Consider the following 56,380-nt stretch of genomic DNA (forward strand, 5'->3'; position numbering starts at 1 on the left):
AAAAGATATACTTACATAAACGCTTATATCCTTCAAGGATTTGTCTGACACTGCTGTTGGGGTGGCGTGTCCGCCCCCGTCAGTCCCCGTCAGTCCCCGTCAGTCCCTGTCGTCGCGCTCCCGGCCCCGATCTCGCGACTCCAGCTCCTGCATCCGCTCCGCGGCGCGGCGCAGCCGGTCCTTGCGCGTCTCCTGGTCGGCCTCCTTGATCTCCTCGAAGAGCTCCTCGTCCTCGTCGGAGTACTTCAGCAGCATGCGCGGCACCGACAGCGTCACGATCAACGACGGCCACACGATCCACGCGTTGCTGACGTCGAACACGAATTGCAGCAGCAGGAAGGTCACCAGGGTCACGCCCAGGATCGCCCCGTCGATGCTCTGCACCAGGTTCCCCCGCTTACGCAGGCTCTCCACCTCCGCGGCCTCCGGGTCGCGCGCGGCGAGACCCGTCTCGGTGGCAGGATCCAGCGCCGCGTCCTGCCCCGGTACCGCGACAGCGGTGCCCTCGGCGTCGAAGGGCAGACCACCGGGCAGGTCGTCGAACAGGCCACGCAGTTCCCCGAGGGTACGGGCGGCGGCCACGGCGCCGGAACGCTCGTTGAACTCGGAGTCGTCCAACCGGCCGTCGGCGAAGTGCGCCCCCAGCACGCTCATCGCGTGGATCCGGTCGTTGTCGCTGAGCCTCAACCTGTCCGTACCGTCGGCACTGTTCATGTGGTCAGGCTACCAATACGTGCGAAGCCCTAAGGTGTGCAGGCACAATGTGAGTTATGCAGGAACGTTGGGACCACCGAGCCGACCTCGCCGAGCAGGCCATCACCGAGCGCCACGGCGGGCGGCTCTGGGGCGTGCCGCGAACCAACCTCGCCGTCGTCGCCTGGCCGCCGACCACGCGCGACAAGCTGTACTACCGCTGGCACTACTGGTGGCAGGCCCACTACATCGACTGCCAGGTGGACGCCGCGCAGCGCCGCAACACCCGGCTGCGCCTCAGCTTCATCCGCCGCACCATCCGCGGCATGCGCATCCGCAACTTCGGGCGGCTCACCCGCAACATCTACTACGACGACAAGGCGTGGCTCGCCCTCGCGCTGGAGCGTGTGGAGAACCTCGAGCGCTACGGCAAGGTCCGCTACCGCAGCGCCCTGGAGGCCGACATCCTCGACGGCGTCGACAGCCTCACCGGCGTGATGCCGTGGCGCGAGGGGGAGACGTTCTACAACGTGCCCACCAACGGCCCCGTCGCGATCCTCGCCGCCCGGACCGGACGCATCGAGCTCGCCGAGCAGCTCATCGACTGGGTCCACGCCAACCTGATCAACACCGACGGTCTGGTGATGGACGGCATCAAGATGAAGCTCTCCGGCCCGGAGAACGTCACCGAGATCCACGCCTACTGCCAGGGCGTGATGATCGGGGCGAACCTGGAGCTCGCCCGCGCCCAACGCCGCGCCGCAGGCATCGCCATGGACGCCGTCGACCCGATCGGCACCCAGGCGATCACCCGCGTGCACCGCCTGGTCGAGGCCGTCTCCCAGCACATGACCACCCCGAACTGGTCGCTGGACTGGAAGGCCCGCGGCGGCGACAACGGGCTGTTCAAGGGGATCCTCGCGCGCTACCTCGCCCTGGTCGCCACGTCGCTGCCCGGTGACGACCGCTCCAGCGCGGCGACGCGGCGGCTCGCCCGCCGGATCGTCCTGCGCTCGGCGGAGTCGGTGTGGCGCTACCGGTTGGAGATCGACGGGCTGCCGGTGTTCCCCGCATCCTGGGGTGGGGACGCGGTGCTGCCGCAGGCGGGCGGACTGATGGGGGCGGCCCTGTCGGGGTCCGCCGCGGCGGCGGAAATCCCGGAACGTGACCTGTCGGTCCAGCTCTCGGGGTGGATGCTCATGGAGGCGGCAGCCACCGTCACCCACGACGGCTACTGACGGACGCCGCGGTGGCGGTGTGGGCCGCGGCCCGGTGGGGCCGGGCAACTGACAGATTCGCCCGGGCACGGCATACTTGAGGGAAGAACGCCGACCCGCTCGTCGAACCCACACGGAGGAACACCCATGCCCATCGCAACACCCGCCGTCTACCGCGACATGCTGGACAAGGCCAAGGAGGGCGGCTTCGCCTACCCGGCCATCAACTGCACCTCGTCGGAGACCATCAACGCCGCCCTCAAGGGCTTCGCCGACGCGGAGTCGGACGGCATCATCCAGTTCTCCACGGGTGGCGCGGAGTTCGGTTCCGGGCTCGGCGTGAAGAACATGGTCGCCGGTGCCGAGGCCCTGGCGCACTTCGCCCACCACGCCGCCAAGCACTACGGCATCAACGTCGCGCTGCACACCGACCACTGCCAGAAGGAGAAGCTCGACACCTACGTGCGCCCGCTGGTGGAGATCTCCCGCAAGCGCGTCGAGGCCGGCGAGAACCCGCTGTTCCAGTCGCACATGTGGGACGGCTCGGCCGTGCCGATCGACGAGAACCTCGAGATCGCCAAGGACCTGCTGCCCAAGTGCGCCGCGGCGAACATCATCCTGGAGATCGAGATCGGCGTGGTCGGCGGCGAGGAGGACGGTGTCGAGGCCAAGGCCGGCGACAACCTGTACACCACCGCCGAGGACTTCGAGAAGACCGTCGACGCCATCGGCGCCGGTGACCAGGGGCAGCGTTACCTGCTGGCCGCCACCTTCGGCAACGTGCACGGCGTGTACAAGCCCGGCAACGTGAAGCTGCGTCCGGAGGTCCTGGACATGGGCCAGAAGACCGCGGCGAAGAAGCTCGGCCTGTCCGAGGACGCACAGCCCTTCGACTTCGTCTTCCACGGCGGCTCCGGCTCCGAGAAGGAGAAGATCGAGGAGGCCCTGCGCTACGGCGTGGTGAAGATGAACGTCGACACCGACACCCAGTACGCCTTCACCCGCCCGATCGCCGGCCACATGCTCTCCAACTACGACGGCGTGCTGAAGATCGACGGCGAGGTCGGCAACAAGAAGGTCTACGACCCCCGCTCCTTCATGAAGAAGGCCGAGGCCGCCATGACCGAGCGCATCATCGAGGCCTGCAACGACCTGCACTCCGTCGGCACCACGGTGTCCAAGTAATGGCGGAGCAGATCCGTAAGGGACGCGACCTCTTCGGTGCCGAGCACCCGGAGGTGCGTCTGCCCGCCGAGCTCGCCACCGCCGTGACCGGCTCGGAGTCGCTCGAGGAGCTCGAGACCCTCGCCGTGGCGAACCCGAAGGACTCGGGCGTGTGGGCCGCGTTGGCCGCCTACCACCTGTCCCAGGGGGCCGACGGGGGTGCGGGCACCGAGCGGGTCACCGCCTACGCCTGCGCGCGTACCGGCTACCACCGTGGGTTGGACGCCCTGCGCACCAACGGCTGGCGGGGCACCGGCCCGGTGCCGTGGTCGCACGGTCCGAACCGTGGCGTGCTGCGCGCGATCATGATGCTCGCGACCGCCGCCCGCGCGATCGGCGAGGAGGACGAGTACATCCGCTGCCTCAACCTCGTCAACGACTGCGACCCGGGTGCCGCGGACGCCATGTCCGCCGGGAACGCAGGGGAGTAGTCACCGCTGCGTCCCGTCCTGCGCGTCGTCTCCGTCGCTGCCGTCGTCGCCCTCGTCTGTGCCTTTCTCGGGTGCCTGACGTGGGCGTCGACGCCGTTGTGGCGCATCACCGCAGCGCTTCCCGACCGTCTGGCGTGGTTCGTCCCGGCTGCGCAGGCGGTCTTCATGGTGGGCGTGGCCGGCGCGGTGTTGTGCACGCTCGTGGTGTGCTGGCTGGGGTGGCGTCGGCGTTCGCCCTGGCCACCGGTGGTCGCCGCGGCCCTCGCCGTGGCCGTGGTGGTGCCCGTCGGCGTGGTGACCACGCAGGCAGGTTCCGGTGGGTCGGGAAATACGGGGGACACGGGGGATACGCTGCGTGTGATGGCGCTGAACACCTATTTCAACGGCGCGGACGACGCCTCGATCGTGGCGCAGACCCGCCGCCTGGACCCGGACGTCCTGATCCTGTCGGAGACAGCGCCGGACGAGGTCGCCGCCGTGGAACGCGGCACGGGGCTGGTCGCCACCGCGCCGGTGCGCGACACCGGAGGTGCGTCCGGCACTGCCGTCCTCGTCCGGCAGGACGCCGCGACGTCGGCGGGTACCGTCACCGCCGACCTGGGGCTGACCGGCCACCAGACCCCGTCCGTGCAACTCGTCGGACAGATGAGCACCGAGGTGGTCGGCGTGCACACCCGGCCGCCGGCGTACAGCGACCTCATCGGTGGCTGGTCGCGTGACCTCGGGACGCTGCGCGAGGAGTTCGCCGGCTCGGAGTCACCGGTGGTGCTGGCGGGCGACTTCAACGCCACCGTCGCCCACCCGGAATTCCGCGACCTCCTCGACACCGCGGGGCTGACGGACTGCGGTGGCGGGCTCACCGCCCCGACGTGGCCCCACCGGTTCCCGCTGGTGCGCATCGACCACATCCTCGTGCGGGACGCCACCTGTACCGACGGCGGTACCGTGCAGGTCGACGGCACCGACCACCGTGGCGTGTGGGCGGACGTGACGTTCTGACGTTCGCAGCGTCCTGACCTGTCCTGGCCTGCTACCGCGGCGCGGCGAAGAGCCGGGCGACCCAGGCGTCGCGTGCCTTCAGGGCGTCCCGGCTGACCGCGGCGTCCGGCACGATCATCGCCGAGCCGTGGAAGGCGCCTGCCCAGACGTGCAGTTCGGCCTGCACACCGGCGGCCCACAGCGCGGAGGCGTAGGCCACGTTCTCGTCGCGGAAGACCTCGGCGGTCCCGCAGTCGATGAACGCCGGCGGCAGCCCGGCCAGACCGTCCGGCTGCTCCGCCGCCCGGGCCGGGGCACAGTGGGCGGGAACGTCGGCTCCCCCACGTGCCTCACCGAGCAGGCAGGACCAGCCGAAGTTGTTGTCGCCGCGGTCCCAGACGCCCGTCCCGTCGATCTGACACGCCGAGGTGCTGGAGTCGCGGTCGTCGAGCATCGGGCTCATGAGGATCTGACCGAGCAGGTCCGGGCCCCGCCGGTCACGGGCGAGAAGGGCGGTGCCGGCCGCGAGCCCGCCGCCGGCGCTGGTACCGCCGACGAGGATGCGGTCGGGGTCCACGTCCAGTTCCGCGGCGTTGGCGTGCATCCACACCAGCCCGGCGTAGGCGTCCTCGACCGGGGTCGGAGCCAGGTGCTCGGGGGCGAGGCGGTAGTCGGGGGTGAGCAGCACGGCGTCGTGCTCCAGGACCCAGGGTGCCATGAACTCCACGGCGTCCAGGCGCCGTCCGCTGACCATGCCACCGCCGTGGAGGAAGTAGATCCCGGGACCGGCCGCACGCTCACCGCGTCCCGCCCGGCTGACCACCGTGGCGGGGAGCTCGGCGCCGTCGTGGCCGGGCACGGTGATCTCGCGGGTGACCAGGCCCAGTCCGTGGAGGTGCTCCAGGGTCTGTGCGGTGCGGTCCCGCGAGCGCATGGCGGGCAGGTCCTCGACACCCAGCTGCGGCGGGGTCATCTGGCGGATCACCTCCAGGGTGGGGAGGAGTTCCTGGTCGAAGGGCGGGTGGGAAGGACGCGATGCAGGACGCGATGTGGTCATGGTGTCCACTCTGCCACCGGGTGCGGCGCGGCGCGGTGTCAGCCTCCGGTGAGTCCGCCGAAGAGCAGCGACACCATCATCGCCACGATCACGGTGTTGAAGATGAAGGCCAGCAGGACGTGGCTGCGCAACTTGCGCCACATCGCCTGCGACGTGGCCCGTGCCGGGGCGCCGACGGCCATGGTCGAGACCATGACCGAGAAGGTCAGGTAGTCGGCGAAGCGGGGTTCCTCGGGGAAGTCGAACTTCACGTGGGGCGGCTCGTCCGGCTCCTGCAGGACGCTGACCTGCATGTAGTCCAGGGCGAAGGAGTAGACCATCAGCGCCCACGAGCTGGCGACCGTGGCGAGGCCCAGCAGGACGACCACCGGGTCCTCCCGGGCACCCGGGGACAGGGCGATGGCCACGGTGACGACCACCGCCATCGTCGCCGCGGCCGCCGTCCAGTCCGTCGGGCCGGTGAGCCCGGAGAATTTTCCTGTCCAGCTGCGCCGGGCGCGGGAGTCCCGGGCGGCGACGTCGCGGACGGCCGCCGTGTCGGCGTGTGCGTACACGCGGTGCGTCCACCAGAGGTAGTAGGCGGTGAAGGACAGCCAGTAGACCAGGAAGAACACGATCGGCGGGGCGATCGTCCAGCCGGACGTCGCGGTGCCGGTGGTCAGCAGGGCGATGCCGACCCCTGCCGCCGCGGTGAGCAGGGCGAGGGCGGTGCTGACGTTGGCGCGGAAGAGGTCGCTGCGGATCCGGTGCCCGGTGCGTGAGGTTTTCTCGGCGGCCATGCGCGCCAGTGTAGACAGGCGCGGGCACGGGGTTGCGGTGCTGGCAGTTTCCGCGGACTCCATGATCTGCGAAAACTGTTTATGCTGGCCCTGGGGGCTTGGGTCACCTTCATTGCCGCACGGTGCGAAGGTGGGACGACAGAACCCCGAAGTTAAACCGGAACGGCATATCGCCGTTGCGTCAACTAGGAGTTGACGTTAACTATCAATGGGGGGTTGGCAATAGTTTGAAACGAACTACTGTAATCAAGGAGCTCGGGAAGGGATGGTGGCGATGACCACGTTCACGGTGACCGCGGAGCGCGGAACGGGCCCGGTGTGGGTGCTTGAGTGCCCCGAGGTCGGGGCGGTCTCCCAGACCCGTCGGCTCGGGAACGCCGCCGATGAGATGCGCGAGGCCATTTCCTACCTGTCAGGGTTGGCCCCCTCGGAGGTCGACATCGTCGTCGAGCCCATTCTGCCCGGTGAGGTAAGCGAACTGAAGGCTCGCGCGGACTCGCTGCGACAGCAGGCGGATGAAGCCAACGAGCATGCGGCGCGGGCGAACCGGGCCGTCGTCTCCCGGCTGAGGCAGGACGGCTACTCGCTGCGCGACATCGGGATCATCCTGGGGGTATCGCACCAGCGGGTCGCGGCCCTCGCCGCCTGATCCGCGCGTGGCGTCAGTGCGCCTCCTGCGTGCCCTTCGGGGTGACCAGGAAGACCGCGGTACCGACCACGACCATGATCACCCCGCCGATGAGTCCGGCGACCTGCAGGGAGTCGGTGAAGGCTTCGGCCGCACTCGTGGCCAGTGAGGGCAACTGCGCCTCCTCGGCGATGTGCATCGCCGCGCCCAGCGACTCCCCGGCCGGGTCGACCAGGGCGGACGGCAGGCCGAGCCCGGCGGCCAGGGAGGTCAGGTGGTCGCGGAACACCAGCGCCGAGACGCTGCCGAGCACCGTGATGCCCAGGACCGCGCCCAGCTCGTAGGACGCCTCCTCCAGCGCCCCGGCGTTGCCCGACTTCTCCTCCGGTGAGCCACCCATGATCATCGCCGAGGCGATGGCCAGTGACCCGACCCCGGCACCGACGAAGAGCATCGCCACCAGGATCGTGGCGTAGGTGACCTCGCCGGGGGCCACGCCGACGTAGAGCAGCCCGACCCCGGCGAGGACCAGTCCGCCGGCGAGCACGGCGCGTGAGCCGAGGCGTCGGCTCAGCGGGGGAGCGGCGATGGACGACAGTGCCGCGGCCACGGCGACGGGGATGAGTTTCACGCCGGTCTGGATCGGTGAGTCGCCGTCGACCAGCTGCATCCACTGGGCGAGCAGCAGCAGGGCGGCGATCATCGCGAAGGTGGAGCCCAGCGCGGCGATGATGCCGGCGGTGAAGGCCCTGTTGCGGAACAGGCGCAGCTCCAGCAGCGGGGAGTCGCTGCGCAGGCAGCGCACGGTGAACCAAGCGAGGATCGCGACCGCGGCGGCGAAGGCGGCCAGCGCGCCGGGCACGGCGAAGGACGCCTCCTTGCCGAACTCCTTGACCGACCACACCAGCAGCACCATGCCGACCATGGACTGCACCGCCGCGAAGACGTCCCAGCGTCCGGGGTTGGCCACGGTGGACTCGGGCAGCAGGAAGTAACCGGCCACGATGGCGATGCCCATCAGCGGGACGTTGACCAGGAAGGCGGCGTGCCAGCTGAAGTGTTCGAGCAGGACGCCACCGACCAGCGGGCCGAAGGCGGCACCGAGGCCGGAGACCGCGGCCCAGATGCTCAGGGCGGTGGCGCGTTCCTTGAGGTCGGTGAAGATCACGCGGATCATCGACAGGGTCTGCGGCATGATCATCGCGCCGCCGACGCCGAGGAAGGCGCGGATCGCGATGATCTGCCCGGCACTGTCGGCGACGACGACGAGCAGGGAGGCGATGATGAAGAAGCTGTAGCCGAGCATCAGCATCTTCTTGCGTCCCCAGCGGTCGGCCACCGCCGACCAGGACACCAGCAGTCCGGCCAGGACGAGGGAGTAGACGTCCACGATCCACAGCTGCTGGGTGGAGGTCGGCTGCAGTTCGGCGGCCATCTCCGGCAGGGCGATGTTGAGGATGGTCATGTCCATGGTGATCACCAGCAGGCTGGCGGTGAGCACGGCGGTGGCCGCCCAGCGGGCTGTGCGCGACATGCCGTCCGAGGGGTGGGACGGTGCCGGCGGGGAGGACGGTGCGGTCACGGGGTGGGCTCCTGGGTGTCGGGCATGGCGAGCAGGGCGGTGAGTACGGCGGTGATGGACGAGGTGTCGGTTGCCCCGTCGTGCAGGGCGGCGTGCACGGTCAGCCCGTCGACGTAGGCGACGGCGGCCGCGGCGCGCGGGCGTCCGAAGCGTCCTGCGAGAAGGTCGGTGAGCTGGTCGGACCACTGCAGGGCGAGGGTGCGCAGCGAGGGGTCGGTCATCGCGGTGCTGGTCATGGCGAGGCTGGCGTGGACCCGGCGGGGGTCCGCGAGGAAGTCGTGCAGGATCCCGGCGCAGCGGGCGATGGTCTCCTCCACCGCTCCGGAGTCGTCGAGGGTCTCGAGGATCCCGGCGACCTCGGCCAGGGCCTCGTCGTTCTCGTCGGCGAGGGCCTGCAGCGCCTCGTCGCGCAGGTCGTCGATGGAGGCGAAGTACTGGGTGGTGGAGCCCACGGCGACGTGCGCGCGGGCGGCGACGGCGCGGTGGGTCAGGCAGGACGCCCCGGCCTCGCAGATGAGTTCGGCGGCGGCGTCGAGGATCGCCGCGCGGCGTCCGGCGGGGTCGCGTTTGCCTGGTGTGGGCACGGTTCGGGGCCTTCCTGTTGATGTACAGATGTACATGTACATGTGTACATCACGTGGGGGTGAACCGCCAGCGACGCGTGCCACAATGGACCCCATGACGGACAGCCGGAAGCAACGTGAGAGGCGGGCACGCGAACGCCCCCGGGCCCGGGCGCGCGCCGGGGTGAAGGCCGCGGCGGAGTCGCTGCGCCGCTTCGCCGTCGTCGAACGCGTCAACCGCATGCGCGGCAGCTCCGTCTTCGCCCTGCAGTGCGCCGTCTCCGCCGGGCTGGCCTTCTTCATCGCCCACAACATCATCGGCCACGAACAACCCTTCTTCGCCCCCATCGCCGCGGTCATCAGCCTCGGCGCCTACGGAGGCAAACGCGCCCGCCGCGGCCTGGAGATCGTGCTCGGCGTGTCCGTCGGCATCGGCATCGGTGACCTGGTGATATCCCAGATCGGGGAGGGTGCCTGGCAGATCACCGTGGCCGTCTTCGTGGCCATGCTGCTCGCCGTCTTCGTGGACAAGGGCGTGCTCGTGGCGAACCAGGCCGCCAGCTCCGCGGTGCTGGTCGCCACGCTCATCCCGCCGGGCGACCAGGCCGGCTGGGAGCGCATGGTCGACGCCCTGATCGGCGGGCTCGTGGGCCTGGTCGTCGTCGCCGTGATCCCCAACAGCCCGCTACGCACGGCCCGCCGCGAGGTCGCCCACCTGATCAGCAAGGCCGCCCTGGTGCTCGACGACGTGGCCCAGGGCATCGAGGAACGCGACGTGGACCTCATCGAGGAGGCCCTGGTCACCGCCCGCAGCACCCAGGCCGGGGTCAACGAGCTGATGACCTCCGTCGGCGGCGGCGACGAGGTGGTCAACATCTCGCCGTTGTACTGGTCGGCGCGAAGATACACCCGCTCGATGAACCGCATCCTCACCCCGGTCGACAACGTGATGCGCAACTCGCGCGTGCTCGCCCGACGTGCCGAGATCATGGTCGGCGACGGCGTGGTGCCGGACCCGGAGATGGCACGCCTGCTCCGCGACCTCTCCGACGCCCTCGGCCACCTCGGCACCGTCTACGCCTCCGGCGGCACCCGCGGCACCCGCCAGGAGATGGTCGAGATCCCCGAGATCACCCGCCGCCTGCAGGTGCTGGCCGGACGCGCCGACCTGAGCGTCGCCGACGGATCGAGCCTGTCCGGCACGGTGGTGCTCGCCCAGTGCCGCTCGATCATCGTGGACTCCCTGCAGATCTGCGGCATGTCCCGGGAGTCGGCGATGTCCGTGCTGCGCCCCACCGTGGACGACCCGCGCTTCCCGCCGGAGGTGTGGGGCGAGGGCCCCGAGGGCGCGCCGGGGGACTGAGCGCAACTGTGCCGGCACAGAGCTGGACCTGTGCCGGACGGTGCGCCGCGTTCCTCGGATACAGTGTGGGTATGGCAACAACCGCGCTGTCCGACATCACCGTCAAAAGGTGGGCCGACCTGGACACCACCGAGGTCTACGCGATCGCCCGCCTGCGCTCCGAGGTCTTCCTGCGCGAGCAGAAGGTCGAGGACGAGGAGCTCGACTGGCGTGACCTGGACGACGGCACCCTGCACATCTTCATCAGCAACGGCCGCGAGGTCGTGTCCTACCTGCGTACCCTCGCCGTGCCCGCCCTGTGGGACGTCCCCGGCACCGCCGTGGTGCGCCGGGTGCTCGGAAGGGTGGCGACCGACCCGCGCTTCCGCGGCCGTGGCCTGTCCGGCCAGCTGGTCGCCCGGGCGGTGGAGCTGCACTCCGGTGAGCCGATCGTGCTGCACGCCCAGACCTACATCACCGGCCTCTACGCCAAGCACGGCTTCGAGGTCTACGGCGAGGAGTACGACGAGGGCGGCATCCCGCACCTGTCGATGGTGCGTCCCGCCTGAGAATCAGCGCCGGAAATCAGCGCCGGACGAACTGACCGTCGCGCAGGTGCCGGTAGAACGTCACCTTCGACGTGGTCCGCGGGTGCGCAACCCCGTCGCGCACCACCGTGAGCTCCACGCCCCCGGCCTGCAGTGCACGCCCGGACAGCACCGCGTCCGGGTCGACCTCGCCGAGGTCCGCCGGACGGCGGAACAGGCGACGCCGCGGCGTGACCGCGGCCGCCGCGTCGTCCCACACCGACGGGGTGAGCAGGCGCGTGGCGGCCAGCCCCGGGGCGTCCACCGTGGGCACCAGTCGGGCGCCGAACGCGCCGGCCCGGCCGTCCCAGCGCCGTGAGCCGGTGTTGGCGAACAGGGTCTGCGAGTCCACGATGATCTCGCCGACCATCTCCTCACCGGCGCGGAAGATCTCCGCCGAGCCCAGGGTGACGATGCCGGAGTCGTCGCGCACCACCGCGGTGGGGCGCACCGACGCGGTCATCGCGAAGTTCAACGCCGCCACCGTCGGACCATTGTCCGCCGGCGCGTCCCCTCGTGTGTCCCCTGTACCCAGCTGCCAGTTCTGCGCCACCACCGACGTGCCCACCGGCACGAACCCGACCGCGATCCACATCGCGTCGATGCGCATCAGCCGGGTGACCACCGCGGCGAGCGCCGCGTCCGACCCGACCACCACGACGCGCACCGGACGGTCCGGACGCTGCGGGGCGAACTGCGGTGCCCCCTGGTGGGGGACGTCCGGCGCGGCGGCGATCTCGTCGAGCCCCGGCGTGTCGTCCACCGGCAGGTGCGCGGCGGCGAGGTCGTCGAGCAGACGCAGGTCGCGGCGTCCCGGCACGTCGGGCAGGGTGACGGCGTCGGCGACCACCGCGCCGACGAGATCGGCGGCGCGGGGTCCGCACGCGAGCACAACGGTCGTCATGGTGACCAAGGGTACGTGACCGGCTACACTGTTCAGTTGGTCAACACAAGATAAACCGGAACGGAAAGCGACGGCAGGTCTCATGACAGCAATCATCGTGGTCGGAGCGCAGTGGGGCGACGAAGGTAAGGGCAAGGCCACCGACATCCTCGGCGGCCGGGTCGACTACGTGGTCAAGCCCAACGGCGGCAACAACGCCGGCCACACCGTCGTCGTCGGAGGGGAGAAGTACGAGCTCAAGCTCCTGCCCGCCGGGGTGCTCAGCGAGAACGCCGTGCCCGTGATCGGCAACGGCTGCGTGGTGAACCTCGAGGCCCTGTTCGAGGAGATCGACGGACTCGTCGCCCGCGGTGCCGACGCCTCCCGCCTGCGTGTCAGCGCCAACGCCCAGCTCGTCGCGCCCTACCACCAGGTGCTGGACAAGGTCTCCGAGCGCTTCCTCGGCAAGCGCGCCATCGGCACCACCGGCCGTGGCATCGGGCCGTCCTACGCTGACAAGGTCTCGCGCATCGGCATCCGCGCCCAGGACCTGCTCGACGAGTCCATCCTGCGGCAGAAGGTCGAGGGGGCGCTGAGCCAGAAGAACCAGATGCTGGTGAAGCTGTACAACCGCAAGGCCATCGACGCCGACGAGATCGTGGACTACTTCCTCAGCTACGCCGAGCGTCTGACCCCGATGCTCATCGACGCCGAGCTGGAGCTCAACCAGGCGCTCGACGAGGGCAAGTCCGTGCTCATGGAGGGCGGCCAGGCCACGATGCTCGACGTCGACCACGGCACGTACCCCTTCGTCACCTCGTCGAACCCCACCGCCGGCGGCGCGTGCGTGGGCTCGGGCATCGGCCCGACGCGCATCACCAGCTCCCTGGGCATCATCAAGGCCTACACCACCCGTGTGGGTGCCGGCCCGTTCCCCACCGAGCTCTTCGACAAGTGGGGCGAGTACCTGCAGACCACCGGCGGTGAGATCGGCGTGAACACCGGCCGTAAGCGCCGCTGCGGCTGGTACGACTCCGTCATCGCCCGTTACGCCTCCCGGGTCAACGGCTTCACCGACCTGTTCGTCACCAAGCTCGACGTGCTCACCGGCATCGGTGAGATCCCGATCTGCGTGGCCTACGACGTCGACGGTGTGCGCCACGACGAGATGCCGATGAGCCAGACCGACGTGCACCACGCCACGCCGATCTACGAGACCATGCCCGCCTGGGACGAGGACATCTCCGGCGCCCGCACCTTCGCCGACCTGCCCGCCAAGGCGCAGGACTACCTCAACCGGCTCGAGGAGCTCTCCGGCTGCCGGATCTCCTACGTGGGTGTCGGCCCGGGTCGCGACGAGACCATCGTGATCAACGACGTCCTGGCCTGATGGGGTCCCGCGTGTGGCCGTCGATCCCGGAGCGTTTCACCGCCGGCGACGGCCGCGAGATGCGTCTGGTGACCGCGCAGGACGCCGCGGCGATCGAGGCCGCGTTGCCGGAAGGCCAGCGCGCGGAGACCTTCCACTTCTTCACCGTGCGACCCTTCCCGTTGGCCGAGTTCATCGCGGACCCCGCCAAGCGCACCTACGCGTTGTGGTCCGGTGAGCAGCCTGCTGACCGGCCGCTGGCCTGCACCACCGTGTACAACACCGACGAGGACGCCGGCTCGGTGATGCTCGGCTACACCTGGGTCATGCCGGATGCCCGGGGACGCGGTGGCGCGGCGAACCGCGACCTCAAGTCCGCGATGTACCGCGTCCTCGGCGAGGCAGGGGTGCGTGAGGTGTGGTTCCGTGCGGACGTGGAGAACCTGCGTTCCTGCCGCTCGATGGAGAAGAACGGCGCCGAGCGGATGCACGAGGAGGACGCCCCGCGCGTGTACCCCGACCGGACCTCGCGTTCGGTGTTCTACCGCCGACGCCTGTCCTCGTAGTGGCTGCTCAGGTGGGCGATCTGGGTGACCTGCATACTCAGGTCGGGGAGGTCCTCGCCCTCATCGAGGACGGTGAGGTCACCGGCTACGGGGAGATCGCCACGGCGCTCGGACTGCCCCGAGGTGCCCGCGCGGTGGCACGCGTGCTCGCCGGAGGAGATTTCGGCTGGGACCTGGCCGCCCCGGTGATCCCGGTGGGCACGGTGCGCGGTGGACGCGGCAAGGCCAAGCACTTCGTGGTCCCGGAGATGGGGGAGGGCCCTGACTCCCGCTCGGCCGGTCTGGCCCGACGCGCGGTGTCCTTCACCCACGACGGCGACAGCCTGCTCATCCCCACCAGCCAGTGCCTCGACGCCGAGGAGATCGCCGAACGCCTCTCCTCGTCTCCCTCGCGCTGATTGACTCCGTACTGACGTCACCCTGACTTGTATTGGCTCGGCGATGTCACCTGACTCATGCCCCAGGTCAGGAAACAGCCGATTCTTGACCTGGGGCATGAGTCAGATGACATGGGGGCTGGTGCAGCAGCTTCACGGCTGGTCAGGCCCACGGGTCGATGAGGATCTTGCCGCGCCCGAAACCACTGCCGCCACCGCCAACACCACCGCCCCCCAGCACCCCGGGCAGTCCGTCCAGCCCGGTCTCCACGGAGACGGGGGTGTGCAGCAGGCCGCGTCGCTGCAGGTCGAAGACCGGGGTGAACAGCTCGGGGAGGAGGTGGCGCGGATGGGAGTGCACGGTGTCGCGTAGGCGGAGCATCTCCACGCGGGTTCCGCGTCGTCCGTCGAAGCAGTCCATGGGCAGCGGTTCACCGGAGAGCAGTCCGTAGAGCACCAGGGTGCCTCCGGGGGCCAGGGCGTCGACCAGGTCGGTGCCGAGAGACCCGCCGATGCAGTCGAGGATCACGTCCGGCCCGCCGGACGTCCCGAACCGCGACCGTAGCTGCGTGCGCCAGTCGGGCTCGGCGGTGCTGACCAGGCCGGACCACCGTTCGGGGTCGGCGACGGTGCTGCCCGGTGTGCCGCGCACCAGTCCGACCGGGCGCAGCGACGTCCACTCGGTCAGCAGCTCGGCCAGGTGCCCGGCGATGGCGGATGTCGCTGCGGTGACCAGTACGGAGGAGGCTCCCGCGCAGTGTCGTGTCACCAGCATGGAGGCGGTCAGCGGGTTGATGTAGGAGAAGCAGGCGGTGCGGTCGGACAGGTCCTCCGGCACCGGCACGCACCAGGAGTGCTCCACGGAGCGGCGTTGCTGCCAGCAGCCGGGCCCACCCAGCGGCAGGACGCGGCGTCCGACGAGGTCCCGCAGGTGGGAAGGTACGTCGCGCCCCACGGCCTCGACGACGCCGACGCCCTCGAAACCGGGGACCATCGGGAAGGTGGTGCGTGAGGCGTACGCCCCGGAGACCGTCACGGCGTCGGACGGGTTGACGGTGGTGGCGGTCATCCGGATGGTCAGCTCGGTGGGGCCGGGCGGGCCGGGCCCGGCGACGGTGTCCACGGTGACGACCTCGTCGAGCGGTCCCGGGCGGTCGGCGACTGCTGCTCTCATGGGGTGGCAGTCTAGTCTGCGGTGGCGGGGGTGGTTCACCACCCCAATGCTTACGGCGGTGATACGCATCACCATAGAATGGGTCGGCATGACCCTCGGCTTCCTCTTCTTCCGTCCTTGTGCAGGTGACAGCTACCGTCCCGACGAGGATCTCGTCGCCGAGGCGCACAGGATCCACGAGGAACTCGGCGACGACATGAGCGCCACCACCCACCCGGAGGCGTTCCGCCGCGGTGGTGGGGACCCGCACCCGGGGCGTCCTGCGCCGCGGTCGGTGGCGGCCCTGGCGGCGTGGGTGAACGAGCACTGCGACTTCGGCGGCGTGGGGGTCGCCGGGGTCGACTCCTTCACGGTGCTGGAGTACCCGGTGGTGCCGGCGAACGACGTGCTGCACGTGGTGCTGCCGTTCTCCGAGGCGGCGACCACGGGCCCCGTGCTCCAGGACAAGGCCTGTGAACTGGGGTTGTGCATGGTCGACGACATGGAGCAGATCTGGGTGAACCCGACCGGGGTGGACCGTGGGCTGCGGATGCGCTCGTCGGTGGGCACGGTGACGTTGCACGTGGACGCCGGCAGCGTGCACGCCACGCTCGCCGCGGACGCCGACCGGCGGGAGCGTTCCGACGACGGCATCCCCTACGTGGTCGTGGAGTCGGGGTTGGCCGGCGGGAAGTCGGCGTTGGAGGCGTCCGCGGTCGGGCACGTCACCTTCGTGCAGGCCGCCCGCCTGGGCAACGGCTGGGTGGTGGAGTACCGGACGCGGCGGTCTCACTTCCGGCGGCACGCCGGGGACCTGGCGTCGGTGGTGCAGGACGTCGCGGCGTTCGCCGACGGCGACGCGTCCTTCCTCTCCCTCGGGTGGGACGACGCCACGGCGGAGACGGTGCAGCGGTGAGTGCGCGGGACGCCCCGACGCGGGTCGTCGCCGACGTGGACACCGGTATCGACGACGCGTTGGCGCTGGTGTGGTTGGCCTCGAAGCATCGGTCGGGTGCCATTGATCTGCAGGTCACGACGTCGGCGGGCAACACCACCGCGGCGCTGGCGGCGCGGAACTCGCTCGAAGTGCTGCGGGTCGCCGGGGCGTCGGACGTGCCGGTCGTGGCGGGCGCGCAGGCGCCGCGGGTGCTGCCGCTGACGACCACGCCGGAGACGCACGGCCCGGAGGGGTTGGGGTACTGGACGCCGCATGTGCTGAACGTGCCGGACGCGTCGGACGCTGCGACGGCGGTGGCGGCGTGGCGGCGTGCCGCCCCGGACCACCTGCTGGTGGCGGGGCCGGCGACGAACCTGGCCTATGCGGTGGAGCACGCCCCGGAGGTGCTGCGTGGCACGCAGGTGACGCTGATGTGCGGGGCGTTCACCTACCCGGGTAATACGACTCCCACGGCGGAGTGGAACTCGTGGGTCGACCCGCACGCGTTGTCCTTCGCGCTGGAGAACTGGCCGGAGGGGGCGGTGCCGCCGGTGATCTGCCCGTTGAACGTGACCGAGCAGGTGCTGTTGACCCCGGAGCGTCTGGAGGCGATGCTTGCCGGGTTTGCCGGTGAGCTGCCGGACCTGCTGCGCGACGCACTGCGGTTCTACTTCGAGTTCCACGAGTCGGTGGGTGTCGGCTACCTCGCGCAGATCCACGACCTGGCCGCGGCGATGGTGATGCTGGGGGAGGTCGGGGCGGACTTCCGGGCGGCGACGGTCGCCGTGGAGGCGGAGTCGGCGCTGCTGCGCGGCACGACCGTCGCCGACTGGATGGACGGCGGCGCGGCGGGCACAGAAGACACGGCGGTGGGACCGTACTGGGGACGTCCGGCGAATGCCCGCGTCCTCACCGGACTGGACCCGGACGAGGTGTCCGCCCGGTTCGCCTCTGCGCTCACGGTCACAGGTACCAGGAGATGACGAGGTCGCCGAAGAACCCGAAGAGCACGCCCCAGGCGATGATCGCGACGCCCTGGAACAGGTAGACGGCCCGCTTGTCCGCGCCCAGGGCCACCAGCGTGGGGCCGGTGATCTGGCTGGCCAGGATGATCGGCCCCAGCAGGGAGACGCCGGGCACGCCGAGTTTCTCGACGTAGCGGGCGATCTTCCGCTGGCGGTTGCTCGTTGTCTTTTCGCCACCGCGCCTCGAGGTGGTGGCACGGCGGGCACGGGCGGCCAGGGCGATCAGGGCGAAGGTGGAGAGTACGTTGCCCAGCACAGCGGTGGCGACGACGGCGGCCGACGGTTCGATCCCCAGGGCCACGCCGAGGAAACTGCCCAGGTAGGACTCGATGAAGGGCACTGCACCGGCGAGCAGGATCACGAGGAACTGCTGCCAGGGCTCCACCGAGGCGGCGTACTCCGCGAAGCGTTGGAAGAGGTCTGCGATGGTGTCGGAAATCATGCCCCCGATTCTGCTGGCGGTGACTTCCCCCAGGTAGGGCCACCTGTCAGGGATGCGACTGACGGATGTCATCGCCGAGCAGGTCCTGGGTGGGCCGAATACGCTGCGGGAGGGGGACCTCGGACGGTAGTTTGATCCTCAAAGCGCAACAGTGTGACCGTGGCCACCGCACGGTGGTCCCGGGAGCCGACGCGAGAGCCGAGAGACCAGGAGAGCCACCGTGCCAGTCGCGAGTCCCTACCCCCGCATCGACGTGCCCGACATCAGCGTCTACGACCAGGTCTTCGGGACCCTCGCACCCGGCGACGAGGAGCGTCCGGCCGTCACGGACTCCGCCACCGGCGTAACCGTGAGCTACGGTGAGCTGCGCCAGCAGGTCGACCTCTTCGCCGGGGCGCTGGCCGCCCGCGGGGTGGGGGTGGGAGACGTCGTCGCCCTGCACTGCCCGAACACCCACGCCTTCGTCGTGGCCTTCCACGGCATCCTGCGCGCCGGGGCGACGGTGACCACCGTCGGTTCGCTGAACACCGCCGAGGACGTGGCCAAGCAGGTCACCATCGCCGGGGCGTCCCTGCTGTTCACCGTCGAGATGCTCGGCCCCAACGGCGCCGACGGCGCCCGAAAGGCAGGGCTGTCGGACGAAGCGATCGTCGACCTCACCGACGGCACGCAGGGCCTGGCGGCGATGCTGCAGCAGGGCCACCCGGCCCCGGAGGTGACGATCGACCCGGCGTCCCACGTGGCCGTCCTGCCGTTCTCCTCGGGCACCACCGGTGTGCCCAAGGGCGTGCGGCTGAGCCACACCAACCTCGTGGCCAACATCCTGCAGACCCTGCCGCAGCTCACCGAGAACGGGCAGGACCGCAACTCCTCGGTGATGGCCGTGCTGCCGTTCTTCCACATCTACGGGATGAACACGGTGCTCAACACCACGCTGGCCAACCGGGCGCACCTGGTGACCATGCCCTCGTTCGACCTGAAGACCTTCCTGGAGCTGCACCAGGCGCACGGCATCGACTTCTCCTTCGTGGCCCCGCCGATCGCCGTGGTGCTGGCGAAGCACCCGCTGGTCGACGACTACGACCTGGACAAGCTCAAGACCCTGCTCTCCGGCGCGGCCGCCCTGGACCACGCGCTCGCCGCGGCGGTGCAGGAGCGTCTCAGCGTCACGGTGGTGCAGGGCTACGGGATGACCGAGACCTCCCCGGTGACCCACACCGGCATCCGTGGCACCACCCCGTTGGAGTCCATCGGCCTGCCGGTGGCGAACACCGAGTGCAAGGTCGTGGACCTCACCGACGAGGCCCTCGGCGAGATCCTGCCGCCCGGCAACGCGGGCGAGAAGTCCGACTCCGGTGAGATGTGGGTCCGTGGCCCGCAGATCATGCTCGGCTACCTCGACAACGAGGAGGCCACACAGAACACCCTCGTCGGCGACGGCTGGCTGCGCACCGGTGACGTGGTGGAGTACGACCACGAGGGCAACGTGTACGTGGTCGACCGGGCCAAGGAACTGATCAAGTACAAGGGCTACCAGGTCGCCCCGGCGGAGCTCGAGGCGTTGCTGATGACGCACGAGGACGTCGCCGACGCCGCGGTCGTCGGTTTCATCCGTGAGGAGGACGGCGAGGAGCTGCCGCGCGCCTTCGTCGTCGCCCAGGTGCACGACGGGGAGCCGGTCACGGTGGACAAGGACGCCTTGATCGCGTGGGTCGCCGAGCAGGTCGCCCCGTACAAGAAGATCCGCATGGTGGAGGTCGTCGACGAGATCCCGAAGTCCGGCACCGGCAAGATCCTGCGCAAGGACCTGCGCGGGGTGCCGGTCAGCGGGTAGCGGCGTCCCCGCTCCGGCACACGGTGCGGGACTCGGGCCCGTTCGTGAACGCAGCATCGTATAACCTGGGGAAAAACTCAGTGAACCACTGTTCAACCGGCAGTGGCGCAGATGCCGACGGCGGTCCGCCCGCCGGGGACAGGAGCGAACGATGGCACTGATCTACCTCGTGCGTCACGGCCAGGCCGGCGCAGGGATGTCCGGTTACGGCGGTGCCGGTGACGAACGCTCGGTGCAGAGCCGGTACGACGGGCTGACCGACCTGGGACGACGCCAGGCGGCGACGGTGGGCGAGGCCCTGGCCCGTCGTCTCGACGGTGGCCCACGCTTGCCGGTGATCTGCGGCCCGCTGCACCGCCAGCACGACACGGCCGCCGCCGTCGCCCGGGCGCTGGACGGTACCGAACCGGCCGCCGAACCTGTCACCGACACAGCGTGGAAGGAGCTCGACTCCGACTCCGTCGTCGTGCCGTGGCTGCGTCGCAACCCGGAGACCGCCGCGCGGTTGAAGGCGGCGACGGGGCACGATGAGGACGCACCGGACGCCGCCCCGGTGATGCGCGAGGTGCTCGCCGGCGCGATCGGGGAGTGGGTCGGCGGGGAGAGCTTCCGCCAGTTCCGGGCCACGGTGCTCAGCGGACTGACCCGCGCCGCAGCATCCGCACGCCAGGACGGTGGTGCGGTGGTCGCCACGTCCGCCGGGGTGATCGCCACCTGCACCGCGGCGGTGTCAGGCCTGTCGCGTCAGGTCGTCCCGCCGCTGATGGGGCGGGTGTACAACGCCTCGGTGACGGTGATCAAGGTCACCGACGAGCCGCGGGACCCGCGGGCGGGTTACGTGGGGGCGGAGCTGGTGTCGTTCAACGAGTACGCGCACCTGGACCGCACCGACGCCACCGGCGCCCGTCCGGAACTCACGCTGCTGTAGTGGACGCGACACCGCTCGCCGAGCAGCTGAGTACCCGTATCGTCGACGACCTGCGGCGCAACGGTGCCGTGGAGGGCACCCGCCTGGTGGAGCGCAACCTGGCCGGGCAACTGGGGGTGTCGCGCACGCCGGTGCGTGCCGCGCTGGCGCTGCTCGTGGAGGCCGGGACGGTGCGACGCGACGGCCGCGGCCACGTCCTCGCGCAGCTTCCGCCCGCCGGGCAGGACGCGGGGCCGGAGGAGGCCGCCTACCTCGCGATCGCCGGCGACCGGCTCGACGGGGAGCTGGGCGAGCAGGTGACCGAGAACGCGCTGATGCGACGCTACGGCCTGGGCGCCGGGCAGCTGCAGCAGGTGCTGCGCCGCATCGCGTCCGAGGGGTGGGCCGAACCCGCGCCGGGCTACGGGTGGCGCTTCCGCGAGGTGCTGACCTCGTCGGACGCCTACCGGCAGAGCCACCGCTTCCGGCTGATCGTGGAGCCCGCCGCCTTGCTGGAGCCCGGCTACCGGGTGGACGTCGCCGAACTCACGGCGCGCCGCGCCGAGCAGGTCGCCCTGGCCGACGGGCGTGCGGCGCAGGTGAGCGTACCGGAGCTGTTCGACCTGAACTCCCGCTTCCACGAGGTGCTCGTCGCCGGCGCGCACAACCCCTTCCTCGTGGACTCGGTGGCGCGGGTCAACCGGCTGCGCCGCCTGCAGGAGTACCGCAGGACGCTGCGTCCGGCGCGCGCGCAGGTGCGCTGCGCCGAGCACGTCGCGATCGCCGACCTGGTGCTGGACGGACGCCTCTCCGAGGCGTCCGCCCTGCTCGGTGAGCATCTCGGCGGGGTCGCGGAGGAGAAGGGGAGGTAGGGACGTCTACCGGTCGTTGGGCCGGTCGCCCAGCTGTGCGGTGACCGCCGCGGCGAACTCCGCGGTGCCCAGCGTTCCGCCGAGGTCACCGGTGCGGGTGGCGGGGTCGTCGAGGACGGCGTCGACGGCGGTGGTGAGTTCGGCGGCCGCGGCGCTCAACGCCGGCCGGTGCTTCTTGTTCCCGTACCAGTCGAGCAGCATCGCAGCCGACAGGATCAGGGAGGTGGGGTTGGCGATGCCGCGGTCCTGGATGTCGGGGGCGGAGCCGTGCTGCGCCTGGGCGACGGCGATGTCCGCGCCCACGTTCAACGAGCCGGCGAGGCCGAGGCTGCCGGAGAGCTCCGAGGCCTCGTCGGACAGGATGTCGCCGAACATGTTGGTGGTGACCAGCACATCGAACTCCTGCGGGCGGCGGATGAGGTGCGCGGCCGCGGCGTCGACGATCAGCTCCTCCAGCTCCACGTCCGGGTAGTCGGCGGCGACCGCGCGGACCTCGCGCAGGAACAGGCCGTCGGTGAGTTTCAGGACGTTGGCCTTGTGCACCGCGGTGACCTTGCCGCGGCGGGTGCGGGCCAGGTCGAAGGCGGCGCGGGCGACCTGACGGCTGGCGTGGGCGGTGATCTTGCGCAGGCTGAAGGCGGAGTCCTCGTCGGGCATGAACTCGCCGCCGCCGGCGGCCATGTTGCGGTCGGCGTAGAAGCCCTCGGTGTTCTCCCGCACGATCACCAGGTCCATCGGGTCGCGCAGCACGGACAGCTGCGCCAGGCCGGGGCGGGTGCGGCACGGCCGCAGGTTGGAGTAGAGGTCGAAGGTGGTGCGCAGGGCCCCGGAGGGGTTGACGCCGCCCTCGGACGCCGGCGGGTAGTCGTAGTGGGACACCGGGCCGAGGATCACGCCGTCGACCTGCGGGACGCGCTCGAGGACGCGGGGCGGCAGGGTGGTGCCCTCGGCGGCGAGGGAGGCCAGGCCGACGGTGTCCTGCTCGACCTGCAGGCCCAGGTCGCGGGTGGTGTCGAGGTGGTGCAGGACGTCGAGGGTGGCGGTGGTGATCTCCGGGCCGATGCCGTCGCCCGGGAGTGTCAGGATTCTCATGGTTGGTACTTTACATGAGTGAAAAACCAAACGGAGCGGCGGCGGGTTCCGTTCCCCGCGGTCACTACCGTGAGGGCACTGCCTTCCCGTCCAGCACCTTCCGTACCTGCACAGCCAGGGCGAGGCCGTTCAGCGGGCCGTCGAAGCGTGAACCGTTGACGTACACGACCGGTTCGGAGCCCACGTCGGCGTCCTCCAGGTCGAGGTTGTCGTCGTCGACCCGGCTCACGTCGACCTGGCGGGAGATCCTCTCCTCGAACTCCTCCACGTCCAGACCGATGGTCGTGGCAGACTCCCGCACGGCGTCGTTGTCGATCTCGCCACGGACCTTGGTCAGTTCGTCGTGCATGTCCCAGAAACGTCCCTGCGCCCCGGCCGCCTCGAGCGCGAGCGCCGCGGTCAGCGACGCGTCCGACGTCGTGTGGTGACGCAGCACGAGCTGGAGCTCGTCACCGTACTTGCGGTGCACGTCGAGCAGCGCGTCGGCGGTGTCGTGCCGGTAGGTGAGGTTCATCGCGGCGTAGACGACGATGCTCGCCGGGGCGTCCTTCGGGCCACGCACGTGGTCGCCCTCCGGCGAGACCGCCCTGGTGAGCGAGGTGCCGGCGGGCACCGGCAGCGGCCGGGCGCGGTCGCCGAGGCGGAACACCACCCAGGCGAGGAGCAGTGCGATGGCGGACGCCAGCAGCACGCCCACGCGCGCCTGGTCGGCGTGCGTCTCGTCGGGGATCGCCAGGCCCACGACCAGCAGCGAGATGGTGAAGCCCATGCCCGAGAGCACACCGGCGCCGGCGATGCGGGGCAGGTCGAGACCGGGCAGCCTGGCCGACGGGATGAACCGCAGGACGAGGAAGGACGCCACGGTGATGCCGACGGCCTTGCCGACGACGAGGCCGAGCACCACGCCCCAGGTCAGCTTCGAGGTGAAGGCGTCTCCCAAGGCGTCCGAACTCAGCGCCACGCCCGCGTTGGCCAGCGCGAACAGCGGCACCACCAGGAAGTTCACGTACGGCGGCAGGACGTCCGACAACCGCTGGTTCAGCGGCACGGTGTAGGCGACCACCGAGCGGACGTTGCGGGCGATGTCGGGCTGCGGCGCCTGCCGGAAAAGGTGGAACGCCGTGGACGCCATCGCCATGTCCGACCGGCGCGGAGGGTAGACCGGGAGGAGCAGGGCGATCAGCACACCGGCCAACGTGGCGTGCACGCCGCCGGTGAAGAAGCACGCCCAGGTGTACACGCCGAGCACGGCGTAGGGCAGGACCCGCCAGATGTGCGCGCGCTGCAGGAACCAGATGCCGACCAGGCCCAGGAGGCCCAGCAGCAACGCCCCCACGTTCAGCTCGTCGGTGTAGAACACGGCGATGACCGACAGTGCGCCGATGTCGTCCACCACGGCCAGGGCCAGCAGGAAGATCCGCAGGCGCGGCGCATTGCGCGGCCCGATCAGGGCCAGCATGCCGAGGGCGAAGGCGGTGTCGGTGGAGATCACCGACCCCCAGGCTGACGAGTAGTCCTCGCCGTGGGTGACGGCCAGGAAGATCAGGGCCGGCACGATCAGCCCGCCGACCGCGGCGACGACGGGGAGGATCGCCCGCTCCCGCGTGCGCAGTTCGCCGAGGGTGAGTTCACGGCGGACGTCGAGTCCGACCATGAGGAAGAAGAAGGCCATGAGGCCCTCGTCGACCCAGTCACTGAACTCGAGGTTGAAGGAGAAGTTCCCGACGGTGAACCCCACCTCCGTGCCCCACACGGTGTCGTAGCTGGTGCCGACGTTGGCCCAGACCAACGCGGCGACGGTCGCGGCGACGAGGGCGAAGGCCGCGTAGGTCTTGTTGTTGAGTGCGCGGCGGACGCGGACCTTTCGGCGCAGGTTCCGGGGGTACTCGGGCACGGCGGTCGTCTCCTTCTCCGGGGGGGGATGGTCGTGATCGGCCCCGCGGCAGGCGGGCGGGGAGAATCCTACGCCGCGCGGCGCTCCCGTGATCGGGTCTGCGACGCCGGTCATGAGCCGGGGTTTTCCGGCATTAGCGCGGTGAATTTCGCCGGGACGGGCCGATCGGGGAAATGCGCCGGGTTGCACGGGGTTGTGCGCTGGCCTATCGTTGTTCGTCTGTGACGTACACCACTCAAGGCTACTGAAAATCCCATACCGACGACGAAGCGACGTGACCCAGTGAATGAATTCATTTCCTCACGGTGGACCGACATTCTGTTCCGCTCCTACCAGCATGCGAGTCTGGTCGTGCAGGCGATCATCCTCGCCACCGTGATTGCACTGGTCATCGCCGTCGTCGTGACGAACTACCGTGGTCTGACCCCGGTCGCGAACGCGCTTTCGGCCATCGGGTTGACGATTCCGTCGTTGGCCCTGCTCGGCCTGGTGATTCCGTTGGTGGGAATCGGCACGCTTCCCTCGGTCTTCATCGTGGTTTTCTTCGCCACCCTCCCGATTCTGCGTAATGCGATTGTCGGGTTGCAGAGTGTCCCGGCGGAACTCATCGAGGCCGCCCGCGGTCAGGGGATGAATTCCCCCGCGATTTTCCTGCGGGTGCGGCTCCCGCTGGCGTGGCCGGTGATCCTCACCGGCGTGCGGGTCTCCGCGCAGATGTCGATGGGTGTCGCGGCGATCGCCGCCTACGCGCTGGGCCCCGGGCTCGGCGGGTACATCTTCACCGGTCTGAGCCAGTTCGGCAGCGCCAACGCTCTGTACTACACCCTGGTGGGGACGATCGGCGTGGTGATCGTCGCGCTGATCCTGGACGCCGTCCTCGTCCTGCTGGGCCGACTCACGACCTCGAAGGGGATCCGCGCATGACGAACGACCGACAGAACTCCGGCGCCGAGATCGAACTCTCCGGCATCACCAAGCGCTACCCCGGGCAGGACGCCGCCGCGGTGGAGGACCTGAACCTCACGATCCCCGCGGGCGAGACCGTCATGTTCGTCGGGCCGTCCGGCTGCGGGAAGACGACCTCGTTGAAGATGATCAACCGGCTGATCGAGCCCTCGGACGGGGTGATCAGCATCGGCGGCGAGGACGTCACGAAGAAGAACCCCACCGAGCTGCGTCGCAACGTCGGCTACGTGATCCAGGGCGGTGGCCTGCTGCCGCACATGACCGTCGCGCAGAACATCGGACTGGTCCCCGGGCTACTCAAGTGGGAGAAGAAACGCATCACCGCCCGGGTCGACGAACTGCTCGACCTCGTCGGCCTCGACCCGTCGGTCTACCGCGCCCGCTTCCCCCGGGAGCTCTCCGGCGGGCAGCAGCAGCGCGTCGGCGTGGCCCGCGGTCTCGCCGCCGACCCGCCCGTCCTGCTGATGGACGAGCCCTTCGGCGCGGTGGACCCGATCACCCGGCAACGGCTGCAGGACGAGATGATCAGCCTGCAGGCCGAGCTGCACAAGACCATCGTGTGCGTCACCCACGACATCGACGAGGCGGTGAAGCTCGGCGACCGTATCCTCGTGCTCAAGGAGCACGCCCGCATCGCCCAGTACGACACCCCGGACCAGATCCTCGGCAACCCGGCGGACGACTACGTCGCCGACTTCGTCGGCTCCGGCTCCAAGCTCAAGCAGCTCTCGCTGCTGCGGGTGGACGACGTGGGCTTCGACGAGTTCCCGACCTGCACCATCGGGGAGGACGCCGCGTCGGTCGTCGAGCGGGTGCACGCCGCGGGCGAGGACAGCGTGATCATCCTCGACGACCGGGGACGTCCCCACGACTGGGTCTGGCTGCGCGCCCTGCAGGGCGCCGGCACCGTCCCGCGTCCGGGCATCGACCTGGAGACCACCGTGGAGCGGCGCTCCACGGTGAACGACGCCCTGGACTCGATGCTGGTCTCCAGCCACGGCGGTGCGATGGTCACCGAACGTGGCCGCTACGTCGGCGTGATCTTCTACGAGAGCGTGACCGACTACACCCGCAAGCTCAACTCGGACGGGGTGGGGTGACATGCTGCGCAGGCTCTCCGGGGAGGACAAACTCCTCATCATCGGCATCCCCGTCCTGGTCGCGGTCGTCTTCCTCGGCTGGGTGACCTGGCGGCAGACCGCCGACCTGGGGGACGTCGAGACCCGCGCCTTGGCGTGGGGCAGTGTGGCGACCATGGCGCGTGAGCACATCGTCCTGGTGGTGATGTGTGCGGTGATCGTGCTGGCCACGGCCGTGCCCGTCGGGGTGCTGCTCACCCGCCGACGCTCCCGCATCCTCTCGCTGTTGACCACGCTGATCGGCAACATCGGCCAGTCCGCGCCGGTCATCGGTGTCATCGTGCTGCTGGCGATCTGGCTGGGTTTCGGCACCCCCACGGCGGTGCTCTCGCTGAGCATCTACGCCTTCCTGCCGGTGCTGGCGAACACGGTCGCCGGGCTGACCGGTGTGGACCGCCAGCTCGTGGAGGCGGCCCGCGGCATGGGGATGTCCCCGGTGCAGGTGCTCTTCCGCGTGGAGTTCCCCATGGCGCTGCCGGTGATCATGACCGGTGCGCGGACCGCGCTGGTCCTGCTGGTCGGTGCCGGCGCGTTCGCCACCTTCATCGACGCCGGTGGCCTCGGTGCACTGATCCAGACGGGCATCACGCTCTACCGCTTCAACGTCCTGGTCTCGGGCGCGATCCTCATCGCCCTGCTGGCCCTGATGGTCGAATGGGTGGGCCGGCTGCTCGAAGTCGCGCTGACCCCGAAGGGACTCTGAGCCATGACCACCATGACTGAACGCGCCGCACCACGCGGCCACCGTGGCTTCCGTGCCTTCCGGGGCCTCCGTGTCAAGGTCCTCGCCCTGGTCACCGCGCTTTCCGCGGTGCTCGCCACGGCCTGTGGCCTGGGCACCGCCGGCGGCTACAGTCCCACCGGCACGCTCGCCGGCGACGTGGAGGACGTCGACCTCTCCGGTGCCACGGTGGCGGTGGGTTCGAAGAACTTCACCGAGCAGGTCCTGCTGGGCAAGATGGCGGTGATCCTCTTCCAGTCCGCCGGGGCGGACGTCAAGGACCTCACCAATATTCCCGGATCCTCCAGTGCACGTCAGGCCATGGTCGAGGGCGACGTGAACATGCAGTGGGAGTACACCGGCAGTGCCTGGACCACCTACCTCAACCACGACGACCCCATCCCGGACGAGCAGAAGCAGTACGAGGCGGTCCGTGACGAGGAGAAGGAGAACGGGCTGGTCTGGTTGCCGCCGGCGCCGATGAACAACACCTACGGTTTCGCCACGACCCGTCCGGTCGCCGAGGAACTCGGGGTGGAGACGCTCTCCGACCTGGCTGAGGTGCCGCGTGCCGAGCGCACGTTGTGCGTGGAGTCGGAGTTCGCCAACCGTAACGACGGCCTGATCCCGATGCTCGAGGCCTACGGGCTGACCCCGGCGGACGTCGACCAGTCGTTGATGGACACCGGTGCGATCTACGCGGCGACGGCCGGTGGCACCTGCAACTTCGGCGAGGTGTTCACCACCGACGGCCGGATCAAGGCGCTGGACCTGCAGATCCTCGAGGACGACAAGCAGTTCTTCCCGAAGTACAACCTCTCGGCGGTGGTGGCCGAGGGGCTCATGGACGAGTACCCGCAGATCGCCGACCTCTTCGGCCCGGTCTCGGAGAAACTGGAGGACGAGACCTTGATCGACCTCAACGCCCGGATCGACGTGGACGGCGAGGAACCCGTCGACGTGGCCTGGGACTGGTTGCGCGACGAGGGATTCGTGGAGGACTGACCCATGTGCCCGCGGTGAGGATCGCGGTGGTGACCGCGGCGGCTCGATGAGACAGCAACCCCAGGGGATGGTGGCACCAACCCCTGGGGTTGCTGCCTGCGCAAAGAGGAGATGCGAAGGTACCGCTTGACATTGTCAGGTACCTGCGTAGTATCTACATCAGCAGGTACCTGAACAACAGGTACCGCATCAACTCAAGGAGTGGACATGGAAGACATGACCGAGAACACCGAGAACGCAGCGAACATTACGGCGTCCCCGGATCTCGCCGACCGCCTCACCCACCTCGCCATGATGCTGCGGCGTATGGACATGATGGGTCGCGGGGGCCGGGCATTCGGCGGAATGCGCGCCGGTCAGGGCAGGGTGCTGCGCATCCTGACCCTGCGTAGCCCGATGCCGCAGCGTGAACTTGCATACATGCTGGGTGTTCGTCCCCAGTCGCTGAGCGAGCTGCTCGGCAAGCTCGAGTCCGCCGGGCTCGTGGAGCGCAAGCGTGACGAGACCGACCGTCGCACCTTCAACGTCGAGATCACCGAGGAGGGCAGGACTGCGGAGTCAGGCTTCCAGGAGATGGAGGATCCCTTCGACGTGCTGTCCGAGGAGGAGCGCGACCAGTTCGGCGAGCTGCTGGACCGGGTGTCGGACGCGGTGCGTGCGAAGTTCCCCGACGATTTCCGGGGCGACTTCCGCGGCGAAGGTGGCGGCGACGGTCGGGGCCGTGGTTTCGGCGGTCCGCACCCCTTCGGCGGCGAGCCCGGATTCGGTGGCCACGGCGGTCGTGGCGGACACGGTGGACGGGGCCGGCGTGGTGGTCGCGGCGGTCGTGGTGGTGAGCGTCCCGACGAGGACCGTGCCGAGTGGTGCGACCGTGAGGCCGGCGACATCCCGAATGGCGCTGAGGGCTTCGAGGAGCACGGGATGGATCCGCGCGCCGAGATGGGCCGGATGGCGATGTTGCGCATGGGCATGACGGGCCGTGACTTCGGCCAGGGCTTCGGCCGTGGTTTCGGACGCGGTGCCCGGTTCGCCTGATCAGGAACTGCGAGACAATAACCCCGGAGGTCGGTCACACCGACCTCCGGGGTTGCTGTCTCGCATTGGGTGCCACAGGTGCACCACTGGTGCGCCGCGGCGGGACGCTAGCCGGCGATCACCACGTCCAGCGTGCGCGGACCGTGCACACCCTGCACACGGATCAGCTCGATGTCCACGGTCGCGCTCGGTCCGGAGACCATCGTGACCGGGTGGTCGTCGAACCCCTCGCTGACCAGCCTGGTGATCGCCTCGGGGACGATCTCCACGATGTCGGCCACCTTGACCACCACGACGTGGTGGTCGGGGACCAGGGTCGTCGCGCGGCGTCCGGACTCCGGGCCGACCAGCATGATCGTGCCGGTGTCCGCCACGCTCACCGCCGAGGACGTCACCACGGCGGACACGTCGTTCATCTCGTCGAGTCCCACCGGGGCCTCGGTGGAGTCGTCGAGGATCTCGGCGTCCAGGGTGGACACCCAGTCGTGGTCGAGGGCGGCGGGCACCATGACACGGTGGTCGGCGGTGTTCTCGCCGGCCTTGTCCAGGAAGTGGCGGACGGCCCCGGCGATCTCCCCGGACGTGCCGTCGCAGCGCGTCACGGTGGCGTCGTAGTCCTCGAGCCGGTCGACCAGCAGGTCGACGAGGCCGGCAGCATCCAGCGTCCCCGTCCTGCGGTAGGCACGCGGCACGTCCACCGTCCCGGCACTGTCCTGCCCGTCGCGGAGCCCCAGCGAGGAGCGCACACGGGCCAGCACCTCGGTACGGGCGTCATTGCGTGAATCAGTCACCGGTCGGTCTCCTTCTGTTCCTTCTCGTGCTTGCGGAACCAGCTGCGGAAGGACTCCGCCGGTGGTTGGGGGATGTCGCGCGAGCTGGTCCACATCCCGGCGACACCGGGCAGCGAGGTCATCCCGGACGACGGGGTGACCTTGTGCACCAGCGGCAGTGCGCGCTCGGCCAGGCCCATGCGTCGGCCGTCGCTCATCAGCCACTTCGCGCCGTCCAACGCCGCGTCCAGCTGCGTGGACGGCACCGGTCCGCCGTGGTTGACCTCCTGGTCCTCGTTGCGCAGACGCGTGAGCATCTCCGGGATGTTGATCTTCACCGGGCAGGCGTCGTAGCAGGAGCCGCACAGCGAGGACGCGTAGGGCAACGAGCCGTTCGCGGACTCGTCCACCCCGGTGAGCAAAGGAGTGAGGATCGCACCGATGGGGCCCGGGTACACCGATCCGTAGGCGTGGCCGCCGGCGCGTTCGTACACCGGGCACACGTTCATGCAGGCAGAGCACCGGATGCAGTGCAGGGCCTGCCGCCCGTTCTCGTCGGCCAGCGCCCGGGTCCGCCCGTTGTCCAGCAGGATCACGTGGGCGTTCTGCGGGCCGTCGCCCGGGGTCACGCCCGTCCAGAAGGAGCTGTAGGGGTTCATCCGCTCACCGGTGGAGGAGCGCGGCAGCAGCTGCATGAACACCTCCAGGTCCTGGAAGGACGGCAGCAGCTTCTCGATGCCCATCACCGTGATCAGCGTCTCCGGCAGGGTCACGCACATGCGCCCGTTGCCCTCGGACTCGACCACGGACAGGGTGCCGGTCTCGGCGATGCCGAAGTTGGCGCCCGAGATCGCCACCTTGGTCTCCATGAACTTGCGGCGTAGGTGACGCCGGCTCGCCTCGGCGAGGTGCTCGGGGTTGTTGTCGAGGTCGGGGTCGACGTCCTCCATGCCGTTGAGGAAGATGCGGCGGATCTCGTCGCGGTTGCGGTGGATCGCCGGGACCAGGATGTGGCTGGGTTTGTCGCCGCCGAGCTGCACGATCAGTTCGGCGAGGTCGGTCTCGAAGGCCTTGACGCCGCGCGGTTCAAGGTACTCGTTGAGCCCGATCTCCTGGGTCGCCATGGACTTGACCTTGATCACCTCGCGCACGCCGTCCTCGGTGAGCGGGGCGTTCTCCTTGATGAGGCCCTCGACGATGCGGTTGGCCTCCTCGGCGTCGCGTGCCCAGTGGACGTGGCCGCCGCGCGCGGTGAACGCCTCCTCGAACTGCTGGAGCAGCTCGGGCAGACGCGACATCACGTCCTGCTTGACGGCGGAGCCGGCGTCGCGCAGCGCCTGCCAGTCCGGCATCTCGTCCACCCGGGCGGCCCGCTTGCCACGGATCGTCTGGGTGGCGTGCTGCAGGTTGCCGCGCATCTGCACGTTGCCGAGCTCGTGCTCGGCGACCTCGGGGAAGGGGTGGGTCTCCAGCAGGTTGCCGTGGCCGGGGACGGTGGGCATGCCCAGTACGGTGTGTGAACTCATCGCAGCTCACCTCCGGTGACCGTGGCGCCCTGGTCCTCCAGCAGCAGCGGGTTCTCCCTGGTGGACGCCAGGATCCGCGCCAGGTGCACCGCGGAGGGGACGCGTCCCTCGCCGGGCACGAGGCGTCCGGTGCGCGACAGCCCGCCGCCGATGTGCATCAGGCAGGACACGTCGCCGCCGGTGCACACCGAGGCGCCGGTGGAGATGACCGCCTCGACCTTGTCGCCGAGCATCGCGCCGGAGACCTGCGGGTTCTTCACGGAGAAGGTGCCGCCGAAACCGCAGCAGATGTCCTCGTTGCCGATGGTGCGCAGCTCCAGGCCGTCCACGGAGGCCAGTAGGTCGCGCTGCCGGTCGCCGAGGCGCAGCAGGCGCATGCCGTGGCAGGACGGGTGGTAGGCCACCGTGTGCGGGAACCAGCTGCCGAGCTGCGCGGAGGCGTCGGTGACGCCCTCGACGTCGGTGAGGAACTGGCACAGTTCGTAGGTGCGCTCGGCGATGCCGGTGGCGCGGGACGCCAGGTCGGCGTCGCCGTTGTAGTCGGCGATCATCGGGTGCTGGTGGCCGAGCGAGGCCACGCAGGAGCCGCTGGGGGCGATGGCGTAGTCCCAGTCGGCGTCCTCGAAGGCACGCACGTGGTTGCGGACCACCGGGTAGGCGTCGGTGAACTTGCCGGAGTTGATGTGCATCTGGCCGCAGCAGGCCTGACGCTCCGGGAACACCACCCGGTGCCCCAGCCGTTCCAGGATGTCGACGGTCGCCTTCGCCACCTCGGGATACATGGCGTCGACGATGCATGTCGCGAACAACGCGATCTTCATGGGAGTCGTCCCTCGTCTCAAGTCGTGGAGCACAGCAGCTCTTCTCAAGCTCGACTGGTGCTTCTGCCTGGGACGACCGGGGTGAGCGCACGCGCGGTAGTCAGCCGACGTGGGGATCGCGGACCTCCGGACCGTCCTGTGCCTCCACAGTAGTTCCCGGGGGAGGGACGGGGGACTACACCTGGTCGGGGCGGACCTCGATCGTCGAGCCCTGCGGCAGGGCCTCGAGCATGCGGATCCTCGCCAGGACGGGGTTCTGCTCCAGCACCTTCGCGCTGGCCAGACGCGCGCGGGTGGTCTTGACCTCGTTGCGGGCGCGCTCCAGGTCATTCTCGGCGAGGACCTTGGACACCACGGCCTCCTGCAGTGCCGAGGAGTACTCGGCGGGCAGGCTGACGTCCTTGAGCAGGACGGAGTCGACGGCCACGCCGACGGACGCGGCGGTGTCGCCGAGGGCGTCCTGCACGGGCGACAGGTCGATGCGCGAGCCGGCGAAGTCCTCCAGCGGCAGGGTGGCGACGAGTTCACGCAGCGCGATCTGGGCGGCGAGGTAGATCTCCTCGTCGGGGCCCTGCGCGGCGGAGACGTAGGTGACCGGGTCCACGGTGTGCACCGACATCGCCAGGGTGAGGGTCACCGGAAGGGCGTCGGACGTGGGGACGGTCTGCGGGTGCACGGTGATCAGCCGGCGACGGCGGTCGACCTGGCGGAAACGGTCGCCGGGACGCGCGACGGCCCGGGCGTCCAACCGCTCGATGCGTCCTTCCCGCTGCCGCAGGACGGCGTGGCCCGGCAGGGCGACGGGCGAGCGCAGCGTGCACGGCTGCCACCCCGTGGCGTTGGAGAGGGGCATGTAGAAGGACGCGCCGGACGTGTTCCGGCGGGAGCGGAGGAAACCCATGTGATCACCGTGGTTGTCGAGGAAAGTTGGAGGGGTTGCCGCCGGGCGGGTCCGGCGGGGGCGGGGCACCGGGGCGTCCCCCGCACCCTGGATCAAGCAGGGTGCGGGATCGGGCCGGGCCGCAGGCTCCTGCCGAAAGTGTTCCGCGCGACGGCAACCCATTCAAGGAGTGTGGGGACTCGAACCCCCGCCTGGTCAGGCGTTACCGTAGCGGTCCGCACCAGTTCAATCGGGAACACCCCGGAAGACCGGACGCGCCCAGCAACCACGGTGCGGTGCTGAAGCCAGCCTAGCGCGGACGGTTGGCGATTGCAGGGGATTACGCTGCCGCCTGAATGATTCGCCGGCGGTGTGGGTGTGGAGGCGACCATGCGCCTGCGCTCCTGCTCACCTGTAGTTTGTAGAGGGGAATGCCGTGAAATTTTTGAGGTGAAGCACTGTTGTTCGGTAGTTCGTCGAGACCGGAACGTACGTATGTAACAGGACAGGTCACTGTGTGGCTACGTCGTGTCACGGGCGTCGCCGCGGTCGTCACCGCGGTGCTGACGCTAGCCATGTACCCGTCGATGCCAACCACCGTCCCGACGCATTTCAATGGGCTGGGACAGGCCGACGATTGGGGACCGAAGTACTCGCTCCTGATCATGGCCGGGGTGTTGCTGCTCCTGGTGGGAGCGCTTGACTGGTTGTCGCGGCGTCCCCGGCTGTTCAATTATCCGAGGGAGGTGACCGAGGCTAACGCACAGTCGCTCTACCGCATCGGCGAACAGATGATGGTGTGGACGAACCTCGGATGTACCGGGATCTTCGCGAGCCTTGTACTCTCCGTCGTGGCCGGGGTGAACGCAACCTTGTTGATCGTGCCCTGGCTCGCTGTATTGCTCGGGGCCGTCGCTGTCGGGATCGCGAGGATGATCAAGGTCGGTGGCTGACCTGCGGTGGCGGATGAACGCATCAGACCCCCGGCATATTGTTGGTTGCCCAAGGGGAGAACCATCAATATGCCGGGGGTCTTGAGGAAGTGATCGGGCCGTGAGGTCCGGACACCGAGTATCCCGGGGTACTACGAGGTGCGGATCACGCTGAGGCCGCCGAACTTGTCGAACCAGGAGCGCTTCTCCGGGTCGTTGGAGATCTTGACGCCGATGAAGATCGCGAGGCCGAGGTAGACGAAGAATCCGATGAAGGGGATGATCTGTGCGGCGTACCAGGAGTTACGCTTCAGGGAGGAGACGGCGTCCGGGTTCGAGCCGGCGGCGGTGACGACCTTCATACCCAGCAGTCGCTTGCCCGGGGTGGCGCCCCACGCGACCTCGCTGCCGACACGGGCGATGAACCAGACGATCAGGGAGATCAGACTCGACGTGAACATCGGGCCAGGCTCGAGTGAGGCAGTTTCGATGCCCAGCAGAGAGGTGATTGCAGTCGCGATGATTCCGATGATGACGCCGTCGATCAGCGTCGCGCCCAGCCGGCGGCCGGCGCCGGGGCGCGGGTTCGGCACCAGGTTGTTGGGGTCCTGGCCGTAGGGGTCGTTGTTGTAGGACCCGTAGGACGGGACGCCGTCGTAGGGGTTGGGGTTCGGGTTGTTCGTCATGGGACCGTCGTGTCCTTCACGTGTCGTGGGGGAGGTTGGGGAAGCCGAGGATGTCTACAGCATAAGGCAGCAACCCCGGGGGTCGGGATGACCAACCTCCGAGGTTGCTGCGTTGCAGCGCTCAGACGGTGCTGCTGTGGTGCGGCGGTGCTTAGGCGTTGACGCTGGCGCGGGCCTTCTCGGCCGCGGCGACGAGCACCTTGATCGAGGCGGTGGTCTCGTCCCAGCCGCGGGTCTTCAGACCGCAGTCGGGGTTGACCCACAGCTGGCGGGCCGGGACGGCCTCCAGTGCCTCGGCCAGCAGCGTGTCGACCTCGCCCTGGTCGGGGACACGCGGGGAGTGGATGTCCCACACGCCCGGGCCCACGCCCAGCTCGAAGCCGGAGTCGCGCAGTGCGTGCAGCACACGCATGCCGTTACGCGAGGCCTCGATGGAGGTCACGTCGGCGTCCAGGTCACCCACGGTGCCGATGAGCTCGTTGAACTCGGAGTAGCACATGTGGGTGTGGATCTGGGTGGCGTCCTGCGCACCGGCGGTGGCCAGGCGGAAGGAGCCCACGGCCCAGGCCAGGTAGGCGGGCTGCTGGGAGGCACGCAGCGGCAGCAGCTCGCGGATGGCGGGCTCGTCGACCTGGATGATCTTCGCGCCGGCATCGGCGAGGTCGGAGATCTCGTCGCGCAGGGCCAGGGCGACCTGGTCGGCGGTGGCGCCGAGCGGCTGGTCGTCGCGGACGAAGGACCAGGCGAGCATGGTGACCGGGCCGGTGAGCATGCCCTTGACCGGCTTGTCGGTGAAGGACTGTGCGACCTTGAACCAGTCGACGGTCATGGGCTCCGGGCGGGTCACGTCGCCGAAGAGGATCGGCGGGCGCACGCAACGCGAACCGTAGGACTGGACCCACGCCAGGTCGGTGGAGTGGTAGCCCTCGAGCTGCTCGGAGAAGTACTGGACCATGTCGTTGCGCTCGGGCTCGCCGTGGACGAGCACGTCGAGGCCGAGGGCCTCCTGGCGGTCGACGACGTCCTTGATCTCGTTGACCATGGCCTCGTGGTACTGCTCGGGCGTGAAGTCACCCTTGCGCAGCTTGGCGCGGGCCTGGCGGATCTCGGTGGTCTGCGGGAAGGAGCCGATGGTGGTCGTCGGCAGCGGCGGCAGGCCGAGCTCCTTGTCCTGCACCTCGCGGCGCTGGTCGAAGGGGTTGCGGCTGCGGTCGGCGTCGGTGACGGCGTCGGTGCGGGTGCGCAGCGCGCTGTTGCGGGTGCGCTCGGAGGCGCGGCGGGACGCCACGGCCTTCTCCGCCTCGGCGACGGCGGCCTTGTCGTCCTCGGTCTCGGTGCCGTTGAGCAGGCGGGACAGGACGGCGACCTCGGCGACCTTCTCGGCGCCGAAGGCGAGCCAGCTGCGCAGCTCGGAGTCGTCGTCGAGGCTGGTCTCCTGGGCGAGGGAGTAGGGGACGTGCAGCAGGGAGGAGCTGGTGGACACGCCGACCGGGCCGCGTGCGGCGAGGGCCTTGAGGGTGTCCAGGGCGCGGGCCAGGTCGGTGCGCCAGATGTTGCGTCCGTCGACGACGCCGGCGAGGATCTCCTCGTCGCCGGTCCAGGACGGAAGCAGGTCGGCGTCGGCGACGTTGGTGTCGTCGGCCTGACGCTCGTCGGTGCGTCCAGTCACGAGGTCGACGCCGAAGGCGGCGATGCCGATGCCGGAGAGGGTCTTGACGGCCAGGTCGCCGTCACCGAAGTAGGTCTGGACCAGCAGGTTGGTCTCGCCGGCGGCGGCCACGAGCTTCTCGTAGCCGGCGCGGGTGCGGGCCAGGAGGTCGGCCTTGCGGGCGTCGTCCTTGTCCACGTCGGTGACCAGGTAGGGCTCGTCGAACTGGACCCAGGTGGCACCGCGGTCCGCCAGGCGCGGCAGCAGGCGGGCGTAGGCCTCGAAGATCTCCTCGAGGTGGGCCAGGGCGTCCGAACCGTCGGTGGTGCGGGCGAGCGCCAGGTAGGTCAGCGGGCCGATGATGACCGGACGCGCGACGGTGCCGCGGGTGACCTGGTCGCCGAGGTCGGCGAGCAGGGCGGCGTCGTCGAGACGGAACTCGGTGTCGGCGGCGAGCTCCGGGACGATGTAGTGGTAGTTGGTGTCGAACCACTTGGTCATCGCGCTGGCGGGCAGGCCGGCGGTGCCGCGGGCGGCGGTGAAGAGCCGGTCGATGTAGGCGGGGAGTCCGTCGTTGCCGTGGTCGTCGATGTCGGCGACGCGGGTCGGCAGGGCGCCGAGGAGGGCGGAGGTGTCCAACATCGAGTCGTAGAAGCTACGGCCGATGGTGGGCACGGAGTCGAGGCCGGCCTGGGTGAGGTTGTCGGCCTGCTGGTTGACCAGCTGGGTGGCGACGGTGGCCAGGTTGCGTCCTGTGGACGCGTCCTTCCAGTAGGTCTCGAGGGCCTTCTTCAGCTCGCGCTTCGGGCCGATGCGCGGAACCCCGGCGACGGTGGCGTTGATCTGTGCGGTCACAAATGATCCTTCACATGTGGATGTACGGTTCTCGCCGTCGGCCGGTGAGTCACATGTGGGGCCCTAGAAGAGTTCTAGCCGCGCCTCGGGGTACGCCCCGGGAACGCGCGGACACGGTGCTCGCGTCGGAGACGCGGTTAGCGCTGATGACGACCGTGAACGGCAGACCACATGCTGCGGTTCATCACCGCAGGTTCCACCTCGTCCGGGGCTCCAGGAGGGGAACTCGACTCTCGTCGACTGCTTCGCGCCCAAGGTAACCAGTAGACCGCTTAGTCTGTCAAGTCCATCACGTTATTTCGCTCATGTCGCCTGGCGCACGGCCTGTTCAGGTCTCTCTGCAGACTCCTCGCCGCAGCGCAGGTTAGGTACCGTTAGTGCGCTGTCTGGCTGCAGGAATGGTTCGTGACCGAGCCATTGTGTTGCCAGCAAAAGTAGGTAGTGTGGCTCACAAGGAACTGCAGTGAGTGTAGCGAACCGCAATCCCTACGGAGTGAAAAATGTCCCGCCTCAAATGCCTGTCAGTGTTGCTGCTTCCCGCATTGCTGCTCGGATGTTCTGTGGAGAATCGGAACGACCAGGGAGGCGGGTCGGGCTCCGTAACGGACGCGGGTGACGATGAACCGCGTGATGACATGACCGACGAGCGCATCGTCCAGTGGGAGTCCGTCGAGGAGGTCGGAGCGACGAGTCTCCGGGTGCATTTCACGGCGGGGACCACCAGTTGTTACGGGACGCGTGCGGCCGTGCAGGAGGACTCCGATGAGATCCTCGTCGCGACGATCGTAGGCACTATTCCCGAGGCACATTCAGCGTGTGAGGACGTGGGACGGGCTGCCTCGCTGTTGGTTGAGTTGGAGGACGAGGTGGGTGACCGCGAGATCGGGCATCTCGAGGATGAGAGCATCCTGCGTCGGTGAGCCGGGCATGAGTTAGCTGACAGGTCGGGATGCGGGCTCAGGGAAAGAGCGCAGGGCGCAGGCCACTGCTCCGCCACCGGCGGTCAACTCCACCGTGGAGGCGTCGACGAGGACGGTGAGTTCACCGGGCGGACAGGCCATTGTCCTGGTGTCATCGCCTCGAGCCACCGTCAGGTGCCCGGGTTCCCAGAGAATCTCGACCCCGGACGTAGGACCGGTGTCCACGCGCAGGTGGGCAGGCGTCGTCCCCAATTGCCGCCGCAGGGTGGTCGTGCGGCCGAAGGTACCGTCCGGTTCGGTGTCCTGCGGGGGCAGGAACAGCTCCTGGTACAGGCCACGGTCACACAGCCTCAGCACCCGGGGCACCGTGAGGCAGTGCACCCAGCCGTCGGCCAGCGTCGGCTGGTCGTCCTGCCCGGGCAGCCCCATCCAGCCGACGAGGACAGCACGGTCACCCTCGGTCGTGACCACGGCCTGTGGGGCGTAGAACTCATGTCCGTGGTCGAGTTCGCTGAATCCACGCACCACCTCGAAGGTGGTGCCGCGCATCCGTCCGACGAGGTAGCCGCACTGGTCGGAGCTGGCGTAGTGGGTGACGCCGTCGACGGTCACCGGCTCGAGACCCTGCGGACAGAAGACGAGCACATCCAGGCGCTCCCCGGTCCCGGAGTCCTGCAACGTGAGCAGGTTCGGGCACTCCCACATGTAGCCACCGGGGATGACATCGGGTGAATCACCGGGCATCGCCTGGGAGGTGTCGAACTCGATCTCCCCGTCGAAACACCACTTTTCCAGGTCTGTCGACGAGTAGCGGACCACGGCACCTGTGCCGTCCTCCCGTTGGGCACCGAGCAGCATCCGCCACTCGCCGGAGGTGCCCGGTTCGGCAGTGATCTGGGGGTCACGAAAATGGCCGGTGTAGCCCTCCTCCGGGCCGTCGATCACCGGGTTCGAGGGGGACCGGTGGTGGAAGCCTCCCTCGGGGCCATCGGGGTGGTCGACCTCGACCAGGTTCTGGGTGGGGAGACGCTGCCCCTCGACTTTCAGGTTCCCGGTGTAGAACAGCCGCACGCGGTCGTCCACGACCACCGCAGATCCGGAGTAGCACCCGTCGCGGTCGTAGGAGGCGTCCGGGTAGAGCGCGTCCGGCAGGTGGTGCCAGACGCCTCGGCCCTCGCCGGTGAGCGAGGTCGTCGCGTGGCCCCACCCGGTGCGTTTCGGCGCTTCCGGAAAACCGGGGTCGTGCTGGTAGTAGACGTGCAGGACGTCGCCGTCGAGGTACATCCCGTTCGGGTCGTTGAGCCGACCGGTGGGCGGGGTGAGGTGGTGGCGGGGCCGCGGATGCTGCATGGCTAGGCGCCCTCCGTGACGGAGGAAGTGACACCGGACGGTATCGCGTCCTTCGGGGTCGCGGTGATCACTGATGTGCCCGCCAGGACGGGAACTCCGTCTTCCCCGGTGACGCTGACGGGAGTCACGCTCTCCATCTTCCGGGTGTTGGTGACGATGACGACCACGGTCGTGTCGAGCCCCTCGGCCTCGATGGCGTCCTTGTCGAACGTGCCGAGCAGGCTCCCCTGCCGCACGGTCTCGCCCTGGGTCACGGCAGTCTCGAACGGTGCACCCTTGAGGTTCACGGTGTCGATGCCGATGTGCACGAGTACCTCCAGCCCTGTATCGGTCTTGAGGCCGTAGGCGTGACCGGTGTCGGCGACGACCTTCAGTTTTCCGCTCTGCGGCGCGTAGACACTGACCACCCCGTCTTCGTCGGAGACCACGCCGAGTCCGTCACCCATCTTCCCGGAGGCGAAGACGGGATCGTTGACCTCGCTCAACGCCGTGGTCGTCCCCCGAACCGGTGAGTAGACCGTGTTCGGGGCGACGTCGGCGACCTCGGCCACGACGGTGGCCGTCTCGTCCTTTCCGTCGTCCTTCTCTCCGTCGGGAACGAGGATCTCCTTCGGGATCGCGAAGAGGTTCGTCGCAATGAACGCAGCGGCGACGGCGAGCACGGAGACCACCAGGTACAGCAGCAGTGCGCGGGTGTCGTAGATGTACATCAGGTAGGACGGCAGGACCGCCAGCCCGTAGGAGTTCGCCTGGACATGCAGGAGGCTGAGGAACGCGCCGGCGACGCCGGAAACGGACACCGTCACGATCAGCGGACGCAGGTTGTAGCGGATGAGGATACCGAACAGCGTCGGCTCCGAGACGCCGAACAGCTGGGACATGAATGCGCCCATCGACGTGGCCTTCGCCTTGTCGGAGCGGGCGCGGAGGAACATCGCCAGCGCCACTCCGAGGTTGGCGAATCCGTACATGCCGGCAAGCGTGATCAACGGATTGAGCCCGGTGTTGCCCAGCATCGAGGTCTCGATCATGATCATGGTGTGGTGGATTCCCACCAGCACCATCATCGGGTAGGCCGCGCCGACCAGGGCGCCGCCGATGCCCAGGGGAAGTCCGATCAGGTACTCCACACCGTCGACCATGGCGAGTTCTATCCAGTGGACGATCGGGCCGACGAGCATGATCATCACCAGGAAGGTGGTGAGCATGGTGAGGAACGGGGTGAAGATCTGCTCCACGACATTGGGCATGTGCCGGCGGAAGAACTTCTCGAACCGTGTGCCGATGTAGCCGGCGAAGAGGGCGGTGAGCACGGACCCCTGGTTGCCGACCACGGGGATGAAGTCGAACAACATGATGGCGTCCTCCGACCCGTCCGCCACCGCGTAGGCGTCCGGCAGGATCGGGGACACGAGCATGAGCCCGATGACGATGCCGATGACCGGCGTGCCCTTGAAGTGGCGGAACGTGGACCAGACGATCAACGCAGGCAGGAAGGCGAACACGGTGTCGGTCAACACCGAGGTCATCTCCATGAATGTCTCCGGGATGTCGTCCGGGGTCGCGTTGAACAGGGCAAGGACCTGTTCATCGGTCGCTGCGCCGCGGAGACCCAGGAAGAGCCCGGTGGCCGCGATGACCGGGACGATGGGGATGAAGATGCCGGCGAGCATCGCCATCGTGCGCTTGACCAGGGACGGTTTCTCGCCGTCCTCCCCGGCGTCGTCTGTGTCCTCGTCGTCATCGTCCTTGCCGTAGATCGCGTTGACCTCGCCGAGGTCCTCGATCGCGGCGTAGACGTCGTTGACGGTGCCCGTGCCGACGATGACCTGGTACTGCCCCGAGGCGAAGAAGACGCCCTGCACCTCGTCGATGTTCTCGACCACGTCGTCGTCGATGAGGGAACGGTCCCGGACGACGAAGCGCAGTCGGGTCTGGCAGTGGGTCACCGAGCGGATGTTGTCGGGACCGCCGAGTGCGTCGACGATCTCACGGGCGATGCGTGCATGGTGGTTGTCGGTCATCGTGCGTCCACCTCCACGAGGATCGCCTGGTAGGGCAGCAGGGTGACCGTGTCGCCGTCCTGCTTCAGCCGGTCGAGGTTGTTCAGGTGAACACGAACGGTCGGAACGGTCACCGTCTGCTCCTGCGTCGACCAGTTGGCGTAGACGTGCAGCCGCTGTCCCCGGCGGTAGGCGATGACGTCATCCGGAACGTCGGTGATCTCGGCGATGTCCCCGTAGATCAGTTCCGAGGACAGCCCGGAGTCGTTCCGCAGCTCAACCATGCGGCGGTAGAAGTTCAGGACGGAGTCGGGGTCGTCTTCCTGTGCTGCGACGTTGAGGGTGTCACTCTGCAGGGAGAGTCCGAGCCACGGCTCGTGGGAGTCGCTGAAGCCGGCGGTGGCGGAACCGTCCCAGTGGAACGGGGTACGCCCGTTGTCGCGGGACCGGTCGTTGGCGAAGCCCAGCGCCTCATCCGGTGAGAAGCCCTCCTCCTGGGCGCGGCGGTAGTTGTCGTGGCTGGAGAGGTCGCTGAACTGGTTGATGCTGGTGCGTTCCGCGTTGACCATGCCGAGTTCCTGACCCTGGTAGATGAAGGGGACGCCGCGGAGGAAGAAGTAGGTTGCGCCGAGGGCCTTCGCACCGGTGCCGTTGCGGTACTCAGGGTCGCGGATGAACTTCGAGACGCTCCGCGGTTGGTCGTGGTTCTCCAGGAAGTTCGCCGCCCAGCCGACCTCCTGCACCTTCATCTGGCTGGTGAACAGCAGCTCCTTGAAGTCCGGGACATTCCAGTCGACCTGCCGGTACCATTCCGAACCGGACTCCACGTCAATGTCGGCGTAGTGGAAGTCGAAGATCATGGAGAAGTACCCGTGGTCACCGATGAACTGGTCGAGCTGGTCGTAGCGCACGCCGGACGCCTCTCCCACGGTGACGGCGTCGTGGCGGGAGAACGTCCGGTCCTTGAGCTCGTTGAGGAAGTCCTCGATGCCGGGCTGGTTCTCCGTCCGGCGACGGACCTTGCCCAGGCCGTCGTTGCCGTCGGGTTCGAGGTCCCGGTAGCCCGGGTCCTTCTTGATGAAGGTGATCGCGTCGATGCGGAAGCCGGCGAGACCCTTGTCGAGCCACCAGTTGATCATGTCGAAGATCGTTTCGCGCAGTGCCGGGTTCTCCCAGTTGAGGTCGGGCTGCCTGGGCGAGAAGACGTGGTGGTAGTAGGTGCCCGGCTCGCCCGGGACCTCCGTCCAGGACGATCCCTGACCGAAATTCGACCGCCAGTTGGTCGGTGGGCCGCCGTCGTGGCCCTGCCGGAAGATGTAGAAGTCACGGTAGGGCGACGTGGGGTCGGCCAACGCCTCCTGGAACCACTGGTGTTCGTCGGAGGTGTGGTTGACAACCAGGTCCATGATGACCTTGATGTCCAGGTCCCTGGCCCGGGCGATGAGTTCGTCGCAGTCGGCCATGGTGCCGAACATCGGGTTGATCGCACGGTAGTCGGAGATGTCGTAGCCGTTGTCGACCATCGGGGAGGCGTACACCGGCGAGACCCAGATCATCGTGATCCCGAGGCTCTTCAGGTAGGGCAGCTTGGCGATGATGCCGCGGAGGTCACCGATGCCGTCGTCGTCCTCGTCGCGGAAGGACGCGGGGTAGACCTGGTAGATGACCTCCTTCTGCCACCAGTGGACGGGGCCGTCGAGTGCGACGAGAGGCTGCTGGGGTGTGGTGGTCGTCAAGGTGGTTCTCCTTCGTGTTTTCAGGCTGAGGCCCGGATAACCAGGCGTGGTGTGAGGTCGAGGTTCCCGAGGTCAGGGGTGCCGTCGGCCGCGGTGGGCGCGTCGAGGCCGCGCAGGAGACGCAGGACGGCGGCCCGGGCCATCTCGGCCACAGGTTGGCGGATCGTGGTCAGTGGGACGCTGAGGTACGGGGCCATCGGTTGGTCGTCGTAACCGATGACCGCGATCTCCCCGGGGACACGGATCCCCTGGTCGGCGAGTCCGCCGATGAGCCCGGTGGCGACTTCGTCGGAGTTGGCGAAGAACGCGTCCGGACGCTGCGCCGGCGCGAGCCCGGCGACGGTGCGTGCCAGGTCGGCGCCGTCGCCGACCGTGTGCCGGTCCGTGAAGATGATGTCCTCGTCCAGCGGCAGGTCATGCTGGGTGAGGAAATCCCGGTAGGCCTCATTTCGGTCCCGTCCGTGGCGGGTGTCGCCGAATTGGCCGCCGGTGGCGTAGGCGATCCGGCGGGCCCCGTTGCTCCAGAGGTGTTCGAGTGCTTCGGTGGTGGCGGTGTAGTGGTCCACGGTCACCGACTGCAGGTTCGGGGTGGGGAAGGTCTGGTTGAGGACCACGATCCGGTTCGGCACAGCGTCGGCGATCTCGGCGACCGTCGCAGCGGACTCCACCGACGCCAGGATCACGGCCTCGATCTCCCGGCTCTTCAGCTTGTCCAGGAAGGCGCGCTCGCTGGCGGCGTCGCTGTAGGTCTGCGAGACCATGACCTGGTAACTGTGCTGGTGGAGCTCGCGTTCGACGGCGTCGAAGAACTGGGTGAAGAACGGGTTGGTGATCCGTGAGACCAGGACCCCGATGTTCGGGGTGGTGCGGGTGCGCAGCTGGGAGGCGATCGCGCTGGGGGTGTAGTCGAGTTCCTCGATGGCCGCCTGGATCCGCTCCCGCTTGTCCTCCGAGATGTAGGGGTGGTCGTTCAGGTAGCGGGACACCGTGGACACGCCGACCCCGGCGTGACGGGCGATCTCTGAGATGGTCGCCATGTGGTCACGTCTTTCCTGGCATGTGGTGTGGTATCGATTTCATACGACGATGATAGCGGCCGTCCCGGGTGAGCACAAGGTTTTGTAGAGAAAGTAATCGTCGCCACCCATGACACGCGCCCCGCAAGGCCAACCAGCACCCCGTCTTGCTCCGGCCACCGCGACTAGGCAAGATGGGACTAGCTACATACCGGCTGCGGGCTACCGACCAGCAGCCAGCCACAGGCCGTCCTCCGAGGTGACATAGGGGAGCGGCCACGGTGCCGCATCCCCGTGCGCCGTCCCGTCCCACCCAGGAGCCTCCCCGTGCGTCCTCTGTCACGCCCCCTGCGCATCACCCTGATCTCGGTCGCCGTCGTCATCTACGCGGTGACCTGGCTCTACCTGGTGCTGAATCAGCCGGAGGACTCCGACTTCTCCTCCATGGCGGACTCCGCCTCCACCACGATCGCCCTCGTCGGCTTCCTGGTGCCCACCATCATCGCCCTGGTCGTGGTGATTCCCACGCTGCCGGTGCGCACGTTGGCGTTGATGCCGGTGGCGCTGGTGCTCAACATCGTCGTCGGGCAGGTCGTGGGCACGATGGGCCTGCCGATCCCGCTGTACCTCGACTCCTTCGGCACCGTGCTGGTCGGTGTGCTGGCGGGCCCGGCGGCGGGTCTGGCGACCGGTGGGCTTTCAGCATTGGTGTGGGGCACGTTCAACCCCACGATCGTCCCCTTCGCCGCCGGCTACGCACTGATGGGTCTGGCTGCCGGCCTGGTCAGGAAGCTGTTCCGGTCGTCGTGGTGGAAGGTCGCGGTCGCGGGCCTGGTGCTCGGTTTCCTGTCGGCACTGGTGTCCGCGCCGGTGGCGTCGTTCATCTTCGGCGGCACGGCGGGCACGGGCACGGGCCTGCTGGTGAGCTTCTACCAGTCTCTCGGCGCGTCGCAGACCACGGCGGTCTTCCTGCAGTCGTGGACCTCGGACCCGCTGGACAAGGTGATCGTCTTCCTTGTGGTGTGGGTGGTGGTGCGGTCGCTGCCGGAGCGCTCGCTCAGGACATTCGACCCGGACACCGCCGAGGCGCGGAAGGTCCCTGCGACGGCATGAGTCCGGTGAGTCCGCTTACCCCGCTGACGGCGGCGGTGTGCTCGATCATCACGGTGATGGTGGTGCACGATCCGTGGGTTTCCGCCGGGTTCCTGCTGCTCGCGGTGGTGCTCACATGCGCGGGAGGACGCCGCCAGCGCCGTGCGCTGGTCGCCGGCCTGGTGCTGTCGGCACCGGCGTTCCTGTCGTACGCCCTGATCTACGTGCCTTTCGGGGACGTGGAGGTCGCCCGGTTCCTGATCCCGGTCACGTCGGACGGTGCGTGGATCGCCTGGGACCTCGGCCTACGCTTCGCGGCGATGACGTGTGCGGGGCTGGTGCTCGGCAGCTTCGTGGACGCCGACGCCCTGATGCGGCGACTCCAGCTCAGCGTGCCGGCACCGCTGGTCTACATGGTGGGCACGGTGGTGCGGCTGCTGCCGATAGCGCAGCAACGGTGGAGGACGATCCGGCAGGTCCAGGCGTCCCGCGGGGTGGACGTGGACACGTGGCGTTCCCGGGGTGCGACGGTCCTGCCGCTGGTGGTGGGGCTGATCGACGACGCGTCCCAGCGCGCGCGTCCCCTGCAGCGAACGGGGATCGGCGAGCCGGGCCCGCGCACGCTGCTCATGCCGGTCGCGGACTCCACGGTGCAGCAGGCGTGCCGGTGGTTGATGGTCGTTGCCGCGGTGGTCGTGATCGTCGGCGGGGTGTTCCTGTAGGAGGGGTGTACTCACAGTCACTGCCTCACGTCCCGAACCCGCGCTACCGTCGGTAGCTATGACCACCAACGTAACTCTGAACAACGGCGTCGAGATGCCCGCACTGGGCTTCGGCGTTTTCCAGACCCCGCCGGAGACCACGGCAGATTCCGTGGCCGAGGCGCTGCGCGTCGGCTACCGGCTGATCGACACCGCAGCGGCCTACTCCAACGAACGCGAGGTGGGGGAGGGGATTCGCCGCTCGGGCGTGGACCGCTCCGACATCTTCGTCGAGACGAAGCTGTGGATCAGCGACTACGGCTACGACGAGGCTCTCCACGCCTTCGACAAGAGCGCCGGAAAGCTCGGCGTCGAGACCATCGACCTCCTCCTGCTGCACCAGGCCATGCCCACCGAGTTCGACAAGACCGTCGCGGCGTACAAGGCGCTCGAGACCCTCCTGGCGGACGGGAAGGTGCGCGCCATCGGCGTCAGCAACTTCATGCCGGAGGTCCTGCGCGACCTCATCGAGCAGACGGACGTGGTCCCGGCAGTCAACCAGGTCGAGGTACACCCGTACTTCACCCAGCAGGACGTCCAGACCGCCGACAAGGAGCACGGGATCCTGACCCAGGCGTGGTCGCCGATGGGTGGCATCACCAGCTACCGCGGGGATTCCGACCGCTCGACCTTCAACGACCCGGTGCTCGGCGAGATCGGCGACAAGTACGGCAAGACCCCGGCGCAGGTCATGCTGCGCTGGCACCTCCAGGAGGGGCGCTCGGCGATCCCGAAGTCCGTCAACCCGGAGCGCATCGCCGCCAACTTCGACGTCTTCGACTTCGAGCTGACCGACGCCGACCTCGCCAAGGTCAACGGCCTCGACACCGGGGTCCGCGGTGGACCCGACCCCGAGTCCATCACCACGGAGGCGTTCGGGCGCGACATCCCCGAGGCCTGACCGCAGGACGGACCCATGGGACGCACGGTGTTCGCCTTCGACGCGATCGGCACCGGCTGGCGCGTCACCACCGACGAACCGCTGACCGGCGCGCTGCGCCAGGACGTCCTGTCCCTGTGTGAGGACGTCGACAGGGCGTGGTCGCGGTTCCGCGCCGACTCCCTCGTCGCCGAGATCGCGCGTGCGGATGCTGGGGGAGGCTTCCGCATTCCCGAGCGTGACGTGGTTCTGCTGGACCTCTACGACCGTCTCTTCCACGCCACCGGTGGGGCGGTTGATCCGCTGGTCGGCCGCGATCTGGAGTTGCTCGGCTACGACGCCGGCTACTCCCTGGTCCCTGACCGAGACGGTCTCGCTTCACGCACGCCGGACGACTGGTCGCGTGACGTCCGCCGGACGGGGGACGGAAACATGCTGGTCACCGAGCGTCCGGTGGTGATCGACGTGGGGGCCGCCGGAAAAGGGCACCTGGTCGACCTGGTCGCCGACCTATTGCGGCATGCCGGTGTGGAGAACGCACTGGTCGACGGGGGCGGGGACGTCCGACACGTCGGATCGGAGCCGGTCGTCGCAGGTCTGGAACATCCCACGCGCCCTGGGCGCGTGATCGGCACCGTCGCGCTACAGGACGCGGCGCTCTGCGCCTCGGCGGTAAACCGTCGTACCTGGGGCGAGGGCCTGCACCACATCCTCGACGGACGCACCGGGACACCGGTGACCGACGTCGTCGGGACGTGGGTCGTCGCCGCCGACGCCGCCACGGCGGACGGGCTCGCCACCGCACTGTTCCTCGCCGATCCCGGGCGGTTGGGCGGGTTCGACGCCGCCTGGGTACGCATGCTCGCCGACGGCCGCGTCCAGTGGTCGGACAACTTCACCGGCGAGCTCTTCATCTAGAACTCTTGTAAGGAGACCCCCATGAAGTCCCACATCCTCACCCGCGCCGCCTTCGGTGCCGCAGCCTCGGTGTCCCTTGCCACGGTACTGGCTGGTTGCGCCGGTGACGGTGAACCTGGTCCGAGGACAACCGCCGCACCCACCAGCACCGGCGGCTACGCCGACGGGACGTACACGGCCCGCGGCGTCTACGGCGGGGCGCCGTCGCACATGGACTTCACGGTCACCATCGAGGACGACGTCATCACGGACGTCGAGTCTGAACTCATGGAGGACAACAACGACACCTCCCGCGGGTACCAGGAGCGCTTCGCCGCTGCGCTTCCGGATGAGGTGGTCGGTGAGAGCATCGACGACGTCGAGGTCGGGTTCCTCGCCGGCTCGAGCAGCTGTGGCGACGGCTTCAACGACGCCGTCGCGCAGATCCGTGAGGAGGCCCGCGGCGCGTGACCGCGTGACCCTGCGCTACCCGGCCTGCGTGGACGGCCGCACCAGGATCTCGTTGATGGCGAGGTGGCGCGGGCGGGTGAGCGCGAAGGCGATGATGTCGGCGATCTCCTCCGGCTTGAACGTCGCGGCGTCGTAGCCCTCCTGGACGGCGGCGCGGGTGGCGTCGTGGGTGATGTGGGTCGGCAGTTCGGTGTCCACGACCCCGGGCTCGATGAGCAGGACACGCACGTCCGGCAGCAGTTCCTGGCGAAGCGACTCCGACCAGCCGTTGACTCCCCACTTGGTGGCCGCGTAGACGCCGTTGGTGGGGCGCGCGGTGCGTCCGGCGACGGAGGAGATGTTCACCAGGTCGCCGCCGCCACCGGCGGTGAGCTGGTCGAGGAAGACCTCCGTGGCGGTGATCGCGCCGAGCAGGTTCGCCTCGACCATCGCGCGGTAGTCGTCGTGGCGATCGGCGGAGAACGGCCCGAGCAGCATGGTTCCGGCGTTGTTGACCAGGACGTCGGCACCGCCGAGTTCGTCCTGCACCCGCTGCGCCGCCACGAGGAGCTGCTCGTGGGAGGTGACGTCGGCCTGGATCGCGATGGACCCGTTGTCCAGTTCGGCGGCCAGCGCCTCGATCCGGTCGAGACGCCGGGCCAGCAGGGCCACGCGGTAGCCGTTCGCTGCGAGCGCCCGGGCGGTCGCAGCCCCGATGCCGGAGGACGCTCCGGTGACGACGGCGACGCGGTCTGAAGGAGTATTCGACATGGGGACGATCCGTTCTTGAGGGGAAGGAGCAGGTTCGGCCTGCTCAGGGACTCCTCAAGTCAAGCATCGTCGATCATGTCGCGGCAGTGACCGCTGTTCGGTGTACTGCCAGACCAACCCTGACGTTCACGACATGATCTTCGTCGACTCGATGGCCTCGGTGGTCTTGCGGTTGTAGCCGTCGAGCAGGCGGCGCAGCACCAGGCCGAGTATCAGCGCGGGGACCGCGAACAGCAGCAGCAGTCCGAGCTCGATCCACAGGTCGCCGCGGTACACCCCGGCGATGGCGGCGCGCATGGCGTCGATCGCGTGGGTGGCGGGCAGCCACGGGCTGATGTTCTGGAACCACTGCGGCAGCAGCGGCAGCGGGTACGCACCGCCGGCACCGGACACCTGGAACACCAGCAGCAGCACGGCGATCGCCTTGCCCGCACTGCCGAACGACAGCACCAGCGTGTACACGACCAGCATGAACACCAGTGAGGTGATCCAGCCGCAGATCATCAGCAGGAACGGGTGCGCGGCGTCGATCTCCACGAAGAAGATCAGGCTGAGCACCGCCAGGGTGCTCTGCGCCAGGCCGATCAGCGCGAAAATGCCGAAGCGTCCGAAGTACTGCTGCGCCCGCGTGTACTCCGGCTCGGTGTCGGACGTGTCGGACGCGCCGGACGGCTCGGCCGCCGCGACGTCCTGCGTCGTAGCGTCCTCCCCGGCAGCCGCGGCAGCGGCGTCGTTGCCGTCGCCGTCACCGCCGTCACCGCCGTCACCGCCGGACGCTGCACCGTCGGAGCCCGCAGCGTCCTTCCCGGCGGTCTTCTTCTCCGGCAGGCCGGTGCGCACCAGCACGGCGGTGATGGTCGCGCCGATCCACAGCGCCAGGGCGGTGTAGAGCGGCGCCATGCCCACGCCGAAGCTGGCGACGGGGAACACCGGGTCGCGTTCCACCTCCACCGGCGCGGCGAGCTGCGAGGCCAGCGCCTCCGGGTCCGAGCCCACGACCTCGGCGAGGCGGGAGAAGTCGCCGGTGTCGCCGGCGGTGGCCAGGGCCTGCTGCAGCTCGGAGAAACGGTCGGCGTGCTCGTCGAGGCGGTCGGCCATCGTGGCGGTGGCGTCGCGCGTGCGCGCCAGGGCCTCGCCCACGGACCCGGGGGAGTCCGAGATCGTGCCGCGGATGTCGCCCAGGTCCTCGCGCACGCTGGAGATGTTGTCGCCCAGCGAGTCGAGGGTCTCGCCCAGCGAATCGAGCTGGGGTTTGAGGTCCTCGCGGTAGGACGTCACGGCGTCGTCCACGGCGGCGCGCGCCCGCGAGATCGCGTCGCGGCTGTCCTGCCGGGAGGACTCCGAGGAACTGGTGCCGGCCTCGATGTCCTCGGCGGTCTGCGCGAGGCTGTCGTGCAGGTCGGTGCTGCGGTCGATGGCGGCGTCGAGGCGGGAGAGCACGCGCTCGTAGCCGGGCTCGGCCACGTCCGGCAGCACGCCGGACACGTTGGACTCCAGGGAGTCGCGCAGCGACTGGAAGAAGTCGACCTGCTCCTGCACGCGCTGTGCCATGGTGCGGAAGGTGGACGCGGTGCTGGTGCTGGTGGCGTCGGCGCTGTCGAAGAGCTCGTCCAGACGCTCACCGACGGCGGCGTAGCTCTGGCCCGTGGCGTCCAGCGCGGTCTCGAGCGAGTCCGTGGCCCCACGCAGGGTGGAGTCCAGGTCGCTGGCGGCGCCGGCACCGTCGCCGGCCTGGCTGGAGGGGTCGTCGAACTGCCCGCCGGCGGCCTCGACGATGTTGCCCGCGCCCTCCACGAGGGGGATGGAGGTGTCCAGCAGGCCGGTGAGTGAGCGCACGGTCTGCGCGCCGGAGTGCAGGCGGGTGCTCACGTTCTCCACGCGCGACTCCACGCGTTGGATCGCGGCCTGGGTGTCGTCCTGCTCCAGGTAGTCGTCCAGGGACGACACCAGGCCCAGTCCCACGCTGCTGATCGTGCGCGTGAAGGTCTCGTTGATCTGCGAGATCATGCCCTCGGCACCCTGGGAGGTGATGACCGTGGACAGCGCGTTCTTCTTCTCGTTGGTGTACAGGTCCAGCGTGGAGGGCTCGGAACCCTCCACGTAGAAGGTCAGCATGTCGGTGCTGAACGTGGGCGGCAGCACGATGGCGGCGTAGTAGTCGCCGGCCTTGGTGCCCTCGATGGCCTCGTCCTCGGCGGTGATGACCCAGTCGATCTGGTCGTTACGGCTGAGCTGCGAGAGCACCTGGTCGCCCAGGTTGATCTTCAGGGAGGCGAGGTCGCTCTCGTGGCCCTCGTCGGTGCTGGCCACGGCGATCTTGAGCTGGTCGGTGTTGTCGAAGGGGTTCCAGCTGGCCAGCACGTTGAACGTGGAGAACAGCAGCGGGATCAGGATCAGACCCACGACCACCACGGAGGACATCACGTTGTTGCGCAGCCCGCGCAGGTCGCTGCGCAGGATGCTCAGGGCGTTGCTCATGCGTCGTCATCGTCCAGGGAGTAGGTCTTGTGCCGTTCGGCCTGGGCGGCGGCGGCCTCCCGCAGCTCCTCCTCGGAGAGGTCGGTGAGCTCCTGGACGTGGGCGAAGCTCTGCTTCACGTACTCCAGCGCGGCGATCACGCCGACGATGATCAGACCCCACAGGCACGCCAGGCCGAAGATCACCGCCTTCTCCCCGGAGTAGACCCGGGACAGGACGCACAGGGCGACCACGCCCACGACGCCGGCGATCACGGCGGCGCGCAGCAGGGTGGTGTAGTTGTCGCGCACCGCCTTCCACCGGTGGTCGATCTCGTCGCGGAAGGCGTCGCGGTCACGCATGGCGTGGATGACGTCGGTCAGACGGTAGCTGCTGCCCACGATCTCGACCTGGTCGTTGACGATCAGGCCGGACGCGGCATGCTGCCGGTTGACCATGCGTTTCACGTTCGACAGGCTGCGGCGCCCCAGGGTGCCGGCCACGAAGGCGAGTACGGCCATCAGCGCCAGTGCGCCCATCGCCTTCCAGTAGTGGTCCTGGTAGAAGCCGCCGATGGTCTCGCGCAGCGCGTCGATGCCGTAGGTCAACGGCAGGATCGGGTGCAGCGCCTGGAAGAAGTCGGGGGTCATCTCGATCGGGTACATGCCCGAGGCCCCGGGTATCTGGAGGAACGCCAGGACCACGGCGATCACCCGCCCGATGTGCCCGAGGGCGGACACCAGCCCGTAGATGATGCTGAGGTAACAGAGGCCGATGAGCACGCAGGTGCCCACGAAGACCACCGGGTTCACGGTCTGCACACCGATGACCAGGTTGCCGACGGCCACCACCACGCCCTGGCACGCGGCCAGCACGGCGAGCAGCAGCAGACGCCCGCGGTAGGCCTGGGCCACGGTGAGCTTCTTCAGCCGGGCGGTGTCGACCTCCGTGCGGAAGATCATCATCAGCATGAACGCGCCGATCCACAGCGACAGGTTGGTGAACAGGGCGGCCATGCCGGAGCCGTAGCTGCCGACCGGGTACACCGCGTGGCTCTCCACCTCGGCGGGGCTGGCCATGAACTCGGAGATGCCCACCGAGTCCAGCCCGGCGACGGTGCCGAGCACCCCGGAGCCGGACGCGGCGTTCAACGCCAGGACGTCCGCCCGCGCCGTGCCCAGACCGTCCTCGATGCCGGAGAGGTCGTCGCGGAAGTTGCCCAGGACGTCCTGCGTGGTGCCGATCTGCCCGTCGACGCCGTCGAGCAGGTTGATCGACTCGCCGATCAGCGTGCGCTGGGAACTCAGTGCGGAGGAGAAGGCGCCCGCGGTGGAGTTGACCTGGTTTATCGCCGAGTTCAGCGCCGGCATGGAGTCGCCGACGGCGCTGCGCAGGCCCTCGGCGGTCTGCCGGGTGTCGCTGGTGGCGTCCGCCAGGGCGTCCGCCGCGGCGTTGACGGAGGAGAGCGTGTCGGACGCATTGTCCTGCAGGCCCGTCAGGTCGTCGATGATCGCCTGGTTGGAGGCGTTGCGCTCGCGCAGCTCGTCGAGGGTGTCGCTGAGCGGCCCGGCGACGCCGGGCGTGACCGCGGCACTGTCTACCAGGCTCTGCAGCTGGTCGATGGCCCGGTCGGCCTGCCGGACGATGCCGGACGCCTCGCGCGTGGCCGTGCCGATGCCGGCGCCGGCGCGCTCCAGCTCGCCGGTGACCGAGGCGATCGCGGAGTTCGCCGACGCCGTACCGTCCGCCAGGGCGGTGGAGCTGTCGAGGAAGGCCGAGGTCGCCGCGTCGGAGAAGTCCGACACCTGCGTCTGGACCTCGCTCATGATCGACTGCACCTGCCCGAGCGCGGTGGTGGCGTCGCCCAGCGTCGCGTCGACGGAACGCAGCGCGTCCTGCGTCGCGGAGATCGTGGGGCGGGCGTCCTCCAGGCGCTGGCTGATGCGCGTCACCTCGTCCTGCGCGGACGCCATGGTCTCGGCGGTCTCGTCGAAGGCGTTGGCGGTGCGGGTGCCCGCGTCGGTCAGCTGGTCGCCGAGGTCGCCGCCGGCCTCGCGCAGCTCGGTGGTCACGGCCTCGGCGACGGTCTCCTTGAACACCGAGTTGATCGTGGTGTCCAGGGTCGTCGCGCCCTGGTCCGTGATCTTCGGGGAGATCGCGCTCTTCTTCTCGTTGACCTGGTACTTCAGCGTGGGCTGGGAGTAGGCGCCCTGGAACATGCTGAGGATGTCGGAGGAGAAGGTCGACGGCACGGTGATGCTGGCGGACACGTCGCCACGACGCACCGCCTCGGCGGCCTCGTCCTCGTCCATGAACTGCCAGCCGAGTTGGTCGTTCTCGCTGATCTGGTCGACGAGCTGCCCGCCGACGTCGATCGGCCCGGTGATGTCGGAGGTCCCTCCCTCGTCCTCGTTCACCACGGCCACACCGATGTTCTCGGTGTTTCCGTAGGGGTCCCAGAACGCGGCGACGTTCACCCACGAGTACAGCGCGGGGGTGATCAGTACGCCGATCACGATCACCCAGACCTTGGGGGTGCGCAGGATACGTCCGACGTCCCGCGTGAAGATGTTCCAACTTGCAGCCACCCGGTGACCGTAGCACTTAGGCCCCCTACATGAGGTAGGTGTGCAATTATCCGCAGTGAACTTCTCTACCCTCGAAACGATGACGTCATCAGAGACCCCGCCACTCGTTCTGGCGATCACCGCGTGCCCCACCGGAATCGCCCACACCTACATGGCCGCCGAGAACCTCGAGGGGGCCGCCGACGTCGCCGGCGTGCGGGTCCGGGTGGAGACCCACGGGTCCATCGGGGTGGAGAATTCCTTCACCGACCAGGAGGTCCGTGAGGCCGCGGCGGTCGTGGTCGCGGCGGACATGAAGATCGACACCTCCCGGTTCGCGGGCAAGCCGCTGCTGTCCACGGGAGTGGACGACGGCATCAAGCGGCCGGCCGAGGTGCTCCGGCGGGCGTTGGACGCACCGACGAGCAGCGGTGAGGACGCCGGCGTCGATGGTGCCGGTGGCACCGGTGGCAGCGGTGCCGGGACGGCGGCGGGGGAACGGTCCTGGATCAGGACGTTCGGGGACGACCTCTACCGTGCGCTGATGAACGGCGTCTCCCACATGATCCCGTTCGTCGTCACCGGAGGGCTGATGCTCGCCGTGGCACTGTCCCTGGGCGGGGAGCCCACGGCCGAAGGGCTGGTCATTCCCGAGGGGACGTTCTGGGACACGCTCAACCAGCTCGGTGGTCTGGCCTTCTCCCTGATGGTTCCGGTCCTGTCCGGGTACATCGCGATGGCCATCGCCGACCGGCCCGGACTCGCGCCGGGTTTCGTGACCGGGCTCGTGGCGGTGACCGGCGACCTGTACGGGTCCGAGGCGGACGCCGGGTTCCTCGGCGGCATCGTCACCGGTGTGCTCTCCGGGTGCGTGGCCCTGGCGATCCGGCGGATCCCGGTCCACAAGTACATCCAGCCGATCTGGCCGATCATCGTCATCCCCGTGCTGACCACCCTCATCGTCGGTGGTCTGTTCATCTACCTGCTGGGTAACCCCATCGCCACACTCTTCGAGGTCATGACGGAGGGACTGGAGGGGATGCAGGGGTCGTCCGTGCTGCTGCTCGGGGCGATCATCGGGGCCATGATCGCCTTCGACATGGGCGGACCGCTGAACAAGACGGCGTTCCTCTTCGCCGGTGGTCTCATCGCCACCGGCAACGCGGCGCCGATGGGCATGGCGGCGGTGGCGATCGCCGTGCCGCCGATCGCCGCCGGTGTGACGACGCTGCTCGCCCGCCGCCGGTTCAACAAGGCGGAGCGTGACGCCGGGATCGCCGGGCTCTTCATGGGTTTCTTCGGCATTTCCGAGGGTGCGATTCCCCTGGCTGTCGCCCGGCCGCTGCAGATCATCCCCGCCAACGTGATCGGTGGTGCGGTCGCCGGAGCGTTGGCGGGCATGTTCGGGGTGAAGGACAACGTGATGCACGGTGGGCCGATCGTCGCCGTCCTGGGGGCTGTCGAGGGCATCGCCTGGTTCTTCCTGGCCCTGGTCGTCGGCATCGCCGTGACGACCGCGGTGTCGCTGCTGCTGATGGTGGTCACCACGGGTGCACCGGAGGTGGGGGAGGATGAGGGCCCCGACACGGAGCCGGCCTCGCCGGACCTCATCGACGCGGGCACCGTCGTCCTCGACCTGGTTCCCGCGGCGGACACAGCGGACACAGCGGACACAGGGGATGCGGCCGCGGTGATCCGTGCCCTCGCCGGTCAGGCGGAGGAGCAGGGACGTCTCGACGCTCCGGGCGTGGTGGACGCCGCCCTGGCCCGTGAGGCGCAGTCCACCACCGCGGTCGGCCACGGCGTGGCCATCCCGCACGCACGCAGCGCCGCGGTGAGCGTCCCGACCCTGGTCTTCGGACGTCTCCAGGCCCCCGTGGAGTGGGACGCCCCGGACGGTGAGCCTGTCGACCTGGTGTTCCTCATCGCCGTGCCGGAGGATGCCGGGAAGCAGCACCTCAGGGTCCTCGCGAAGCTCGCCCGTGCATTGATGAGGGACGAGTTCCGGGAGTCACTCCGGCGGGCGACGTCGGCGGGGGCCGTGGTCGACCTGGTGAAGGACCT

At 69.0% G+C, this 56,380-nt stretch carries 51 protein-coding genes (1 of these 51 cut by a window edge); 28 read left to right on the forward strand and 23 right to left on the reverse strand.

From position 1 onward, the window contains the following. Positions 1–99: 99 nt before the first annotated feature. Positions 100–714 carry a DUF1707 SHOCT-like domain-containing protein gene (locus ACT3TD_RS07195; protein WP_441579333.1) on the reverse strand — a complete coding sequence of 205 codons (615 nt, stop codon included), beginning with the start codon at positions 712–714 and terminating at the stop codon, positions 100–102. A 56-nt stretch (positions 715–770) separates the two neighbouring features. On the opposite strand from ACT3TD_RS07195, the gene ACT3TD_RS07200 reads away from it, so the two are divergent. From ACT3TD_RS07200 to ACT3TD_RS07215, 4 genes are all read left to right on the forward strand, one after another. Continuing rightward, on the forward strand, positions 771–1,931 hold the full coding sequence (locus ACT3TD_RS07200) for a glycoside hydrolase family 76 protein (RefSeq protein ID WP_301444088.1): 1,161 nt from the start codon (positions 771–773) through the stop codon (positions 1,929–1,931). A 126-nt stretch (positions 1,932–2,057) separates the two neighbouring features. Beyond that, positions 2,058–3,095 (forward strand): class II fructose-bisphosphate aldolase, encoded by a 1,038-nt coding sequence (gene fbaA / locus ACT3TD_RS07205; RefSeq protein ID WP_441579334.1) that lies wholly within the window; start codon positions 2,058–2,060, stop codon positions 3,093–3,095. Next, on the forward strand, positions 3,095–3,565 hold the full coding sequence (locus ACT3TD_RS07210) for a DUF3151 domain-containing protein (RefSeq protein ID WP_301444168.1): 471 nt from the start codon (positions 3,095–3,097) through the stop codon (positions 3,563–3,565). Before fbaA ends, ACT3TD_RS07210 begins: the two co-directional genes overlap by 1 nt. A gap of 96 nt (positions 3,566–3,661) precedes the next feature. After that, entirely contained in the window at positions 3,662–4,564 is a 903-nt protein-coding gene (locus tag ACT3TD_RS07215; protein WP_441579335.1) for an endonuclease/exonuclease/phosphatase family protein, read from the forward strand. Between the two features lie 31 nt (positions 4,565–4,595). Here ACT3TD_RS07215 and ACT3TD_RS07220 read toward each other — a convergent pair whose 3' ends face one another. Both ACT3TD_RS07220 and ACT3TD_RS07225 read right to left on the reverse strand, forming a co-directional pair. Beyond that, positions 4,596–5,600, reverse strand: a complete 1,005-nt coding sequence (locus ACT3TD_RS07220) for an alpha/beta hydrolase (RefSeq protein WP_441579336.1) — start codon at positions 5,598–5,600, stop codon at positions 4,596–4,598. Between the two features lie 38 nt (positions 5,601–5,638). Continuing rightward, positions 5,639–6,379 (reverse strand): DUF1345 domain-containing protein, encoded by a 741-nt coding sequence (locus ACT3TD_RS07225; protein WP_444615098.1) that lies wholly within the window; start codon positions 6,377–6,379, stop codon positions 5,639–5,641. 274 nt (positions 6,380–6,653) lie between these two features. Here ACT3TD_RS07225 and ACT3TD_RS07230 point away from each other — a divergent pair, with 274 nt between their 5' ends. After that, entirely contained in the window at positions 6,654–7,028 is a 375-nt protein-coding gene (locus ACT3TD_RS07230; RefSeq protein ID WP_441579338.1) for a hypothetical protein, read from the forward strand. Between the two features lie 13 nt (positions 7,029–7,041). Here ACT3TD_RS07230 and ACT3TD_RS07235 read toward each other — a convergent pair whose 3' ends face one another. Both ACT3TD_RS07235 and ACT3TD_RS07240 read right to left on the reverse strand, forming a co-directional pair. Continuing rightward, positions 7,042–8,589, reverse strand: a complete 1,548-nt coding sequence (locus ACT3TD_RS07235) for an MFS transporter (protein ID WP_441579339.1) — start codon at positions 8,587–8,589, stop codon at positions 7,042–7,044. Continuing rightward, positions 8,586–9,173: a TetR/AcrR family transcriptional regulator gene (locus ACT3TD_RS07240; protein ID WP_441588398.1), complete on the reverse strand. Its 588-nt coding sequence runs from the start codon at positions 9,171–9,173 to the stop codon at positions 8,586–8,588. The genes ACT3TD_RS07235 and ACT3TD_RS07240 overlap by 4 nt, the downstream gene beginning before the upstream one ends. A 94-nt stretch (positions 9,174–9,267) precedes the next feature. Here ACT3TD_RS07240 and ACT3TD_RS07245 point away from each other — a divergent pair, with 94 nt between their 5' ends. Continuing rightward, on the forward strand, positions 9,268–10,515 hold the full coding sequence (locus tag ACT3TD_RS07245; RefSeq protein ID WP_301443124.1) for an FUSC family protein: 1,248 nt from the start codon (positions 9,268–9,270) through the stop codon (positions 10,513–10,515). 71 nt (positions 10,516–10,586) lie between these two features. Beyond that, entirely contained in the window at positions 10,587–11,063 is a 477-nt protein-coding gene (locus ACT3TD_RS07250) for a GNAT family N-acetyltransferase (protein WP_301443125.1), read from the forward strand. Positions 11,064–11,079: 16 nt separating this feature from the next. Here the strand turns inward: ACT3TD_RS07250 and ACT3TD_RS07255 are convergent, their stop codons facing one another. After that, entirely contained in the window at positions 11,080–11,985 is a 906-nt protein-coding gene (locus ACT3TD_RS07255) for a hypothetical protein (protein WP_441579341.1), read from the reverse strand. Between the two features lie 82 nt (positions 11,986–12,067). Here ACT3TD_RS07255 and ACT3TD_RS07260 point away from each other — a divergent pair, with 82 nt between their 5' ends. From ACT3TD_RS07260 to ACT3TD_RS07270, 3 genes are read left to right on the forward strand one after another with little or no spacing between them, the layout of a single operon-like run. Then, positions 12,068–13,354 carry an adenylosuccinate synthase gene (locus tag ACT3TD_RS07260; RefSeq protein WP_444615100.1) on the forward strand — a complete coding sequence of 429 codons (1,287 nt, stop codon included), beginning with the start codon at positions 12,068–12,070 and terminating at the stop codon, positions 13,352–13,354. After that, the gene (locus ACT3TD_RS07265) at positions 13,354–13,899 is read left to right on the forward strand and encodes a GNAT family N-acetyltransferase (protein WP_441579343.1); all 546 of its coding nucleotides are present in this window, start codon (positions 13,354–13,356) and stop codon (positions 13,897–13,899) included. The genes ACT3TD_RS07260 and ACT3TD_RS07265 overlap by 1 nt, the downstream gene beginning before the upstream one ends. After that, a complete protein-coding gene (locus tag ACT3TD_RS07270; protein WP_444626856.1) occupies positions 13,899–14,297 on the forward strand; it encodes an MGMT family protein in 399 nt (132 codons plus the stop codon). Before ACT3TD_RS07265 ends, ACT3TD_RS07270 begins: the two co-directional genes overlap by 1 nt. Before the next feature lie 142 nt (positions 14,298–14,439). Here the strand turns inward: ACT3TD_RS07270 and ACT3TD_RS07275 are convergent, their stop codons facing one another. Beyond that, complete coding sequence (locus ACT3TD_RS07275) at positions 14,440–15,450, reverse strand: zinc-dependent alcohol dehydrogenase family protein (RefSeq protein ID WP_441579345.1); 1,011 nt, start codon at positions 15,448–15,450, stop codon at positions 14,440–14,442. 88 nt (positions 15,451–15,538) lie between these two features. On the opposite strand from ACT3TD_RS07275, the gene ACT3TD_RS07280 reads away from it, so the two are divergent. Both ACT3TD_RS07280 and ACT3TD_RS07285 read left to right on the forward strand, forming a co-directional pair. Next, positions 15,539–16,345, forward strand: coding sequence for a hypothetical protein (locus tag ACT3TD_RS07280; protein ID WP_301442679.1), 807 nt, complete (start codon positions 15,539–15,541; stop codon positions 16,343–16,345). Next, on the forward strand, positions 16,342–17,349 hold the full coding sequence (locus ACT3TD_RS07285) for a nucleoside hydrolase (RefSeq protein WP_441579346.1): 1,008 nt from the start codon (positions 16,342–16,344) through the stop codon (positions 17,347–17,349). Before ACT3TD_RS07280 ends, ACT3TD_RS07285 begins: the two co-directional genes overlap by 4 nt. Here the strand turns inward: ACT3TD_RS07285 and ACT3TD_RS07290 are convergent. Further along, the gene (locus ACT3TD_RS07290) at positions 17,330–17,833 is read right to left on the reverse strand and encodes a hypothetical protein (protein WP_301442681.1); all 504 of its coding nucleotides are present in this window, start codon (positions 17,831–17,833) and stop codon (positions 17,330–17,332) included. The two genes, ACT3TD_RS07285 and ACT3TD_RS07290, sit on opposite strands and share 20 nt — an antisense overlap. 220 nt (positions 17,834–18,053) lie before the next feature. Here ACT3TD_RS07290 and ACT3TD_RS07295 point away from each other — a divergent pair, with 220 nt between their 5' ends. The 3 genes from ACT3TD_RS07295 to ACT3TD_RS07305 all read left to right on the forward strand — a co-directional run bounded on the left by ACT3TD_RS07295 (position 18,054) and on the right by ACT3TD_RS07305 (position 21,446). Next, a complete protein-coding gene (locus tag ACT3TD_RS07295; RefSeq protein ID WP_441579347.1) occupies positions 18,054–19,667 on the forward strand; it encodes an AMP-binding protein in 1,614 nt (537 codons plus the stop codon). 151 nt (positions 19,668–19,818) lie between these two features. Then, positions 19,819–20,595 carry a histidine phosphatase family protein gene (locus ACT3TD_RS07300; RefSeq protein ID WP_301442683.1) on the forward strand — a complete coding sequence of 259 codons (777 nt, stop codon included), beginning with the start codon at positions 19,819–19,821 and terminating at the stop codon, positions 20,593–20,595. Next, the gene (locus tag ACT3TD_RS07305) at positions 20,595–21,446 is read left to right on the forward strand and encodes a GntR family transcriptional regulator (RefSeq protein WP_441579348.1); all 852 of its coding nucleotides are present in this window, start codon (positions 20,595–20,597) and stop codon (positions 21,444–21,446) included. Before ACT3TD_RS07300 ends, ACT3TD_RS07305 begins: the two co-directional genes overlap by 1 nt. 6 nt (positions 21,447–21,452) lie before the next feature. Here the strand turns inward: ACT3TD_RS07305 and ACT3TD_RS07310 are convergent, their stop codons facing one another. Together ACT3TD_RS07310 and nhaA are read right to left on the reverse strand one after the other, a co-directional pair. Beyond that, complete coding sequence (locus ACT3TD_RS07310) at positions 21,453–22,538, reverse strand: isocitrate/isopropylmalate dehydrogenase family protein (protein ID WP_301442685.1); 1,086 nt, start codon at positions 22,536–22,538, stop codon at positions 21,453–21,455. A 64-nt stretch (positions 22,539–22,602) separates the two neighbouring features. Then, positions 22,603–24,432, reverse strand: a complete 1,830-nt coding sequence (nhaA, locus tag ACT3TD_RS07315; RefSeq protein WP_441588331.1) for a Na+/H+ antiporter NhaA — start codon at positions 24,430–24,432, stop codon at positions 22,603–22,605. Between the two features lie 282 nt (positions 24,433–24,714). Here nhaA and ACT3TD_RS07320 point away from each other — a divergent pair, with 282 nt between their 5' ends. From ACT3TD_RS07320 to ACT3TD_RS07340, 5 genes are all read left to right on the forward strand, one after another. Then, a complete protein-coding gene (locus ACT3TD_RS07320) occupies positions 24,715–25,356 on the forward strand; it encodes an ABC transporter permease (protein WP_444637978.1) in 642 nt (213 codons plus the stop codon). After that, a complete protein-coding gene (locus tag ACT3TD_RS07325) occupies positions 25,353–26,498 on the forward strand; it encodes an ABC transporter ATP-binding protein (protein WP_441579009.1) in 1,146 nt (381 codons plus the stop codon). The genes ACT3TD_RS07320 and ACT3TD_RS07325 overlap by 4 nt, the downstream gene beginning before the upstream one ends. 1 nt (position 26,499) lies before the next feature. After that, positions 26,500–27,240, forward strand: coding sequence for an ABC transporter permease (locus ACT3TD_RS07330; RefSeq protein WP_441579008.1), 741 nt, complete (start codon positions 26,500–26,502; stop codon positions 27,238–27,240). A 3-nt stretch (positions 27,241–27,243) separates the two neighbouring features. Next, positions 27,244–28,263 (forward strand): glycine betaine ABC transporter substrate-binding protein, encoded by a 1,020-nt coding sequence (locus ACT3TD_RS07335; RefSeq protein ID WP_441579007.1) that lies wholly within the window; start codon positions 27,244–27,246, stop codon positions 28,261–28,263. 216 nt (positions 28,264–28,479) lie between these two features. Further along, positions 28,480–29,298 carry a MarR family winged helix-turn-helix transcriptional regulator gene (locus ACT3TD_RS07340; protein ID WP_441579006.1) on the forward strand — a complete coding sequence of 273 codons (819 nt, stop codon included), beginning with the start codon at positions 28,480–28,482 and terminating at the stop codon, positions 29,296–29,298. 107 nt (positions 29,299–29,405) lie between these two features. On the opposite strand, the gene ACT3TD_RS07345 is transcribed toward ACT3TD_RS07340, so the two are convergent. The 4 genes from ACT3TD_RS07345 to ACT3TD_RS07360 form a co-directional block, all read right to left on the reverse strand. Next, a complete protein-coding gene (locus ACT3TD_RS07345; protein ID WP_301443931.1) occupies positions 29,406–30,089 on the reverse strand; it encodes a LutC/YkgG family protein in 684 nt (227 codons plus the stop codon). Next, on the reverse strand, positions 30,086–31,594 hold the full coding sequence (locus tag ACT3TD_RS07350) for a lactate utilization protein B (protein ID WP_441579005.1): 1,509 nt from the start codon (positions 31,592–31,594) through the stop codon (positions 30,086–30,088). Before ACT3TD_RS07350 ends, ACT3TD_RS07345 begins: the two co-directional genes overlap by 4 nt. Beyond that, positions 31,591–32,415: a (Fe-S)-binding protein gene (locus ACT3TD_RS07355; protein WP_301443933.1), complete on the reverse strand. Its 825-nt coding sequence runs from the start codon at positions 32,413–32,415 to the stop codon at positions 31,591–31,593. Before ACT3TD_RS07355 ends, ACT3TD_RS07350 begins: the two co-directional genes overlap by 4 nt. Positions 32,416–32,590: 175 nt before the next feature. Continuing rightward, the gene (locus tag ACT3TD_RS07360; RefSeq protein ID WP_441588329.1) at positions 32,591–33,316 is read right to left on the reverse strand and encodes an SPFH domain-containing protein; all 726 of its coding nucleotides are present in this window, start codon (positions 33,314–33,316) and stop codon (positions 32,591–32,593) included. 494 nt (positions 33,317–33,810) lie between these two features. On the opposite strand from ACT3TD_RS07360, the gene ACT3TD_RS07365 reads away from it, so the two are divergent. Then, on the forward strand, positions 33,811–34,248 hold the full coding sequence (locus ACT3TD_RS07365) for a DUF1648 domain-containing protein (protein WP_441579002.1): 438 nt from the start codon (positions 33,811–33,813) through the stop codon (positions 34,246–34,248). Positions 34,249–34,379: 131 nt separating this feature from the next. Here ACT3TD_RS07365 and ACT3TD_RS07370 read toward each other — a convergent pair whose 3' ends face one another. Together ACT3TD_RS07370 and metE are read right to left on the reverse strand one after the other, a co-directional pair. Then, positions 34,380–34,913: an RDD family protein gene (locus ACT3TD_RS07370; RefSeq protein WP_441579001.1), complete on the reverse strand. Its 534-nt coding sequence runs from the start codon at positions 34,911–34,913 to the stop codon at positions 34,380–34,382. 151 nt (positions 34,914–35,064) lie between these two features. Next, the gene (gene metE, locus ACT3TD_RS07375) at positions 35,065–37,416 is read right to left on the reverse strand and encodes a 5-methyltetrahydropteroyltriglutamate--homocysteine S-methyltransferase (RefSeq protein WP_444614995.1); all 2,352 of its coding nucleotides are present in this window, start codon (positions 37,414–37,416) and stop codon (positions 35,065–35,067) included. 635 nt (positions 37,417–38,051) lie between these two features. On the opposite strand from metE, the gene ACT3TD_RS07380 reads away from it, so the two are divergent. Beyond that, entirely contained in the window at positions 38,052–38,336 is a 285-nt protein-coding gene (locus ACT3TD_RS07380; RefSeq protein ID WP_441578999.1) for a hypothetical protein, read from the forward strand. Positions 38,337–38,348: 12 nt separating this feature from the next. Here ACT3TD_RS07380 and ACT3TD_RS07385 read toward each other — a convergent pair whose 3' ends face one another. From ACT3TD_RS07385 to ACT3TD_RS07400, 4 genes are read right to left on the reverse strand one after another with little or no spacing between them, the layout of a single operon-like run. Beyond that, positions 38,349–39,686, reverse strand: a complete 1,338-nt coding sequence (locus tag ACT3TD_RS07385; protein ID WP_441578998.1) for a glycoside hydrolase family 32 protein — start codon at positions 39,684–39,686, stop codon at positions 38,349–38,351. A gap of 2 nt (positions 39,687–39,688) precedes the next feature. Next, positions 39,689–41,710, reverse strand: coding sequence for a glucose PTS transporter subunit IIA (locus tag ACT3TD_RS07390; RefSeq protein ID WP_441578997.1), 2,022 nt, complete (start codon positions 41,708–41,710; stop codon positions 39,689–39,691). After that, entirely contained in the window at positions 41,707–43,425 is a 1,719-nt protein-coding gene (locus ACT3TD_RS07395; protein ID WP_441578996.1) for an alpha-glucosidase, read from the reverse strand. The genes ACT3TD_RS07390 and ACT3TD_RS07395 overlap by 4 nt, the downstream gene beginning before the upstream one ends. A 20-nt stretch (positions 43,426–43,445) precedes the next feature. Further along, positions 43,446–44,462, reverse strand: coding sequence for a LacI family DNA-binding transcriptional regulator (locus ACT3TD_RS07400; RefSeq protein ID WP_301442497.1), 1,017 nt, complete (start codon positions 44,460–44,462; stop codon positions 43,446–43,448). Between the two features lie 306 nt (positions 44,463–44,768). Here ACT3TD_RS07400 and ACT3TD_RS07405 point away from each other — a divergent pair, with 306 nt between their 5' ends. The 5 genes from ACT3TD_RS07405 to ACT3TD_RS07425 are packed head-to-tail and all read left to right on the forward strand — an operon-like array spanning position 44,769 to position 48,542. After that, on the forward strand, positions 44,769–45,554 hold the full coding sequence (locus tag ACT3TD_RS07405) for an ECF transporter S component (RefSeq protein ID WP_301442496.1): 786 nt from the start codon (positions 44,769–44,771) through the stop codon (positions 45,552–45,554). Continuing rightward, entirely contained in the window at positions 45,551–46,255 is a 705-nt protein-coding gene (locus ACT3TD_RS07410) for an energy-coupling factor transporter transmembrane component T (RefSeq protein ID WP_444614994.1), read from the forward strand. Before ACT3TD_RS07405 ends, ACT3TD_RS07410 begins: the two co-directional genes overlap by 4 nt. A 58-nt stretch (positions 46,256–46,313) precedes the next feature. Further along, on the forward strand, positions 46,314–47,195 hold the full coding sequence (locus tag ACT3TD_RS07415; RefSeq protein WP_441588383.1) for an aldo/keto reductase: 882 nt from the start codon (positions 46,314–46,316) through the stop codon (positions 47,193–47,195). A 15-nt stretch (positions 47,196–47,210) separates the two neighbouring features. After that, entirely contained in the window at positions 47,211–48,092 is an 882-nt protein-coding gene (locus ACT3TD_RS07420; RefSeq protein WP_441578993.1) for an FAD:protein FMN transferase, read from the forward strand. Positions 48,093–48,113: 21 nt separating this feature from the next. Then, entirely contained in the window at positions 48,114–48,542 is a 429-nt protein-coding gene (locus tag ACT3TD_RS07425) for a hypothetical protein (protein WP_301442492.1), read from the forward strand. A gap of 15 nt (positions 48,543–48,557) precedes the next feature. On the opposite strand, the gene ACT3TD_RS07430 is transcribed toward ACT3TD_RS07425, so the two are convergent. The 3 genes from ACT3TD_RS07430 to ACT3TD_RS07440 form a co-directional block, all read right to left on the reverse strand. After that, on the reverse strand, positions 48,558–49,292 hold the full coding sequence (locus ACT3TD_RS07430; protein ID WP_441578992.1) for an SDR family oxidoreductase: 735 nt from the start codon (positions 49,290–49,292) through the stop codon (positions 48,558–48,560). A gap of 126 nt (positions 49,293–49,418) precedes the next feature. Further along, on the reverse strand, positions 49,419–51,770 hold the full coding sequence (locus ACT3TD_RS07435) for a YhgE/Pip family protein (RefSeq protein ID WP_441578991.1): 2,352 nt from the start codon (positions 51,768–51,770) through the stop codon (positions 49,419–49,421). Next, the gene (locus ACT3TD_RS07440) at positions 51,767–54,337 is read right to left on the reverse strand and encodes a YhgE/Pip family protein (protein WP_444614993.1); all 2,571 of its coding nucleotides are present in this window, start codon (positions 54,335–54,337) and stop codon (positions 51,767–51,769) included. The genes ACT3TD_RS07435 and ACT3TD_RS07440 overlap by 4 nt, the downstream gene beginning before the upstream one ends. A gap of 79 nt (positions 54,338–54,416) precedes the next feature. On the opposite strand from ACT3TD_RS07440, the gene ACT3TD_RS07445 reads away from it, so the two are divergent. Further along, positions 54,417–56,380, forward strand: the 5' portion of a protein-coding gene (locus tag ACT3TD_RS07445; RefSeq protein ID WP_441578989.1) for a fructose-specific PTS transporter subunit EIIC. 49 nt of this gene lie beyond the right edge of the window; 1,964 of the gene's 2,013 nt are visible here — the first part of the coding sequence; its start codon is at positions 54,417–54,419; its stop codon lies off the right edge, out of view.

The organism is Corynebacterium sp. AOP36-E1-14 (assembly GCF_052377495.1).
GTDB lineage: Bacteria > Actinomycetota > Actinomycetes > Mycobacteriales > Mycobacteriaceae > Corynebacterium.

Bases quoted from the DNA above. Each gene is read 5' to 3' on its own strand.
- ACT3TD_RS07265 (WP_441579343.1), top strand. From the start codon at position 13,354: ATGGGGTCCCGCGTGTGGCCGTCGATCCCGGAGCGTTTCACCGCCGGC.
- ACT3TD_RS07385 (WP_441578998.1), bottom strand. From the start codon at position 39,686: ATGCAGCATCCGCGGCCCCGCCACCACCTCACCCCGCCCACCGGTCGG.
- ACT3TD_RS07335 (WP_441579007.1), top strand. From the start codon at position 27,244: ATGACCACCATGACTGAACGCGCCGCACCACGCGGCCACCGTGGCTTC.
- ACT3TD_RS07420 (WP_441578993.1), top strand. From the start codon at position 47,211: ATGGGACGCACGGTGTTCGCCTTCGACGCGATCGGCACCGGCTGGCGC.
- ACT3TD_RS07255 (WP_441579341.1), bottom strand. From the start codon at position 11,985: ATGACGACCGTTGTGCTCGCGTGCGGACCCCGCGCCGCCGATCTCGTC.
- ACT3TD_RS07370 (WP_441579001.1), bottom strand. From the start codon at position 34,913: ATGACGAACAACCCGAACCCCAACCCCTACGACGGCGTCCCGTCCTAC.
- ACT3TD_RS07220 (WP_441579336.1), bottom strand. From the start codon at position 5,600: ATGACCACATCGCGTCCTGCATCGCGTCCTTCCCACCCGCCCTTCGAC.
- ACT3TD_RS07310 (WP_301442685.1), bottom strand. From the start codon at position 22,538: ATGAGAATCCTGACACTCCCGGGCGACGGCATCGGCCCGGAGATCACC.
- ACT3TD_RS07425 (WP_301442492.1), top strand. From the start codon at position 48,114: ATGAAGTCCCACATCCTCACCCGCGCCGCCTTCGGTGCCGCAGCCTCG.
- ACT3TD_RS07290 (WP_301442681.1), bottom strand. From the start codon at position 17,833: ATGATTTCCGACACCATCGCAGACCTCTTCCAACGCTTCGCGGAGTAC.
- ACT3TD_RS07225 (WP_444615098.1), bottom strand. From the start codon at position 6,379: ATGGCCGCCGAGAAAACCTCACGCACCGGGCACCGGATCCGCAGCGAC.
- ACT3TD_RS07325 (WP_441579009.1), top strand. From the start codon at position 25,353: ATGACGAACGACCGACAGAACTCCGGCGCCGAGATCGAACTCTCCGGC.
- ACT3TD_RS07250 (WP_301443125.1), top strand. From the start codon at position 10,587: ATGGCAACAACCGCGCTGTCCGACATCACCGTCAAAAGGTGGGCCGAC.
- ACT3TD_RS07400 (WP_301442497.1), bottom strand. From the start codon at position 44,462: ATGGCGACCATCTCAGAGATCGCCCGTCACGCCGGGGTCGGCGTGTCC.
- ACT3TD_RS07340 (WP_441579006.1), top strand. From the start codon at position 28,480: ATGACCGAGAACACCGAGAACGCAGCGAACATTACGGCGTCCCCGGAT.
- ACT3TD_RS07280 (WP_301442679.1), top strand. From the start codon at position 15,539: ATGACCCTCGGCTTCCTCTTCTTCCGTCCTTGTGCAGGTGACAGCTAC.
- ACT3TD_RS07200 (WP_301444088.1), top strand. From the start codon at position 771: ATGCAGGAACGTTGGGACCACCGAGCCGACCTCGCCGAGCAGGCCATC.
- ACT3TD_RS07355 (WP_301443933.1), bottom strand. From the start codon at position 32,415: ATGAAGATCGCGTTGTTCGCGACATGCATCGTCGACGCCATGTATCCC.
- ACT3TD_RS07275 (WP_441579345.1), bottom strand. From the start codon at position 15,450: ATGAGAGCAGCAGTCGCCGACCGCCCGGGACCGCTCGACGAGGTCGTC.
- ACT3TD_RS07430 (WP_441578992.1), bottom strand. From the start codon at position 49,292: ATGTCGAATACTCCTTCAGACCGCGTCGCCGTCGTCACCGGAGCGTCC.
- ACT3TD_RS07195 (WP_441579333.1), bottom strand. From the start codon at position 714: ATGAACAGTGCCGACGGTACGGACAGGTTGAGGCTCAGCGACAACGAC.
- fbaA (WP_441579334.1), top strand. From the start codon at position 2,058: ATGCCCATCGCAACACCCGCCGTCTACCGCGACATGCTGGACAAGGCC.
- ACT3TD_RS07230 (WP_441579338.1), top strand. From the start codon at position 6,654: ATGACCACGTTCACGGTGACCGCGGAGCGCGGAACGGGCCCGGTGTGG.
- ACT3TD_RS07300 (WP_301442683.1), top strand. From the start codon at position 19,819: ATGGCACTGATCTACCTCGTGCGTCACGGCCAGGCCGGCGCAGGGATG.
- ACT3TD_RS07245 (WP_301443124.1), top strand. From the start codon at position 9,268: ATGACGGACAGCCGGAAGCAACGTGAGAGGCGGGCACGCGAACGCCCC.
- ACT3TD_RS07435 (WP_441578991.1), bottom strand. From the start codon at position 51,770: ATGAGCAACGCCCTGAGCATCCTGCGCAGCGACCTGCGCGGGCTGCGC.
- ACT3TD_RS07410 (WP_444614994.1), top strand. From the start codon at position 45,551: ATGAGTCCGGTGAGTCCGCTTACCCCGCTGACGGCGGCGGTGTGCTCG.
- ACT3TD_RS07415 (WP_441588383.1), top strand. From the start codon at position 46,314: ATGACCACCAACGTAACTCTGAACAACGGCGTCGAGATGCCCGCACTG.
- ACT3TD_RS07330 (WP_441579008.1), top strand. From the start codon at position 26,500: ATGCTGCGCAGGCTCTCCGGGGAGGACAAACTCCTCATCATCGGCATC.
- ACT3TD_RS07260 (WP_444615100.1), top strand. From the start codon at position 12,068: ATGACAGCAATCATCGTGGTCGGAGCGCAGTGGGGCGACGAAGGTAAG.
- ACT3TD_RS07210 (WP_301444168.1), top strand. From the start codon at position 3,095: ATGGCGGAGCAGATCCGTAAGGGACGCGACCTCTTCGGTGCCGAGCAC.
- ACT3TD_RS07390 (WP_441578997.1), bottom strand. From the start codon at position 41,710: ATGACCGACAACCACCATGCACGCATCGCCCGTGAGATCGTCGACGCA.
- ACT3TD_RS07350 (WP_441579005.1), bottom strand. From the start codon at position 31,594: ATGAGTTCACACACCGTACTGGGCATGCCCACCGTCCCCGGCCACGGC.
- ACT3TD_RS07360 (WP_441588329.1), bottom strand. From the start codon at position 33,316: ATGGGTTTCCTCCGCTCCCGCCGGAACACGTCCGGCGCGTCCTTCTAC.
- ACT3TD_RS07380 (WP_441578999.1), top strand. From the start codon at position 38,052: ATGACCGACGAGCGCATCGTCCAGTGGGAGTCCGTCGAGGAGGTCGGA.